Annotated in this window: 47 protein-coding genes (2 of these 47 running past the window's edge); 24 read left to right on the top strand and 23 right to left on the bottom strand. The window is 67.7% G+C overall.

Annotated features, from left to right (window positions below):
* Positions 1-652, top strand: partial view of a sensor histidine kinase gene (locus RALTA_RS17295; RefSeq protein ID WP_012355168.1) — the final stretch only. It extends 686 nt beyond the left edge of the window; only the last 652 of its 1,338 coding nucleotides appear in the window; its start codon lies off the left edge, out of view; the stop codon is at positions 650-652.
* A 38-nt stretch (positions 653-690) separates the two neighbouring features.
* Here RALTA_RS17295 and RALTA_RS17290 read toward each other — a convergent pair whose 3' ends face one another.
* On the bottom strand, positions 691-1,905 hold the full coding sequence (locus RALTA_RS17290; protein WP_012355167.1) for a CaiB/BaiF CoA transferase family protein: 1,215 nt from the start codon (positions 1,903-1,905) through the stop codon (positions 691-693).
* A gap of 559 nt (positions 1,906-2,464) precedes the next feature.
* Between RALTA_RS17290 and RALTA_RS17285 the strand changes: the two genes are divergently transcribed.
* The 5 genes from RALTA_RS17285 to RALTA_RS17265 all read left to right on the top strand — a co-directional run bounded on the left by RALTA_RS17285 (position 2,465) and on the right by RALTA_RS17265 (position 6,990).
* Complete coding sequence (locus RALTA_RS17285) at positions 2,465-3,490, top strand: acetamidase/formamidase family protein (protein ID WP_012355166.1); 1,026 nt, start codon at positions 2,465-2,467, stop codon at positions 3,488-3,490.
* 26 nt (positions 3,491-3,516) lie between these two features.
* Positions 3,517-3,726, top strand: coding sequence for a XapX domain-containing protein (locus RALTA_RS17280; RefSeq protein WP_012355165.1), 210 nt, complete (start codon positions 3,517-3,519; stop codon positions 3,724-3,726).
* 31 nt (positions 3,727-3,757) lie between these two features.
* Positions 3,758-3,949: a DUF1427 family protein gene (locus tag RALTA_RS17275; protein WP_012355164.1), complete on the top strand. Its 192-nt coding sequence runs from the start codon at positions 3,758-3,760 to the stop codon at positions 3,947-3,949.
* A 97-nt stretch (positions 3,950-4,046) separates the two neighbouring features.
* A complete protein-coding gene (locus tag RALTA_RS17270) occupies positions 4,047-6,410 on the top strand; it encodes an acetamidase/formamidase family protein (protein WP_041232437.1) in 2,364 nt (787 codons plus the stop codon).
* Between the two features lie 82 nt (positions 6,411-6,492).
* On the top strand, positions 6,493-6,990 hold the full coding sequence (locus tag RALTA_RS17265; protein WP_041232436.1) for a hypothetical protein: 498 nt from the start codon (positions 6,493-6,495) through the stop codon (positions 6,988-6,990).
* Between the two features lie 41 nt (positions 6,991-7,031).
* Here the strand turns inward: RALTA_RS17265 and RALTA_RS17260 are convergent, their stop codons facing one another.
* Positions 7,032-7,463 (bottom strand): hypothetical protein, encoded by a 432-nt coding sequence (locus RALTA_RS17260; protein WP_012355161.1) that lies wholly within the window; start codon positions 7,461-7,463, stop codon positions 7,032-7,034.
* A 314-nt stretch (positions 7,464-7,777) separates the two neighbouring features.
* On the opposite strand from RALTA_RS17260, the gene RALTA_RS17255 reads away from it, so the two are divergent.
* The 3 genes from RALTA_RS17255 (at position 7,778) to RALTA_RS17245 (ending at position 12,419) form a co-directional block, all read left to right on the top strand.
* Positions 7,778-10,873, top strand: a complete 3,096-nt coding sequence (locus tag RALTA_RS17255) for an acetoacetate--CoA ligase (protein WP_012355160.1) — start codon at positions 7,778-7,780, stop codon at positions 10,871-10,873.
* A 20-nt stretch (positions 10,874-10,893) separates the two neighbouring features.
* Positions 10,894-11,658, top strand: a complete 765-nt coding sequence (locus RALTA_RS17250; RefSeq protein WP_012355159.1) for a 4'-phosphopantetheinyl transferase family protein — start codon at positions 10,894-10,896, stop codon at positions 11,656-11,658.
* Between the two features lie 251 nt (positions 11,659-11,909).
* Positions 11,910-12,419, top strand: a complete 510-nt coding sequence (locus RALTA_RS17245) for a hypothetical protein (RefSeq protein ID WP_041232689.1) — start codon at positions 11,910-11,912, stop codon at positions 12,417-12,419.
* 6 nt (positions 12,420-12,425) lie between these two features.
* On the opposite strand, the gene RALTA_RS17240 is transcribed toward RALTA_RS17245, so the two are convergent.
* Positions 12,426-13,781: a CBASS cGAMP-activated phospholipase gene (locus RALTA_RS17240; RefSeq protein WP_242405289.1), complete on the bottom strand. Its 1,356-nt coding sequence runs from the start codon at positions 13,779-13,781 to the stop codon at positions 12,426-12,428.
* A gap of 225 nt (positions 13,782-14,006) precedes the next feature.
* Here RALTA_RS17240 and RALTA_RS17235 point away from each other — a divergent pair, with 225 nt between their 5' ends.
* The 4 genes from RALTA_RS17235 to RALTA_RS17220 all read left to right on the top strand — a co-directional run bounded on the left by RALTA_RS17235 (position 14,007) and on the right by RALTA_RS17220 (position 20,367).
* Positions 14,007-15,662, top strand: a complete 1,656-nt coding sequence (locus tag RALTA_RS17235) for a mechanosensitive ion channel family protein (RefSeq protein WP_242405288.1) — start codon at positions 14,007-14,009, stop codon at positions 15,660-15,662.
* Positions 15,663-15,737: 75 nt separating this feature from the next.
* Complete coding sequence (locus tag RALTA_RS17230) at positions 15,738-17,489, top strand: diguanylate cyclase (RefSeq protein WP_012355155.1); 1,752 nt, start codon at positions 15,738-15,740, stop codon at positions 17,487-17,489.
* A gap of 115 nt (positions 17,490-17,604) precedes the next feature.
* Complete coding sequence (locus tag RALTA_RS17225) at positions 17,605-18,075, top strand: (2Fe-2S)-binding protein (RefSeq protein WP_012355154.1); 471 nt, start codon at positions 17,605-17,607, stop codon at positions 18,073-18,075.
* Positions 18,076-20,367, top strand: coding sequence for a xanthine dehydrogenase family protein molybdopterin-binding subunit (locus RALTA_RS17220; protein ID WP_012355153.1), 2,292 nt, complete (start codon positions 18,076-18,078; stop codon positions 20,365-20,367).
* A 51-nt stretch (positions 20,368-20,418) separates the two neighbouring features.
* Here RALTA_RS17220 and RALTA_RS17215 read toward each other — a convergent pair whose 3' ends face one another.
* Complete coding sequence (locus RALTA_RS17215; protein WP_081479528.1) at positions 20,419-21,654, bottom strand: MFS transporter; 1,236 nt, start codon at positions 21,652-21,654, stop codon at positions 20,419-20,421.
* 233 nt (positions 21,655-21,887) lie between these two features.
* Between RALTA_RS17215 and RALTA_RS17210 the strand changes: the two genes are divergently transcribed.
* Entirely contained in the window at positions 21,888-22,775 is an 888-nt protein-coding gene (locus tag RALTA_RS17210; RefSeq protein WP_012355151.1) for a LysR family transcriptional regulator, read from the top strand.
* A gap of 34 nt (positions 22,776-22,809) precedes the next feature.
* On the opposite strand, the gene RALTA_RS30305 is transcribed toward RALTA_RS17210, so the two are convergent.
* From RALTA_RS30305 to ilvD, 4 genes are all read right to left on the bottom strand, one after another.
* Positions 22,810-23,397, bottom strand: a complete 588-nt coding sequence (locus RALTA_RS30305) for a hypothetical protein (RefSeq protein WP_012355150.1) — start codon at positions 23,395-23,397, stop codon at positions 22,810-22,812.
* The gene (locus RALTA_RS29120) at positions 23,397-25,574 is read right to left on the bottom strand and encodes a M23 family metallopeptidase (RefSeq protein ID WP_012355149.1); all 2,178 of its coding nucleotides are present in this window, start codon (positions 25,572-25,574) and stop codon (positions 23,397-23,399) included. The genes RALTA_RS30305 and RALTA_RS29120 overlap by 1 nt, the downstream gene beginning before the upstream one ends.
* A 19-nt stretch (positions 25,575-25,593) precedes the next feature.
* Positions 25,594-28,482 (bottom strand): type VI secretion system Vgr family protein, encoded by a 2,889-nt coding sequence (locus RALTA_RS17205; RefSeq protein ID WP_012355148.1) that lies wholly within the window; start codon positions 28,480-28,482, stop codon positions 25,594-25,596.
* Between the two features lie 229 nt (positions 28,483-28,711).
* Entirely contained in the window at positions 28,712-30,571 is a 1,860-nt protein-coding gene (gene ilvD / locus RALTA_RS17200) for a dihydroxy-acid dehydratase (protein WP_012355147.1), read from the bottom strand.
* Positions 30,572-30,853: 282 nt separating this feature from the next.
* On the opposite strand from ilvD, the gene RALTA_RS17195 reads away from it, so the two are divergent.
* The 7 genes from RALTA_RS17195 (at position 30,854) to RALTA_RS17165 (ending at position 40,231) form a co-directional block, all read left to right on the top strand.
* Entirely contained in the window at positions 30,854-31,876 is a 1,023-nt protein-coding gene (locus RALTA_RS17195; RefSeq protein ID WP_012355146.1) for a class I fructose-bisphosphate aldolase, read from the top strand.
* A 243-nt stretch (positions 31,877-32,119) separates the two neighbouring features.
* Positions 32,120-33,733 carry an ABC-F family ATP-binding cassette domain-containing protein gene (locus RALTA_RS17190; protein WP_041232434.1) on the top strand — a complete coding sequence of 538 codons (1,614 nt, stop codon included), beginning with the start codon at positions 32,120-32,122 and terminating at the stop codon, positions 33,731-33,733.
* Positions 33,734-33,811: 78 nt separating this feature from the next.
* Positions 33,812-34,348 (top strand): dihydrofolate reductase family protein, encoded by a 537-nt coding sequence (locus RALTA_RS17185; RefSeq protein WP_012355144.1) that lies wholly within the window; start codon positions 33,812-33,814, stop codon positions 34,346-34,348.
* Between the two features lie 186 nt (positions 34,349-34,534).
* On the top strand, positions 34,535-35,716 hold the full coding sequence (bcsZ, locus tag RALTA_RS17180; protein WP_012355143.1) for a cellulose synthase complex periplasmic endoglucanase BcsZ: 1,182 nt from the start codon (positions 34,535-34,537) through the stop codon (positions 35,714-35,716).
* Positions 35,717-35,951: 235 nt separating this feature from the next.
* Entirely contained in the window at positions 35,952-38,489 is a 2,538-nt protein-coding gene (ligD, locus tag RALTA_RS17175) for a DNA ligase D (RefSeq protein WP_012355142.1), read from the top strand.
* A 30-nt stretch (positions 38,490-38,519) separates the two neighbouring features.
* Positions 38,520-39,413, top strand: a complete 894-nt coding sequence (gene ku / locus RALTA_RS17170; protein ID WP_012355141.1) for a non-homologous end joining protein Ku — start codon at positions 38,520-38,522, stop codon at positions 39,411-39,413.
* Positions 39,410-40,231 carry a tetratricopeptide repeat protein gene (locus tag RALTA_RS17165; protein WP_012355140.1) on the top strand — a complete coding sequence of 274 codons (822 nt, stop codon included), beginning with the start codon at positions 39,410-39,412 and terminating at the stop codon, positions 40,229-40,231. Before ku ends, RALTA_RS17165 begins: the two co-directional genes overlap by 4 nt.
* Positions 40,232-40,292: 61 nt before the next feature.
* Here the strand turns inward: RALTA_RS17165 and flgL are convergent, their stop codons facing one another.
* The 11 genes from flgL to flgB form a co-directional block, all read right to left on the bottom strand.
* Positions 40,293-41,522 (bottom strand): flagellar hook-associated protein FlgL, encoded by a 1,230-nt coding sequence (gene flgL, locus RALTA_RS17160; protein ID WP_012355139.1) that lies wholly within the window; start codon positions 41,520-41,522, stop codon positions 40,293-40,295.
* Between the two features lie 37 nt (positions 41,523-41,559).
* Positions 41,560-43,479 (bottom strand): flagellar hook-associated protein FlgK, encoded by a 1,920-nt coding sequence (flgK, locus tag RALTA_RS17155; RefSeq protein WP_012355138.1) that lies wholly within the window; start codon positions 43,477-43,479, stop codon positions 41,560-41,562.
* 313 nt (positions 43,480-43,792) lie between these two features.
* The gene (flgJ, locus tag RALTA_RS17150) at positions 43,793-44,851 is read right to left on the bottom strand and encodes a flagellar assembly peptidoglycan hydrolase FlgJ (protein ID WP_012355137.1); all 1,059 of its coding nucleotides are present in this window, start codon (positions 44,849-44,851) and stop codon (positions 43,793-43,795) included.
* Between the two features lie 2 nt (positions 44,852-44,853).
* A complete protein-coding gene (locus RALTA_RS17145; protein WP_012355136.1) occupies positions 44,854-45,999 on the bottom strand; it encodes a flagellar basal body P-ring protein FlgI in 1,146 nt (381 codons plus the stop codon).
* A 7-nt stretch (positions 46,000-46,006) separates the two neighbouring features.
* Positions 46,007-46,705, bottom strand: a complete 699-nt coding sequence (flgH, locus tag RALTA_RS17140) for a flagellar basal body L-ring protein FlgH (protein WP_041232688.1) — start codon at positions 46,703-46,705, stop codon at positions 46,007-46,009.
* 11 nt (positions 46,706-46,716) lie between these two features.
* Positions 46,717-47,502 (bottom strand): flagellar basal-body rod protein FlgG, encoded by a 786-nt coding sequence (gene flgG, locus RALTA_RS17135; RefSeq protein ID WP_012355134.1) that lies wholly within the window; start codon positions 47,500-47,502, stop codon positions 46,717-46,719.
* A gap of 63 nt (positions 47,503-47,565) precedes the next feature.
* Entirely contained in the window at positions 47,566-48,309 is a 744-nt protein-coding gene (gene flgF, locus RALTA_RS17130) for a flagellar basal-body rod protein FlgF (RefSeq protein ID WP_012355133.1), read from the bottom strand.
* Between the two features lie 26 nt (positions 48,310-48,335).
* A complete protein-coding gene (gene flgE / locus RALTA_RS17125; protein ID WP_012355132.1) occupies positions 48,336-49,580 on the bottom strand; it encodes a flagellar hook protein FlgE in 1,245 nt (414 codons plus the stop codon).
* A gap of 68 nt (positions 49,581-49,648) precedes the next feature.
* Complete coding sequence (gene flgD, locus RALTA_RS17120) at positions 49,649-50,314, bottom strand: flagellar hook assembly protein FlgD (protein WP_012355131.1); 666 nt, start codon at positions 50,312-50,314, stop codon at positions 49,649-49,651.
* Positions 50,315-50,372: 58 nt separating this feature from the next.
* The gene (gene flgC, locus RALTA_RS17115) at positions 50,373-50,780 is read right to left on the bottom strand and encodes a flagellar basal body rod protein FlgC (protein ID WP_018006607.1); all 408 of its coding nucleotides are present in this window, start codon (positions 50,778-50,780) and stop codon (positions 50,373-50,375) included.
* 15 nt (positions 50,781-50,795) lie between these two features.
* Positions 50,796-51,203, bottom strand: a complete 408-nt coding sequence (flgB, locus tag RALTA_RS17110; protein WP_012355129.1) for a flagellar basal body rod protein FlgB — start codon at positions 51,201-51,203, stop codon at positions 50,796-50,798.
* A 234-nt stretch (positions 51,204-51,437) separates the two neighbouring features.
* Between flgB and flgA the strand changes: the two genes are divergently transcribed.
* The 3 genes from flgA to RALTA_RS17095 all read left to right on the top strand — a co-directional run bounded on the left by flgA (position 51,438) and on the right by RALTA_RS17095 (position 53,162).
* Positions 51,438-52,220, top strand: coding sequence for a flagellar basal body P-ring formation chaperone FlgA (gene flgA / locus RALTA_RS17105; protein WP_012355128.1), 783 nt, complete (start codon positions 51,438-51,440; stop codon positions 52,218-52,220).
* A 163-nt stretch (positions 52,221-52,383) separates the two neighbouring features.
* Positions 52,384-52,695, top strand: coding sequence for a flagellar biosynthesis anti-sigma factor FlgM (flgM, locus tag RALTA_RS17100; protein WP_012355127.1), 312 nt, complete (start codon positions 52,384-52,386; stop codon positions 52,693-52,695).
* Between the two features lie 5 nt (positions 52,696-52,700).
* Positions 52,701-53,162 carry a flagellar protein FlgN gene (locus tag RALTA_RS17095; protein ID WP_012355126.1) on the top strand — a complete coding sequence of 154 codons (462 nt, stop codon included), beginning with the start codon at positions 52,701-52,703 and terminating at the stop codon, positions 53,160-53,162.
* Between the two features lie 236 nt (positions 53,163-53,398).
* On the opposite strand, the gene RALTA_RS17090 is transcribed toward RALTA_RS17095, so the two are convergent.
* The 4 genes from RALTA_RS17090 to flhF all read right to left on the bottom strand — a co-directional run.
* On the bottom strand, positions 53,399-53,836 hold the full coding sequence (locus tag RALTA_RS17090; RefSeq protein ID WP_012355125.1) for a flagellar protein FlhE: 438 nt from the start codon (positions 53,834-53,836) through the stop codon (positions 53,399-53,401).
* Positions 53,836-54,552: an RNA polymerase sigma factor FliA gene (locus RALTA_RS17085; RefSeq protein WP_012355124.1), complete on the bottom strand. Its 717-nt coding sequence runs from the start codon at positions 54,550-54,552 to the stop codon at positions 53,836-53,838. The genes RALTA_RS17090 and RALTA_RS17085 overlap by 1 nt, the downstream gene beginning before the upstream one ends.
* Positions 54,553-54,652: 100 nt before the next feature.
* Positions 54,653-55,444, bottom strand: coding sequence for a MinD/ParA family ATP-binding protein (locus RALTA_RS17080; RefSeq protein ID WP_041232432.1), 792 nt, complete (start codon positions 55,442-55,444; stop codon positions 54,653-54,655).
* 11 nt (positions 55,445-55,455) lie between these two features.
* On the bottom strand, positions 55,456-57,671 hold the 3' portion of the coding sequence (gene flhF / locus RALTA_RS17075; protein ID WP_012355122.1) for a flagellar biosynthesis protein FlhF. 124 nt of this gene lie beyond the right edge of the window; the window shows 2,216 of its 2,340 coding nt (coding positions 125-2,340); its start codon lies beyond the right edge, outside the window — the gene reads right to left on this strand; its stop codon occupies positions 55,456-55,458.

The raw sequence follows: 57,671 nt of genomic DNA, 5'->3' as shown, positions 1-57,671 counted from the left end.
GGCCATGACCGCGCGCGGCCTGAAGGCCCGGCTGCCGTCGGCGCTGGACCAGGACACGCCGCAGCGCGACGGCCTGATGCAGGCGGTGGCCCGGATGGAGTCAGACCTGGCCCATATCAGCAACAGCATCGAGCTGCTGGTGGCCAACTCGAAGAACCCGGAAAACGCCACGCAGGCACTGTTCGAGGTGGGCGAGGTGATCCGCGACGCCGTCGGCCGCTTTCCGTTCGAAGCGGGCGACATGGAACGGGTCACGGTCGACCTGCCCGGCCCCGCCTACGTGATGGGCAACGCGCAGCTGTTCGGCCTGGTCACGACCAACCTGCTGAAGAACGCGCTGGAAGCGATCCGGCGCGCGGGCAAGGGCACCATCCATATCCGCTGCGAGGTCGAACCCGATGCGGTCCACGTGGTGTTCCGCGACACCGCCACGGGCGTGCCGCCGCAGGTGCTGGCGCGGATGTTCCAGCCGTTCTTCTCCTACCCCGCGCATCGCGGCACCGGCATCGGGCTGGCGTTTTGCCAGAAGGTGCTGGGCAGCTGGGGCGCGGGCATCAGCTGCCGCTCCGAGGAACACGTGTTTACCGAGTTCGACATGCGCTTTCCGCGCAAGGCAAAATGGCCGGAGCCACAGCAGGCTGACGCGGCGTAGCACCACGCCGGCCAGCCACCGGCGGCGTGCGCCGGCCCTTACACCACCCCCGCAGCCTTCAGCGCAGCCACCTGCCCGGCATCCATGCCGAGCAGGTCGCCCAGCACGCGCTCCGTATCCTGCGACAGCAGCGGCGGCGCGGCGCGCACCGGCACGCGCTCGCCATCGAGCCGGTACGGCGGCGCCAGCACTTCCACACGGCCGGTTTCCGGATTGGGCAGCTCTGCCAGCAGGCCGGCTTCGGCCGAGCGCCGCGAGCGCAGCGCCTCGAGCAGCCCCAGCACCTCGCCGCACGGAATGCCGGCGGCGCTCAGGCGCGCCAGCAGCAGCTCGCGCGGGCGGCGCGCCAGTTCGGCGCGCAGTTCCGGCAGCAGCGCCTGGCGGTTGGCCGAGCGGCCGGTATTGGTGGCGAAGCGCTCGTCGGCGGCCAGGTCCGGGCGCTCGATCACCTCGTTGCAGAAGCGCTGGAACTGCGCGTTGTTGCCGACCGTGATCACCAGCGGGCCATCGGCCGCGTCGAACACGCCGTAAGGGACGATCGACGGATGGGCGTTGCCGTACTTGGGCGGGTCCTCGCCCATCAGCAGCGCCTCCAGGCCGTAGTAGGCCGTGATCATCAGGCCGCAGTCGTACAGCGCCATTTCCACGTGGCGGCCCTGGCCGGTGCGCTGGCGGTCGTACAGCGCGGCCAGCACGGCCTGCGCCGAATACATGCCGGTGAACATGTCCACCACCGCGGTGCCGAACTTCAGCGGCCCCTGGCCCTCCTCGCCATTCAGCGCCATCAGGCCGGCCTCGCCCTGCACCACCAGGTCGTAGCCGGGACGGGTCGCCTCGGGGCCGTTGCTGCGGTAGCCGGTGATCGAGCAATAGACCAGGCCCGGGTTGATCGCCTTCAGCGCCTCGTAGCCCAGCCCCATCTTGTCGATGCCGCCGAACTTGAAGTTCTGCACCAGCACGTCGCACTTGGCCGCCAGCTCGCGCACGATGCGCTGGCCTTCGGGCTGCTGCAGGTCGATGCCGATGGACTGCTTGTTGCGGTTGGCGCTGTTGAAGTAGGCCGTATTGCGCGTGCCCACGCGCAAGCCCCAGTCGCGCGTATCGTCGCCGCGGCCGGGGTGTTCGACCTTGATCACCTCCGCGCCCAGGTCGCCCAGCGCCTGCGTGCACATCGGTCCGGCCAGCACGCGGGACAGGTCCAGCACGCGCACGCCCGCCAGCGGCAGGCGCGGGGAATTGTTGATATCAGCCATGCGGCGATCTCCTTGTGTGTGTCTCTCGGGCAGGCGATGGATCGGCCCGGGCTTCGCCCGGATTTTGCACTGTCAAGGCCTGGTCGACAATTCCATGGATCGTTGACACGGTGTCAATCAAAAATTAACACTCGACCGCCGCCAGCCAGATGGCGGCGGCGTACAGAAATGCCGTTCAGTTAACGACGTCGTTCCCGCGCAGGCGGGAACCCAGTGACTTTCTCCCCGGAGGGGACGTGAAAGACGCTGGATTCCCGCCTGCGCGGGAATGACGGTAGTGATGGATCCCTACACCGAACGGCATTTGCGGCGTACAGCGGGTTTACCTTAGTGCGCGGCAACACAAGAGTTTGGGGGGAATCGCCCTACTGCCCGCGCACGCGCCATCCCTAGTATTGACTCACCGCGGCGACGCAAGCCTCGCCGGCGGCAACAGGCCCCACCCGCCTGCCACGCATCGCCAGTATCCCGAACCGCCTCGTCGAAGCCAGCCGCTCACCCGCTGAACGGCTGTGGATGCGGTCGTGGATACGGCGGAAAAAAAACCAAGGAGACCACCATGCTGCACGACCTGCCCGCCCGCCCCGAGACCATCCACTGGGGCTACTTCGATGCCACCCAGGCGCCCGCGCTCACCGTGAAGAGCGGCGACCTGATCCGCGCCGAAGCGGTGACCCACCACGCCGGCGATGCCCCCGACCTGATGATGGACGACGCCATCCGCGAGATTTACCGCAAGGTCCCGCACGACGACCGCCACCCGGGCGTGCACATCATGACCGGCCCGATCTATGTCGAGGATGCGAAGCCGGGCGATGTGCTGGAAGTGCGCTACCTGCAGATGATTCCGCGCTTCCGCTTCGGCGCCAATGTCGCCGCGAGCTGGGGCCAGCTGTACAAGGAGTTCGAGAAGGAGCGCGTCACCATCTACGAGCTGGACCAGCCCTCCAACACCGCGCATGCGCTCTACGCCTACGACTATCCCGGCAAGCTGACCATTCCCGGCAAGGTGGTCGACGAGCGCGAATGCTGCCGCCAGCCGGCGCTGGCCGGCGTGCGCGTTCCCGTGCGGCCCCACCTGGGCACCGCGGGCGTCGCGCCCGACGCGCGCGGCCGCGTCACCACCGTCGAGCCAGGACTGCACGGCGGCAATATCGACAACTGGCGCATCGGCGCGGGCGCGACCATGTACTACCCGGTGCAGGTCGACGGTGCGCTGTTCTCGATCGGGGACCCGCATATCTCGCAAGGCGACGGCGAAATCAGCGGCACCGCCATCGAGGCCTCGCTGAACGTGCTGTTCCAGATCGTGCTGCGCAAGGACTTCCATTTCCCCTCGCCGCTGCTGGAGACGCCGGACTGCTGGGTCGTGCACGGCTTCCATGAAGACCTCGACGAAGCCGGCAGGAACGCGGCCCGCGACATGATCCACCTGCTGACCGAACAGCAGGGCCTGTCGCGCGACGATGCCTACTCGCTGATGAGCGTGTCGGCGGACTTCGGCGTGACGCAGGTGGTCGACGGCACCCAGGGCATCCACTGCACCATGCCGCGCACCATCTTCCCGCCCAAGGCCAGGGGCTGAGCCGGCAACTTCCACGGAGATCACGCATGCAATACGTCTACATAGGCCGCAACGAACTGGTCGCGCTGGTGGTCGGGCTGGTGACCGGCACGCTGTATTCCTGGCTCAACCTGCCGATTCCGGCGCCGAATGTCACCGGCGGGATCTGCGCGATCCTGTTCACGTACATCGGCTACCTGATCGTGCACGCGTGGCGCCGGACCATCGCCTTCGGGCGGCCGCCGGCAAGCCGCTGAATCACCGCAACTCATGCGTTGGGGGAATGACATGGTGGAAATCGCATTGGGCAGTACTGAACTGCAGGCCGCGGCCGTTGGCCTGGTGACGGGTCTTCTTTACACTGCGGTACGGGCGCCGATACCGGCCCCGAACGTGCTGGGCGGCATCTTCGCCATCTTCGGCACCTTCGCCGGCTTTGTCCTGGTAGCCGCGATGCGGGGGCAGCTGCTGATCGGCTAAGGCATCGCCGGGCCTTCGCCAGCAACGTTGCGCAGCGCGGCGGACCGCCATGTCCGCCGCGCCTGCGCTGTGGCAGTCAGACGCCAGGGAGGCACCATTGCATCTGCAGCGTTTTTCCACCGAAGCGTATCCGCGCAACCGGCGCGGCGCCGCATGGCGCGACGAACTCAGGGCCGCGCGCCTGCAGTGCGAAAGCCTGTGCGCCGACCACACCCTGCACGGCACGATCCAGTCGCGCACCACCCCCGCCGGCATCGGACTGACCTGCATCGCGTCGGTGCCGCAGACACTGGCGATCACCGCCGGTGACGGCCGCGGCCTGATGCTGCTGATGCTGACCGAGGGCGAAGCGCACCTCGCCAGCCCGGACCTGCGCGAGCCGCTGCGTCCCGGCCAGGTGGTCTGCGTGCCCGAACACGCGGCGCGCAAGGTGGCGCTGACCACCGCGTTCCGGCTGTTGACCGTGCATATCGGCCAGGCCTTGCTGAACGCGCGCATCACCGCGCCATTGCCGCGCTCCGCGCTGGTGCTGGGCGGCGATGCGGCGGAATTGTTTGCGCGCCTGCTGCAGTCCATGGCGGCCAGCATCGACACCCTGGTGTCCGCCGACGACCGCGCGGTGCAGCCCTTCGACAGCACCATCGTCGCCTGCCTGGGCGCGGCCCTGGCGGACAACCAGCCGAGCGCGCCGGCGGACATGACGCCGTCGCGCGCGGCGGTGTTCGCGCGGGTCTGCAGCCGCATCGATGCGCGCCTGGCCGAGCCCGAGCTGAGCCTCGCCGCCATCGCCGCCGACGAACACATGTCGGCCCGCTACCTGCAGAAGCTGTTCGAGAAATCCGGCAGCAGCTTTTCCGCCTACCTGCGCACCAGCCGGCTGGAACGATGCCGCGCCGACCTGGCCAATGCGCAGTACGACAAGCTGTCGGTCTCCGACATCTGCTATCGCTGGGGCTTCAACGATCCCTCGCACTTCAGCCACGCGTTTCGCGAGCAGTTCGGGATCTCGCCGCGCGCGTACCGCGAGCAGGCCGTGGGCATGCCCGCGCAGCGCCCGCCGCTGAACGTGTCGCGCGGGCTGCCGCCGGATGCCAGGCGTGGTCCCGCGCAGCAGCGCGCCCCGGCCAACGACATTGCGCGCGCACGCGCGCTGCCCGCGCCGTCCGTTGTGCCCATCACCCAGGCCCGCTCGCACGCGGCCCGCCCGGAAGGCCGGCACCACTGGCTGCAGGCCACCGACAAGACCGTGCACTGGGGCTACCTGAGCCACGAGCTGCCGCCCGTGCTGGAAGTGATGTCGGGCGACACCGTCACCATCGAAACGCTGACCCAGCATGCCTCGGACGACCGCGAGCGCATGATCGACGGCGACCCCGGCGCGGAAAGCGTGTTCCACTGGACCGCCGAGCAGAAGAACGTCGACCGCCGCGGCGCCGGCCCCATCGACGCCTCGGTCTACGGACGCGGCGCCGGCGAGGGTTTCGGCGTGCATATCTGCACCGGCCCGGTCGCGGTGCGCGGCGCCATGCCCGGCGACGTGCTCGAGGTGCGCATCCTCGACGTGCGCCCGCGTCCGTGCGCCAACCCGCGCTTTGCCGGCCGCGCCTTCGGCAGCAACGCCGCGACGTGGTGGGGCTTCCACTACCGCGACATGCTGACCGAGCCGCGCGAGCGCGAGGTGGTGACAGTGTTCGAGATCGACTGCGAACGCGCCGACGGCTGCGCCCGCGCCGTCTACAGCTTCCGCTGGACGCCGCAGCGCGATCCGTTCGGCGTGCTGCATCCCACCATCGACTATCCCGGCGTTCCGGTCGACCACGACACCATCGTCAAGAACCACGACGTGCTGCGCGATATCGAGATCCCAATCCGTCCGCACTTCGGCGTGATCGCCGTCGCGCCGGCGCAGGACGGGCTGATCGACTCGATCCCGCCCTCCAGCTTCGCCGGCAACCTGGACAACTGGCGCGTCACGCGCGGTGCCAGCGTCTACCTGAAAGTGGCGGTGCCGGGCGCGCTGCTGTCGATCGGCGATCCACATGCCTCGCAGGGCGATTCCGAACTGTGCGGCACCGCCATCGAATGCTCGCTGACCGGCGACTTCCAGCTGATCCTGCACAAGAGCACCCTGATCGAGCGCGGCGCGCCGTTCGCGGACCTGAGCTATCCGCTGGTGGAGACCGCCGACGAATGGATCCTGCATGGCTTCAGCTCGCCCAACCACCTGACCGAGCTGGGCCAGATGGCGCAAAGCCACATCTACCTGAAGTCCACGCTGGACGACGCCATGCGCGATGCCTTCCGCAAGACGCGCCGCTTCCTGATGACCGTCAAGGGGCTGAGCGAGGACGAGGCGGTCACGCTGATCTCGGTGGCGGTGGATTTCGGCATCACGCAGGTGGTCAACGGCAACTGGGGCGTCCACGCCATCATCAGGAAGGCATTATTTACGCGGTCGTGAGGGTCTGCGGCGGAGGGCGCGCGGGCCTGCTGCCGGGCCCTATAGTATTCTCGCGGGTTCCCCGACCCGTACCACGAGATTGATGCCACACACCGAAGACGCGCTGCCCGGGCACGAAGTCCCAGCCATCCACGAACCGCGCCTGTGGCGCGACAAGGGCTGGACCGCCCGCGTGATCAAGAACGAGGACGGAGAAGGCTGGGCGGTGGAGATGATCCGCGACGGCAGCGCCGAGCCGGCGCTGGTCGGGCCCTGGACCATGGGCCGCAACAAGGTGGACCCCAAGCCGCTGGATGCGACCGCGCACCAGACCCTGGTCAAGACCGCCTCGGAAGTGATCCGGCGCCACGAGCAGCAGCTGCACGCGCAACTGAACAAGCAGGTCAGCATCGAGGCCGAAGCCGGCAGCGTGACCGTGAAACTCGCCATCACGCCCGACGAGTTCGAGCCCTTCGGCACGCTCACGGCCGAGGATGCCTTTGGCGAGGTGCTGGCCACCATCAAGGTGCGGCCCGACTTCCGCCTGACGCGCGACAGCGCCGAGCGCTGGGCCGCCAGCGGCTTCGACAGGATCCGCTAGTCAGCGCCGGCAGGCGCCGGCGATTGCGAGCGCCGGCGCGCTCACTTGCCCATCCGCAGCAGGTCGGCGTAAGAGACCAGCTTGCTTTTTTCCCTGGCCAGCGTTTTCCCTTTGGAAGCCGTGCGCTTCGCTTGGCCGCGCTCGAACCTGGCAGCGGCGCGCTCGTCTTCGCGCGCGTACGTGCGCTCGGCCTTCGCTTCGGCCTTCAGGCGCTCCGACTCCAGGCGCGCGGCGGTGCGTTCTTCGCGGGCAATGTCCTGCGCGGCCGAGAGGATCTCGGCCCGCAGCAGGTTGCGCCTTTGCCTGGCCGCGGCACGTTCCGCCTGCAAGGCCTCCTTGCGCTGCCGCAGCCAGTCCCTGCGGTTGACCGGGGCGGGCCTGGCTTCCGCGGGCACGCTCAGGCGCAAGGCCCGGCTGAGGGAGACCTGGTCGGCCCGGCGTGCGCGCCGCGGCGCTTCCTTCCCGTTACTCACGCTGCATGACTCTCCTGGCACCCCATGGGTGGCGCTTGCGCCTCGCCCATGGCTGTTTCCTGAAACCATTCGCCCACCTTACCACAGGGTCAAAAACGCTTGCCGGCACTGGCGAGACCCATGGCGGGGCGGCGTCCCCGCGCTGCCCGCGTCGATTTCATCACGCCGCGCGGCACAGCGCGGCGTCTTGGCCACGGTGGTCTGCCAGACATGCGTGCGATGACGCACAGACCAGATTCTGGCAGGCATTAATCTCGACCCCATGAACACGCCGTCACTTCGAACGGCGTGCACCGGTCTCTCAGGAGCATCGGATGGATCGATTTTATTTGTTGGACGCCTCGTTCTGCCCGAGCGTCAACCAGGGTCGCACTCCAATCTACAGCAGCTCGCCCGAGCGCGCCGTGGCGTCGCAGATGACCGCGTTCACGGCGGCCCTGCAGGCGAGCACCGGGCAGTCCTTCCACCGCTACGGCGCGCTGCACGATTTCTCGGTACGGGAATACCGGACATTCTGGCGCTGCTTCCTGCAGTGGTCGCAGGGGCTGGCGTGGTCGGGCAGCCCCGAGCCGGTCTGCGTCGGCGACGACTGCGAGCATGCCCGCTTCTTCCCGAACGTGCTGCTGAACTATGCTGAAAACCTGCTCGGGCTGGAGGTTGCGGGGCCCGACGCACCGGCGCTGACCGCCTGCCACGCCGATGGCCGGCGCGAACGGCTGACCCGCGGCGAGCTGCGCGACCGCGTCGCGCGCGCGGCACATGCCTTGTCGCAACTGGGTCTGCGCGAAGGGGATCGCGTGGTCGCGGTGATGCGCAACGACGCGCAAGCCGTGGTTGCGGCACTGGCCGTGACCGCGCTCGGCGCAACGCTGTCGACCGCAGCGGCCGAGATGAGCGTCGAGACCCTGCTCGATCGCTTCGCGCCACTGGCGCCGCGGCTGCTGCTTGCCCATACCGCGCAGCGCCCCTTCGACACCGGCCTCTCGCTGGCGGACAACGTCGCCGGCCTGGCGGCCGCGCTGCCGTCTCTGGAGGGCATCGTCCAGCTCGACGACGGTGTATTGCCGGCCACCGTCGGCCAGCCCGTCCATGCGCTGGGCGAACTGATCCGCCGCGGCGACGCCGGGCACTTTGCCTGGCGTCGCTTTCCGTTCAACCATCCGCTCTTCATCATGTTTTCGTCCGGCACCACCGGCAAGCCCAAGTGCATCGTGCACGGCGCCGGCGGCAGCCTGCTGGAGCACCTGAAGGAGCACCGCCTGCACTCCGATCTCCGGCCCGGCGATCGCCTGTATTTCCATACCACCTGTGCGTGGATGATGTGGAACTGGCAGCTGTCGTCGCTGGCCTCGGGGGTGGAGATCGTCACCTATGACGGCCCGATCGCCACGGTCGACGCATTGTGGCGGCTGGTCGCGGACGAGCGTGTCACGGTGTTCGGCACCAGTCCCGCCTACCTGAAGATGTGCGAGGACGCGGGACTGGTGCCCGGCCAGCAGTTCGACCTGGGCGCCCTGCGCGCGATGATGTCGACCGGATCGGTGCTGTTCGACGCGCAGTTCGAATGGGTGCGCGATCACGTCAAGCCGCTGCCGCTGCAGTCGATCTGCGGCGGCACCGACATCCTCGGCTGCTTTGTGCTGGGCAACCCGAACCTGCCGGTCTATGCGGGTGAAGCCCAATGCAAGAGCCTGGCGCTCGATGTGCAGGCGTGGGAACACGGCGCGCCCACCAGCGGGATCGGCGATCTGGTGTGCGCGAACCCGTTCCCGTCGCGTCCGCTCGGCTTCTATGGCGACGTGGACGGCAAGGGCTTCCACAAGGCCTACTTCTCGGCCAACGCGGGGGTGTGGACCCACGGCGACCGGATCGAATTCCCGCCCGAAGGGACGGCGCGGCTGCATGGCCGCTCCGACGGCGTGCTCAATGTCCGCGGCGTCAATGTCGGACCGGGCGAGATCTACCGGGTGCTGCGCGATATCCCGGAGATCCGCGAGGCGATGGTGGTCGAGCAGCGCGCGCACACGGCACCGCCCGACCGCACCCACGCTGAGCGGTACGACCAGCGCATGGTGCTGCTGCTGGTCCTGCAGGATGGCGTCGCGCTGACCGGCGCGCTGGCCGCCCGCGTGCGCCGCGACCTGGCGCGCCGCGCCTCGCCCACGCATGTGCCCGACCGCATCCTAGCCGTACCCGAGCTGCCGGCCACGCATAACGGCAAACTCTCCGAAGCGGCAGCACGCAATGCCGTCAACGGCCTGCCGGTGGGCAATGCCGCGGCGTTGCGCAATCCCGGCTGCCTCGACGCCATCCGCCATCATCCGGCGCTGAACCTGGCCGCGCGCGAATTGCCCGCCCCCGGCGCATCGCGTGAGCAACTGGAGCGCCATTTGCAGGCCCTGTGGGAACGACTGTTCGATTTCGCCCCGATCGGCCGCGACGACAATTTCTTCGACCTCGGCGGACATTCGCTGCTGGCCGCACGCCTGCTGGCCGACGTGCACCAATCCACCGGACGCACGATTCCACTGGCCACGATGCTGTTCGCGCCCACCATTGCGGGCCTGGCCGCGGCGATCGAAGAGGCCGCGTGTCCGCGGCCTTCGCCCAACCTGGTGCCCATACGCGGCGGCACCGGCTCGCCGCTGTTCCTGGTGCATGGCGCGAGCGGCTCGGTGATGGAGTGCTGGGGCATGGTCAATGCGCTGCGGACTTCGCGCCCGGTCTACGGCCTGCAGGCACGCGGCCTCGACGGCGAACAGCCGACCCAGCGGCGCGTCGAGGATATGGCGGCCAGCTACATCGAACAGATACGCAGCTTGCAGCCGAGCGGCCCGTACGCGCTGGCCGGCTACTCCTTCGGCGGGCTGGTCGCGTACGAGATGGCGCAACAACTGTCCCGCGCGGGTGAGCGCGTCGAGCTGCTGTGCCTGCTCGACACCTATGTCTGCGAGCATTTCCTGCCATGGCGCACCTGGATGCGCTACTGCTGGAACTATCCCGCCTGGCAGTTGCGCAAGCTGCGCGCGGTGACGGCGGCACAGCGCCTGCGCTACCTGCGGTACGCACTGCGCCGCGCCGCCGAAGGCGTGGGCATGCGCCGCGACCGCATCACATGCCGGCCCGATGCCTTTACCGAATCGCTGCCGCCGGCGCTGCGGCTGGTGCGCGAAACCATGGGCCGCGCCATGACGACCTATCGGCCGCGGCCGTATCACGCCGGCCCGGTGCTCTACCTGCGCGCCGCCATCCGGCAGCAGCAGCGCGGCGACCCGCTGTCGCTGTGGCGGCGCGTCGCGCTCGGCGGCCTGACCATTGCGGAGGTGCCTTGCAGCCATTTCGACCTGGTCCAAGAACCGAACCTGCAGGCGGTGGCGGCGATCCTGGACGAGGGGCTTGCGCACGCGTGATGCCTCGGACCGTGCCTGGCATGCAGCATGACGGCCTGGCCGCACGGCACGCGCAAGCTGCCGCGCCGCTGGTACTGCCCGAACCGCAGCGGCTGGCGTTGCCGGACGGCGCCGTACAGGTATGGATGCTGGATGACGCGCAGGTCAATCCGGCGTGCGCGCGGCTGGCCCAAACGCTTGCGCCGGACGAGCGCGCGCGCGCCCTGGCCTACCGGCACCCCAGGCACTGCAATGCCTATATCGCGCGGCGCGGTCTGCTGCGCTGGCTGATCGGCGGCTATCTGCGCTGCCAGCCCGAAGCGCTGCGCTTTGCCGTTACGGCATTCGGCAAGCCGGTGCTGCAATGGCCGCAAGCAGGGCTGGCATTCAGCGTGTCTCAGACCGACGGCACGGCGCTGCTGGCGTTTGCCCTGGATTGCTGCCTCGGCGTGGATGTGGAACGGCGTGGCGGCGGACATGACGTCCCCGGACTTGGACGCGGCATATTTTCGGCGCAGGAAGCGCAGGCACTCGCGCGCGCGCGGACCGGTTCGGCCGACGCCCTGCTAAGCCTGTGGACGCGCAAGGAGGCACTACTGAAGGCGCTCGGCACCGGCCTGGCGGCCGATCCCACCGCGTACACGACGGAAGACGACCGGGGCCGCGGCGCGGGCCGCTGGCGGGCTTCGCACCATGGCACCGCCTTGTCAGGGTGGACCTGTGTGGACCTGGAGGTCGGGGCAGCCTTCCGGGCGGCGCTGGCCGTATCGCTGCCGGACGCAAGCGTCACGCGCCACGGCTGCTGAGCGGCGTTGCCATTCGCCCGGGGGTTCCGGCGGCGTAACACGTTACGTTACACGTAACGCCTGCCGGCCTGGTGCCCACCGCGCGCGCGGACATGACCGCATCGGGCCCCTCGCCGCAAACCCGTGCCGCGGCTGGCTCCTGGCGCCGCCCCGGTAGCGCCGATTCGCGCCTTGCGGTGCTGGCATCCCCTTTGCTGGTTCCGATGAAAAGCGCTGGCCATGCAGCCATCGCCAGACAAATGGAGGTAGAGATGAGCTGGACTCACCGTGGAACGCCGGCCCTGTCGCAGGTGCTGGAAGACGGCCGCGCGGCGCATGCCGTGGTCATCGACGACATGCCCATGTACCGGCACGGCGTGTCGCGCCTGCTCGGCGAGATACCGGGCATTGGCCAGGTGGAAGCGCTGGAGACCGATGCGCTGGCGGCGCGCAACCTGCGCCTGCCGGCACCGGCGTTGCTGGTGTTCGGCATGCCCCCGGACCTTGCCGCGGGCTGGAACCAGCTGCGGCTGGCCAGCCTCGTGCTCAGGCCGCGGCGCCTGCTGCTGATCTCGGAAAACATGTGGCTGCGCCTGCCGCCAGGCCTGGACGCGCGCTTTGCCCGCACCCTGTGCCGCTCCGCCTCGCTCGCGGCAATCGAACGGGACGTGCGCGCACTGCTGGACCTGCCGCTTGCTGCGCCGGCCCCGCCCGCGGCGGCTCAACCTGTGCCTGACATCGCGCCGGCCGGCTTTCGGCGCCCCTTCCACGCGCTTGCATAAGCTGCGCTATCGCGTCGGCGACACCATGTGCACCCGCGCCGTGCCCCCTGGGAGCCGGCGCGAGAACGTGGCCGCATTCTCGTTCTCGCCGTAGAAGAACGTCGGCGCCGGCGCGAGATGCCGCAGGAACGGCTGGAACTCCCGGCTGCCGATGCAGATCTTCGACCGCTCCGAGGCCGCGCCCAGCAGCACCTCCCTGGCCGCCTGGTCGGCCTTGTCCATGCCGACCGCACGGGCGCGCTGGTCGGTGAGATCATCGTCGACCAGCACGTAGCGCCCGGGCAGCAGGTGCGACAGCATGAAGTCGCTCAGCGCTTCCTGGACCGATATCGACAGGCCGAACAAGCGCCTGGGCATGTTGGCGGGATTGATGCCGCCCCAGTCGTAGGTGCCGCCCTCGCGATTGCGGCGCGGGTTCACGGTGAATTTTGACGACATCGTTCCGATCGCCATGACGTGCACATCGGCGGGAGACCGAAGCAGCGAGTATTGCGCTTCGTGCACGGCCAGCAGGCCCGGGGCATTGGCGTAAAGCCCGCCGTCGACGAACTGGTTATGGTTGAACGTATAGCGCGCGAAGTAGGCCGGCGCGGCGCTGGTTGCCATCGCGATATCGACGATGCGAAATTTGTGGTCGCGCTTGAAATTGACGTGATGCGGCGTCTTGAAGATCTGCGGCCGGCCGGTGGAATAGTTGATGGCGGGTATGACCACCCGATGCGCGCAGGCACCCAGCAGGCGGTCGCCGAAGAGGTGCTCGGCGCCAAGCAGCTCGAGCAGGCGGCGCGAGCCGAACGGGGCGCGCCAGATGCCGGCAAGCGACCAGCGCCGCTGGAAGATCTGCTCGCCGTGCCGCGTCAGCAGATCCACGATGCGGCTGGCCGGCAGCTCCAGCGCCAGGGCCAGCGCAATGACCCCGCCGATCGAGGTCCCGGCGATCAGGTCGAAGCGGGTCGCAATCGGGGCGCCGATCTCCTCCTCGAAATCGGCAAGCAGCCTGGCCGTGTACAGACCGCGAAAGCCGCCGCCCGAGAGCGCGAGGATCTGGAAACGGTCCGGAGCCGACTCGTCCAAGGATTCCCTCCTGCAGACGTAGAACTGCCGTGGCACGGCCGGAAGCCCACGTCGAGGCCTGGTGAAAACGCGGACCGGCCGAGTGCCATGCGCATCCATACTAGGCGACGACAGCCTGTTTTGACAGCAACGCCGCGGGGTCGGTGGGCCGGCCACGCAGGCAATTAGACGGCATTTCATTCTGATTTGCACGACGGCATGGTCGCCACCTGAGCGCTCGAAGCGGGCCACCTGGCGGCCGGCCAGCAGATTGCGCACGGTCGCGGCGACGCCCCACAACAGCAACATGCCCGCGCGAATGCGGCCGTCGTCCCGCGTACCGGTTCCAGCCCCGACAGTTACCCGGCGCGCCACGGCGCAGCCACCGATTTTTCTAAAGCTCGCCGCCGAAAAATTTCACTTCCGCGATAAAACGCAAGCTGTAACCATGCATGCAACTCTGTCCCCGGCCCGCATGGATGGGGAACGCACGCGGCGGTGGCACCGCCGTTTCCCAAACCCCACGAGCGTCGGATGACGATGGTGTTCTTGCTGATGCGGCGGCTGCTGGCGCTGGCCATCCTGCTGTGGCTCGGTATCGCCGCGGCCCGGGCCGCGCCCGATCCCGCCGCCGAAGCAGAAGCCGCGCCGGCCGAAGTCCGCCTGATGAATCGCCCGATCGTGGTGCTGCGCGCAACGCTCGCAGGCGTCACGCCGGAAGTGCGCGCCCGGCGCGCGCACGACCGCTTCGAAGCCCTGACCCCGTCCGACCTGCGCCAGCCCGTGCGCACCAGCCCGGGGGAGCTTGCCGGCCAGCACGGCGAAGCCATCTATATCGGCGAGCGGCTGCTGCTGGCCGTGGTGGAAGGTGACCGCGATCCCGAGGACAAGGCCGCCTCGCTCGAGGCGCTGGTCCGGCAGACGGTCGATCACGTCGGCCATGCCGTCGCCGCCCGCCGCCAGCAACAGCACTGGCCCACGCTGATTCGCGGCACCTTGCGCGCTGGCGGCGCGCTGGCGGTCGCGGTATTGCTGGGCTGGGCGCTGACGAAGACCCGGCGCCTGCTGGGGCGCGTGGTGGACGCCTCGCTGCAGCGGCACCTGAAGGCGCGCACCGCAAACGGCTTCGACTGGACCGCCGCGCTCTACCAGCTGACCGACCGCATCGTACGCATCCTGGCGGTGGCGCTGTTCGCGCTGGTGGCCTTTGTCTGGCTGGAATTCGCGCTGCTGCAGTTTCCGCTGACGCACCCGCTGGGCGAGCGCATGGGCGCCTACCTGTGGCGGCTGCTGGAAGGCATCGGCAGCGCCGCGGTCGGCGCCATTCCGGGCGTGCTGGTGGTCGCCATCATCCTGTTCATCACGCGTGGCGTGCAGGCGGTGGTGTCGAGCGTGTTCACGGCCACCGAGCGCGGCAACCTCACGGTGCCCGGCCTGCATCCGGAGACGGTGCCCGCGACGCGCCGCCTGGCCACGGTGCTGGTATGGGCGCTGGGCTTTACCTTTGCCTATCCCTACATTCCCGGGTCGCAGAGCGACGTGTTCAAGGGCGTTTCCGTACTGCTCGGCTTCATGCTGACCCTTGGCTCGGCCAATGTCGTAAACCAGCTGATGAGCGGCATGGTGCTGGTGTATGCGCGCGCGCTGCGCGTGGGCGACATGGTCAGCATCGGCGATACCGTGGGATGGGTCGAGAGCCTGGGTCCGCTGTCGGTCCGGCTGGTCAACCTGCGCCGGGAGCAGGTGACGCTGCCGAACGCCGTCGTGGTCGGCAGCGCCGTCCACAACTATTCGCGCTCCGGCGACATCCACCAGGGCGGCGCGGCCCTGCTGTCTACGGCGGTGACGATCGGCTATGACACCCCGTGGCGCCAGGTCCATGCGATGCTGCTCAATGCCGTGCGCGAAGTGCCCGGGCTGGACCCGGCCACCGCGCCCTTCGTGCTCCAGCGCGGGCTGTCGGACTTCTACGTCGAATACGAGCTGTTCTTCGCCATCGAAGACCCGCGCCGCCGCTTCTTCGCCCTGTCCACGCTGCACGCGGCGATCCAGGACGAGTTCAATCGCCACAACGTCCAGATCATGTCGCCGCATTTCGTGCTGCAACCGAAGGAGCCGGTGACGGTGCCGGCCGACCAATGGCATGCATCCCCCGCCACGCCAGCCACACAGCAGCGCGGCGAGGGCTGAAGCGCCTGCGCACTGCGGTCGGATGCTGATGCCGGCGTCCGCGCAGCCGCGGCAAAAGCCCATGCCGGCGCCAGCATGACCCGCCTCTTGCCGACGCTCCATCGGTTATCCGGGCACGCCTGGCAGCTGCTGGCCAGCCGGCCGCACCGCTTCGTCGTGGCGTCGTTCTCGCTGTCCGTCATGCTGCTCGTGCTGCTTCTGTGGCGGGGGCTGCAGCTGTCGCAGGACCGCGAGATCGAAACCCTGCGGCATATGCAGGCGGTGCGCGCGCAGAGCATGGATGCGCTGCTGCAACGCGAGGCCGAGCGCTTGCTCGGTGTGCGGAATTTCGCGGAACACCTGCTGCAGATCCAGGCAAGCACGCCTGGCAGGCCGGATGCAGCGCTGCGCGCCACGCTGGCGCGTCGCGACGAGCCGGTGTGGCCGGTGCCCGCGCATGACGCGGCGGCGGTGTACGGCGTTGGCGCCGCGGCGCTGAGCGGGCTGGAGGGCTTCGAGCGGAACGAAGCGCGGCTCGCGGCCGACGTAGACGTGGCGCGCTCGCTCAGCCATCTGCTGAGCGCGGCGCCGCAGGAATCCGGGATACGGCGGCGCATCGCCTATGTCTCGCGCAACGGCGTGCTGACGGCCTACCCCTCGATTCCGCCACAGCAGGTCGCACCGGCCGTGCACCGCCTTGCCGCCGCCCCCTACTTCCACGACAGCCTGCCCGCACGCAACCCTGGCCGACAGGTGCAATGGCGCATCGCGCCGGCCACGTCCGAGCGCGACCAGGTCTCCTTGTTCCTGAGCGTGCCAGTCTATGCCGGCAGCGATTTGCGGGGCGTGGCCATCCTCGAACTGCCCCAGCGCAGTCTGGATGACCAGCTCAGCGCCGCCCCCTTCCCCGACGCCAGCAGCTACCTGGTCGACCGGGAAGGCAGGCTGATCGGCGCCAGCGCGCGCAATGTGCGCGCCGGCGAAACCATGCAGGCGGCGCTGTCCGGGCCATGGCCAGCCGCGACGCTGGACGCGGTCTTCCACGCCGATGCCGGCCTGTTGACCAGCGTGAGCGGCGGCGGCAACGACCTGATGTTCCGCCGGCTCCGCAATGGCGGGCTGGCGATGGTCGACGAGATTCCGGTGAACCAGCTGTGGCTGGCCGGCGCCGCACGGCTGAGCGGCGTCATTGGCGCGGGCGCGGCCGCGCTGGGCATCCTGCTTTGTGCCACGCTCGCGGTCGTGCACAGCCTGTTCCGGCACTATCTGGCGCGCGGCGAGGCGCTGCGCACCCTGGCGGAAACCGACGCGCTGACCGGGCTGGCCAACCGCCGTGTCTTCGCCGCGCGGTTCGCGGCCGAAGCGGCGCGCTGCGCGGCGGAACAGCGGCCAATCGCCGTGGTGATGCTGGACATCGACCATTTCAAGGCCATCAATGATCGCTGGGGACATGCCAGCGGAGACGTGGTGCTGCGCGCGGTGGCTGCCGCGCTGCGCAGCGGCGTGCGCAAGGACGACCTGCCCGCGCGGCTTGGCGGCGAGGAATTCGCGGTACTGCTGCCGGGGACCGGCGTCGACGATGCCGCCGCGGTGGCCGGGAACCTGAGGCAAAGGCTGGAGCGGCTGCGCTGCGATCCGGCAGCCGATGCGCTTTGTAACGAGCCCATGCGCTTCACCGCCTCGTTCGGCGTGGCCGGGAGCGCGCCGGGCGTGCCGGGCAGTCTCGATGCCCTGCTGATGGCCGCCGACCGGCGCCTGTATGCAGCCAAGGCCAACGGCCGCAACCAGGTGGTGGCGCATGAGTCGGGCAACGTTGCCTCGCATCACCGGAACTTAAAGGGCCTATAAGCCGTACTAATCAATCCAGCACGGCGATCTTGACGACAATGTTGGCCTGACACGAGCCGCGCAACCGCGCCCATCGGCATGACACCGTGCCATGGTCTTCACAAGGAGTTTCCCCATGACTAGATTCCAGGTCAACGGCCAGCCCAAGGACGTCGACGTGCCCGGCGAGATGCCGCTGCTGTGGGCGTTGCGCGATGAACTGGGAATGACCGGCACCAAGTTCGGCTGCGGCATGGCGCTGTGCGGCGCCTGCACCGTGCACGTGGATGGCACCGCGATCCGCGCCTGCGTGACGCCGGTGTCGGCCGTCGCGGGACGATCCGTCGCCACCATCGAAGGCATGGAAAGCGACCGCGTAGGCCAGGCAGTGCAGCAGGCGTGGATCCAGCATAACGTGGCCCAGTGCGGCTATTGCCAGGCCGGGCAGATCATGACCGCGGTCAGCCTGCTCAAGACCACGCCGGCGCCGACCGACCGGCAGATCGACGAAGCCATGAGCGGCAACATCTGCCGCTGCGGCACCTATCCGCGCATCCGTGCCGCGATCCGGCAGGCGGCCGGCCGCCTGGCGCAAGGAGGCCAGTAAATGGACGGGATTGCTCGACTTTCGCGCCGCGAATTCCTGCGCGGCAGCCTAGGCCTGATGACGCTGGCCGTGACCAGCGGCGGCCTGGTGACCGTCGCCCGCGCCGCGGATCCGGCCCCGAAGAAGTTTGGTGCTGACAGCATGCCTGGCGGCACCGTGGACGACCCGCTGGCGTTCGTCTCGATTGGCGCGGACGGTACCGTCACCATCGTGGCCCATCGCGCCGAGATGGGCACCGGCGTGCGCACCAGCCTGCCGATGATGGTGGCCGATGAGATGGAGGCCCGCTGGGAGCGCGTCAAGGTGGTCCAGGCCGAAGCCGACGAGACCCGCTACGGCAACCAGAACGTCGACGGCTCGCGCAGCGTGCGGCATTTCCTGATGCCGATGCGGCGCGTCGGCGCGGCGGCGCGCCACATGCTGGAAGCGGCTGCAGCTTCGCGCTGGTCCGTGCCGGTGTCCGAGGTCCGGGCCGTGCAGCACGAAGTCGTTCACCAGCCCAGCGGACGCCGCCTCGGCTTCGGCGAGCTGGCCGCCGACGCAGCGCGCCAGCCTGTGCCCAAGGGCGATGCGCTGCGGCTCAAGCCCCGAACCGGGTTCCGCTATATCGGCAAGAACGCGGTACGGCCAGTCGACCAGGAAGCCATCGGCACGGGCCGCGCCACCTATGGCATGGACCTGCGCCTGCCCGGCATGGTGTACGCCGTGGTGGCGCGCCCGCCCGTGGTGGGCGGCAAGCTGCGCCGGGTGGACAGCCGCAAGGCGCTGGCGCTGCCCGGCGTCTTGAAGGTGGTGGAAATCCCCGCCTTCCAGGGCGCACCCGCCTTCCAGCCGCTGGGCGGCGTGGCGGTGGTCGCGCGCAATACCTGGGCAGCCATGCAGGGCCGCGCCGCGCTGGAAATCGAATGGGACGACGGCCCCAACGGCGGCTACGAATCTGTGGCGTATCGCCGCACGCTCGAGGCCGCGTCACGTGCGCCGGGCAAGGCGGTGCGCAACCAGGGCGATGCGCAGCGCGCCTGGGACCAGGCGCCGCCCGCCGAGCGCCTTGCCGCCGACTACTACGTGCCGCACCTGGCCCACGCGTCGATGGAGCCGCCGGTGGCCACCGTGCGGATCCGGGGCGGCAGCGCCGAGGTCTGGACCTCGATCCAGAACCCGGTTGCCGCGCAGGCGGCCGTGGCCAAACGCCTGGAGCTCCAGCCCGGCAACGTCAGGGTGAACGTGCTGCTGCTGGGCGGCGGCTTTGGCCGCAAGTCCAAGCCGGATTTTGTCGACGAGGCCGCCATCGTCGCGCAGGCGATGCCCGAGGGCACGCCGGTCAAGCTGGTCTGGACGCGCGACGACGACATCCGCCACGACTACCTGCACACGGTCTCGGCCGAGCGCCTGGAGGCTGTCGTCGACAGGCAGGGCCAGGTCAAGTCGTGGCTGCACCGCAGCGCCGCGCCGACCATCGCCTCGCTGTTCACCGAGGGCGCGAAAGGCCAGCAGATGTTCGAGTCGGCCATGTCGGCGATCAACATGCCCTACCGCATCGACAACGTGCGCGTGGAAACCGCCGAAGTGCCGGCGCATGCGCGCATCGGCTGGTTCCGCTCGGTGGCCAATATTCCGCACGCGTTCGCAGCCCAGTGCTTTATCGCCGAGCTGGCGCACCGCGCCGGCAAGGACCACCGGGAGTTCGCACTCGACCTGATCGGACCCGCGCGCAAGATCGACCCTGGCACGCTGGCCGATACCTGGAACTACACCGAATCGCCCGAACGCTATCCGTACGACACCGGCCGCCTGCGCGGGGTGATCGAGGCCGCCACCCGCGGCGCGGGCTGGGGCCGCAAGCTGCCCAAGGGCCACGGGCTGGGCCTGGCGTTCTGCTACAGCTTTATGAGCTACACCGCCACCGTGGTCGAGGTGGCGGTCGATACGAAGGGCGAGGTGCGCGTGGTGTCAGTGGACATGGCGATGGACTGCGGCCCGCAAATCCACCCGGACCGCATCCGGGCGCAGATGGAAGGCGGCGCCATCATGGGCCTGAGCCTGGCACTGGCGAGCGAGATCACCTTCGACAAGGGACGCGTGCTGCAGAGCAACTTCCACGATTACGAAGTGCTGCGCCACCATGCCTCGCCGCGCGTGATCCGCACCCACCTGGTCAACGACAACCATGACCTGCCGCCGGGCGGCGTGGGCGAGCCGCCGGTGCCGCCCGTTGCGCCCGCGCTCTGCAATGCGATCTTCGCCGCCACCGGCAAGCGCGTGCGCAGCCTGCCGGTGCGCAAGGTGGCATAGGCAAGGCGCCGCGACCATGGTCGCGGCGGTCCGCCGTGCACGCGATGCGCGTCAGGCGGCCCGCGCCGCTGCGGCGCGCGCGGTCAGCCAGGTCAGCCATGCGGCGACCCCCAGCAGCGCCGCGCTGGCGACGAAGGTGCTTTGATAACCGCCGCGGTCAAACAGCAGGCCACCGACGGTAGAGCCCAGCGCGATGGCAAGCTGGACCACCGCCACCAGCAGGCCACCACCGGCCTCGGCATCGTTCGGGAAGGTCCTGGCGACCCAGGCCCACCAACCCACGGGCGCCGCGGTGGCCACAAACCCCCACAGTCCCAGCAACGCGACCGTCGCGGCAGTCTGGCCACCGAATGCAATCAGCGCCAACGCAATCCCGGCCATCAAGACCGGTATAGCCACCATGGTGGCGTAGAACCCGCGCCGGAGCGCCGCGCCGATAGCCATGGTGCCGATGAACCCCGCAATCCCGATCACCAGCAGGATCAGCGACAGCGACGACGCATCCACCCGCGTCACCGTCTCGAGGAACGGCCGCACGTAGGTGAACAGCGTGAACTGCCCCATGAAGAAAACGCTGGCACCGAGCATGCCCAGCACCACCGGCGGCTGGCGCAGCAGCCGCAAGCCGTTGCTTGAGCCATTGACTGAGCCGCTGCCGCGCGCCGCCACCGGCATCGCCGGCAAGCTGACCCACTGCCACGCGAAAGCGATCAGCGCCACCGGCACCAGGCAGAAGAACGCGCCGCGCCAGCCGATCACCGCGCCCAGGTAGCTGCCCAGCGGCGCGGCCACTACCGTGGCCAGCGCGTTGCCGCCGTTGAAGATTGCCAGCGCGCGCGGCACCTGCCCCGGCGGAACCAGTCGCATCGCCGTCGCCGCCGACATCGACCAGAAGCCGCCGACGACCACGCCGATCAGCGCACGGCCCGCCATGTACGCAAGGTAGTCGGGCGCCAGCGCGATCACCGCGCCGGAGACGGCCATCAGTGCCGTCAGCCCCAGCAGCAGCGTCTTGCGGTTCATGCTGCCCGCCAGCGCGGCGATAAACAGGCTGGTCATCACCGCAAAGGCGCCGGAGATCGCGATGCCTTGGCCCGCCCGGCCTTCGGTGACATGCAGGTCGGCGGCCATGGGCGTCAGCAGGCTGACCGGCATGAATTCCGAGGCAATCAGCGCAAACACGCACAGCGTCATCGCGAACACGCCACCCCAATGGGCGGGCTGGCGTTCGGCATCGTGCGCAGGGAGGGTCGCGCCCACGGGGGCGTCACAGAGTCGGGTTGTCATGCAGTTGGAAGATCTGGATACGCGCACGACCCCGCGCGGCTCCTTGATCATCCTGAGCTGCGTGGCCCGAGCGCGGTATGCGGGAAAATGTGCCGGAAGCGGCAATGGGCGAAGCCGGGTTCCCGGCCTCTTCGTCGCACCCATCTTCGCGCGTGGACGCGCCCGTGACTAGCTAATGAGTGCTTAAAGAGGTTATAAGTAGCACTAATCAATATGCCGATGGAGTCCGACGCATGGTCCGACGCAATCTCAACGACCTGCTGGCTTTCGTGACGGTGGCGCGCGAAGGCAGCTTTACGCGGGCCGCCGCCTCGCTGGGCGTCACGCAGTCAGCGCTGAGCCAGGCCGTGCGCGGCCTGGAGGAACGGCTGCGGATCCGGCTGCTGACCCGCACCACGCGCAGCGTCTCGCCCACCGCGGCGGGCGAACGGCTGATGCAGGCCATCGGCCACCGCTTCGACGAAATCGAGGCCGAGCTCGATGCCCTGACCGCCTTGCGCGACAAGCCCGCCGGCACGGTCCGCATCACCTGCGGCGACAACGTGCTGCACACCATCCTGCTGCCCAGGCTCACGCCGCTGCTGCAGGAATATCCGGACATCAAGCTGGAGTTCGACGTCAACTACGGCTTCCGTGACATCGTGGCAGACCGCTTCGACGCCGGCGTGCGGCTGGGCAACACCATCGACAAGGACATGATCGCCGTACCCATCGGCCCACCGCTGCGCATGGCGGTGGTGGCATCGCCCGCCTACTTCGCCGCCCATCCGCCGCCGAAGACCCCGAAAGACCTGATGGCGCACCGCTGCATCAACCAGCGCATGCCCACCTCCGGGGGCCTATACGTCTGGGACTTCGAGCGGCGCGGCCGCCAGGTGAACGTGCGCGTGGACGGGCCGCTGATCTTCAATACCACGCAGCCGCAGGTGGACGCGGCGCTCGCCGGGTTGGGGATCACGCTGCTGCCCGAGGATGAACTGATGCCGCATATCGAAGCCGGCCGGCTGGTGCGCGTGCTGGAGGACTGGTGTCCGAAGTTCAATGGCTACCATTTGTACTACCCGAGCAGGCGGCAGCCGTCGCCGGCGTTTGCGTTGGTGGTGCAGGTGTTGCGGGGGTAGGGGTGACGTACTGACGCTTACAGAGACTTCTCTATTAGTTGACCCTGCCGGCAATCCACCGGGCCTTCTTCAGTTCTTGGCGCCAGCACCTTTCATACTTCTGGCAACCAACATTCCGCCCCAACAAAAAACTAAGGCTCACCACTTTGTTCTCGAGCGGCAGGACCAATGTATAACATTGCCCTCCAACCGGCATGTTCACGCCGTTTTGATTCCAAGCACATAGGTGAAACGCTTCGAAAGCAGGCCGTCCCGAGAGCGAAATCTCCCGCACAATCTCGGTGGCGCTCCCAATGCGCAGAATACCGTTGACATCAAGCCAATAAGGCACCACTCCCCGGCCGATCGATTGGCAAACCGCAATGGTTTTACGGCAAACGGTTCCGGTGTCAGATTCGTTGCCTCCTAATGGGCGCCGCCTTGTCAGCACGATATCGAACAACACGCCCCTATGCTCGGCATCGGACCCAGCAGCCGATATGCTTTCGGCAACCCTCGTATAGTCTCGAGTAGGGACCTCTACTTGTATCGAATCTCCAGTGAACATGACTACATCAGGCAACGCACCAGCATTGCTGAGTCCCGTCGTCATTAATAGCACCAGGGCGAGCGTCCTTTTCATTAATACACCTCATCACCAACCACACGATAAATTCTATCCGTGTGGAATTCGCGATTATCGAGACCGGTCTCACCGCCATTGATGGCAAGCGTAACCATCCGAACATTCTCTCGCGTAGGGCGTCCCGAATTTACCATCCGATTAATTGAGCTGAGCATATGGGGCTCTCCGCGATGAGGGGACGCAGCCCAATACCAACCACCTGCATCAATAACCGCATAGTCATCAGTAGCCAGCACATCTGGATTGCTGATGACTGGCCTCCGAACCACTCCTCGCCGTTCCCACCAGCTTCTGTCAAAAGATTCTCTAGCTATCCACCCGCGGTACACCCAATATTCGGTGTAATTATATTTACCTGTCAATTGTTTCATTCCTCTTCCACGGTATCTAAAGGCATCTCCCAGAAGATCATTTCCCAATCTCCCACTGTACAGCTGATTGCAACTCGCTTCGCTTCTCCGTTCGAACATCAGCGTCAAGGTCCTGGACTCTTCTGCACCCTGCCCGAGAAAGTGAGCCAGACGATAGCTAGAAGCATTCAAATGATATTTCCTAACAACCTTGTTAAGTTGAGTCCGGTAGCGTTCTCGTACCTCATGGCTTAGCGCATTTCTCGCCGTATCAAGTCGTGACCCGATCTTCTTTTGATAAGCATCCGTGTAAACCAACGAAAATTCCAGAGGACTCATCCATCCACACTTTCTAAATATCCGAACGAACTCGCGCGGATCGAAATGCCAATGCGTCCTCGCTAGCGCTTCACTTCCTGTGATTTGACCATCCGCATTAAGTTGAGGAATCTGAAGATTGGCTTCTTTCCAAAACGCGAGCGCCTCGATATGTCCGCGCAATCTATCAAACTGACGATCTGTCATTGGATTCTGATTGGCGGGGCTTCTCGTCTTCAACCATCCCCAACTGGCATCTATTGCAGTCGCATCCCATTCAGTCGGAAATTTGCAGATCAAGCGTCTCAGAAATGCCTTAACTTCCGGGGCGATCAAACGTGTGTGAGCTTCGTCGGCAGTGATCGATCCATCCCTATTGAAATCCGCCGGACCAAGAATTTCAGGTGCATTGCACAGGCTATTTCCATCGGCGGTATCTTCGATCAGTTGCCAACCTCGCCAGTGGGGGAAGTCAGCATCGCTGAACTTGCGGACTCCCTGAGCGTTTAGATTGACCCAACCCGTACCGGCGGGCGTACGAATCTGCCGCCAGTGTGGTACGTCTGCAGGAACAAGCGGATCAGGGCCGACTATCCGTCCAAAGCGCAGAAGTTCATACACTGCGCTCGGTGCAGGCCGCGCGTTAGCAGGGTACGCATCACTAATACTGTTTGCATCACGGTAGAGGTTGTACTCGGCATCTGGCTCAATCAGGGCAGTGCCTAGTGGAGTACCGGATTGTCGATACGTTGTCACGTACGCATGCCCGCGCTTGTACTGCATGCCGTCGCCCTCCGCGTATCGCAATCCGACAAACAGGTTTTCGCCCAACGGTGAACCGTCTGAAGGCGAGGGCCGATTCAGCGGCGGACGTTGCGGATACACCCGAACAGTCTCGGCCAAATAAAAATAGAGTTCACCAAACACGGCATCGCTACGGCCATCGCTAATTTTCGAGACAAACCCACTACCCCTTCCAACAAGTTTTATTAAATTCGCGTCATCACAGATGATCTCAAGATGAATGCGACCCGGCTGACCTTTGATGTAACCCGCCTGCCCTATCTCATCCTTTCGAAGAATCTGCCGACCCTGCCGTACCGTGCTGCGCACCGTGTGCAGATGCATGTATACGGAAAAAAAAATTACTCGCGTTGGAATATTTTGCTGAAATTCCGCTCCAATTTCTGTTTCATGGCGGACGACAACGACACCGTCGCTCGTTCGGCCACCATAGTTCAGCGGAGCATCCGGTGCCGGCGCTTCGGGCGGCTCGCTGGAGCCGCGGCGGTAAACGACCACCCCGTCGGCTATCGCGCGCACAGGTTCCATTCCTGCGTTGCCACGAGCTGGAGCTTGCAAATGCACGCCACCATGCCATCCCAGGTTATAGCTCACCGGATAGCCACCGTCGCCCGGCTCGCCACCCGACATGGCGGCTTCCAGCCATTGCTCCTCGGTTTGGCTGTCGACTCGTGGTGGCAGAAAGGGAGGACTTATCAGCATTGGGCACCTACACTGTCGATCAAATGGAGAACGGATAGTCGTCGTCGAGAGAAGATGGCGTATCGGGAACTTGGGGAAGGTCTCGGTTGGTGTTTGACGGCCCCTCGAACTTCCTCTGCGCCGCCTTGTAGGTAATCGGCCCCGGACATTCGAAGGTGATATTGCCGCCCTCAATCGTGATGGCTGCCCCGCCCGCGGTCGCGATGCGAATCCGCTTGGCCGCGGCAATGTCCACATTCATGTTGGCCGACACAATGGTCAGGTCCTCTCGCGCCGCCAGCTTCAGCAAATCGTGCTGCGCCTGGAGATCGATATCGCCCTGGCCTGCGGTCAGTTGCATGCCGACGTTGCCGTCGCCGGCCGAAGACAAGCCTGCGGCCACGCCGATCGCCTGTCCCGCATGGACACGGCCTTGTCCCGCGACGGCGACATTGTTGTCCTGGCCGCTGGCGAGCACGACGCTTTCCCCATTGGCGATTTGCAAGTCCTGGCCCGCCACCATAGCGACGCCAGCCCTGCCGTTGAGGTGGACCATTGGCTCGCCCTGATGCGGCACCTTTCCCGGCGTGCTGGTATTGCCGCCAGCCGCATCCGCCCTTGCCGCTTCGAGCGATTGCCCATCGACCATGCCGGCTGCCGCTTTGGCTTGCTTCACAAGCGGCGCCTCGTCGCCCGTCCCGGTCGACAGGGCTCGGGTCTGGTGCGTGACGGAGCCATCGCTGAGCGTCCGGACCAGATCGCCCGCCTGCCGCAGCAGTGCGATACCGGCGGCGTTGTCGCCGGTCGGCAGCACGTGGCCGGTGACGGCATCGCGATAGGTCGTCAACAGCAGCCCAGCCCTGCCACGGACCGCGGCGTAGCCATCGGTGCACAGCTCGAACCCCTGGCCCCGGAAACTGCCGCGGCGGTTGTCCTGCTGGTGAATCACGTGGCCGAGATTGAGCTGCGTGGCTTGTTCCGTCGTGGCGAGTTGCGTGCGCAGTTGCTCATCCGTGTCGTCGAACACCAGCTGGTTGTAGCCCTTGCCGCCATGCTCCTGGCTCTTGAACCCGGTCAGCGCGGCGGCGTTGCGATGACCATCCGCGTCAGCGCTCATGCCGTGCCACGCCGGGCTGTTGCCGCCGGCCAGATTGCCCTGTGCGCTCGGCTGCGTGTCGGAGCCCATCGCATAGATGCCGCTGGCGTCATAGGGCTGGGAGAAGGTGGTGGCTGCCATCGACTTGCCGCCCGGCGTAGGGACGATGCCAGCTTCGCCCTGGCCGTTGTACAGCGCGCCGATCACGAACGGCTGGTCGATATCGTTGTCCGCAAACTTGACCAGCACCTCCTGGCCGATGCGCGGCAGCCATTGCCAGCCCATGCCGGTCCCGGCTTGCCGTTGCGCGACGCGGATCCAGCGGCTGCTGCGGTCGTCGGCGCGCTCGCCGCGCTGCCACGGGAAGCGCACGCGGATTTGCCCGCGTGGGCTGGCGTGGTGTTCGGCGCTGCCATCGGCCTGGGTCTGGCCGTCCGGGCCGACCACGATTGCGGTATGGGCGCCCAGCGGGGTAGCTCGGCTATAGAGGCGCGGACAATCGCCCTCCAGCACAGCGGCGCGCCATGGGCGGCGCGCATCGAAGGCACGAAAGAGCGCCGCATAGCCGTGTTCCCGTGCGGCCGACCGCAGGGATTTGGTCGGTACCAGCCGCTCGGCCGCGTCGTCGAAGACGCTGCTCATCAGACCGGCGGAGGTCGCCGTGGCATCCGGTGCCGGCGGCGGCAACTCGAAGCACAACGCCGCTTCCAGCGGCCCGATCCGGTCGGCGAGCGCGGCACGCGTTTCCACGGCGAGGTTGTTGATGCCGCAGTGCTCCACCGCATCGAGCAGCAGCGGATACCCTGCCGTATCGTCCTGCTGTGGCGGCAGATGCGGGCAATCCGTGACGGTCAGGCGGGTGCCACTACGCAGCGAGCGCACCGAGGCGCTGCCGGTAAACACCTGTGCGCGGACTTCGATCGCCTCCATCACCTGTTCGGCGACGCGCTGTGCGCTGGCCGTGTCCGGCGCCAGCGACAGGCTCACTGAAAAATAGGGATCCGGGCTCACAGCTCGGCCGGAAAAGACGCCGTAGCGCGCCGGCGCGTGCGCCCGGATCGCGCGCTTTACTTCGGGGTCCCAGGCGCTCACTGCCACGCCGCCGACCGCGGCACGCGTCTCACAGATCAACTGCTGGATCGCGTCAGCCGATTCCTGGCTATGCGCGCGGTGGTAGCGGATACCGCCGCCAGCCGCCGATTCGGGGTCTTCCGGCAATTGCGCGCTGTCGGCGAAGATCAACACGGCATGGCCGAAGGGAGATTCGTCGTCTTCCACGACGGTATATCCGAGGCCGGCCTCAGCCAGCAGGCGCGACAAGAATTGGTAGTCGGTCTCGCGGAATTGCGCGATGTGGTCGCGTTCTCCGAACGCGGCGATGCGGGCTTCGGCTCCGGCCGCATAGCGCCAGTGGGCATATGGCGCATAGTCCTGCAGAACGGATTCGATGATGCTGTCGAGTGTGCGGTTCTGAAACACCTGGCTGTGGCGCTGCTGCGTGGTCAGCCACAGCCAGGGGATCACGGTCAGGCGATAGCGCGCGAGGCTGCCGTCGGCACCAAGCTTCTCGGCCTGGCGGATCAAGCCGGTGCGGCGTGACTGCCTTCCACCCGCCAGTGCGGTAACCAGCGTGACTCGCTGTCCAAGCAAGCTGTCGAGCGGGATGCCGGCATTGGCGCTGAGCGCGATGATGCGTGATTCCGCCAGCATCGAGACACCTTCCCGGCCGATCCAGGCTTCGACGGCAAGTTCTTCGACCGGCGAGCTGCCGTCCAGCCAGTACAAGCGATGGTGCGAAGAAAAAAGATGCTGATAGAGCGTGGCAAGGTCCATTTTCCCGTCCAACCAGGGCAGCAGCGCAATCGCCGATGGGCGAACATGCGAATCTGCCCCGAAACGGCACGGAATCCCATCAGCAATGTATTAAATGATATTTATATATGTTTTTATCAGATTAAAGAAACCATCATGAGGGCGTCTGCCCGGCTTCGCTTGACAAAAAAAGCCGCTCCAAAGAGCGGCTTCCCCTTGACGCAAGCGGGCATCCAGCCCGCCCCTCGCATCAATCATCCAGCAACGACAAATCCCGCACCGCGCCCTTGTCCGCCGACATCACCAGCTTGGCATACGCCTTCAGCGCCGCCGACACCTTGCGCGGACGCGGCTTGGCCGGTTTCCAGCCCTTGGCGTTCTGCGCTTCGCGGCGGCGTGCCAGTTCCTCGTCGGAGACCAGTACGTTGATAGTGCGGTTGGGAATGTCGATGCGGATCTTGTCGCCGTCCTGCACCAGGCCGATGGCGCCGCCGGCCGCGGCTTCGGGCGAGCAGTGGCCGATGGACAGGCCCGAGGTGCCGCCGGAGAAGCGGCCGTCGGTCAGCAGCGCGCAGGCCTTGCCCAGCCCCTTGGACTTGATGTAGCTCGTCGGGTAGAGCATTTCCTGCATGCCGGGGCCGCCCTTCGGCCCTTCGTAGCGTACGATCACCACGTCGCCGGCCTTGACCTTGTCGTTGAGGATGTTCTCGACCGCTTCGTCCTGCGATTCGGTGACGTGGGCGGTGCCCTCGAACACCAGAATGCTTTCGTCGACGCCGGCGGTCTTCACCACGCAGCCGTCGAGCGCGATGTTGCCGGTCAGCACCGCCAGGCCGCCTTCCTTGGAGAAGGCGTGCTCGTAGGAGCGGATGCAGCCTTCGGCGCGGTCCAGGTCCAGGCTGGGCCAGCGCGTGTTCTGGCTGAACGCGACCTGGGTCGGGATGCCGGCCGGGCCGGCCAGGTAGAACTGCCTGACGGCCTCGTCCTGGGTGCGGGTGATGTCCCACTGCGCCAGGGCGTCCTTCAGCGTGGGGGCGTGCACGGTGGGCACGTCGGTGTGCAGCTTGCCGGCGCGCTCCAGTTCGCCCAGGATGGCCATGATGCCGCCGGCGCGGTGCACATCCTCGATGTGGTACTTGTTGGTGTTGGGCGCAACCTTGCACAGCTGCGGCACCACGCGCGACAGTCGGTCGATGTCGGTCATGTCGAAGTCGATTTCCGCCTCGCGCGCGATCGCCAGCAGGTGCAGGATGGTGTTGGTGGAACCGCCCATGGCGATGTCCAGCGTCATGGCATTCTCGAACGCCTTGAAGCCTACCGCGCGCGGCAGCACGCGCGCGTCTTCCTGTTCGTAGTACTGGCGCGCCAGTTCGACGATGCGGCGGCCGGCGCGCTTGAACAACTGCTCGCGGTCCGCGTGCGTGGCCACCACCGTGCCGTTGCCGGGCAGAGACAGGCCCAGCGCCTCGGTCAGGCAGTTCATGGAGTTGGCGGTGAACATGCCCGAGCAAGAGCCGCAGGTCGGGCAGGCGGAACGCTCCACCTCGGCCACGTCGGCGTCGGAATACGCGCTGTCGGCGGCGATCACCATGGCGTCGACCAGGTCCAGCTTCTTGAACTCCATCGCCTTGGTCACGGGGTTGGCCAGGCGCGTCTTGCCGGCTTCCATCGGCCCGCCCGAGACAAAGATCACCGGGATGTTCAGGCGCATCGCTGCCATCAGCATGCCCGGGGTGATCTTGTCGCAGTTGGAGATGCACACCATGGCGTCGGCGCAGTGCGCGTTGACCATGTATTCGACCGAGTCGGCAATGATGTCGCGGCTGGGCAGCGAATACAGCATGCCATCGTGGCCCATGGCGATGCCATCGTCGACCGCAATGGTGTTGAACTCCTTGGCCACGCCGCCCGCGGCCTCGATCTCACGCGCAACCAGCTGGCCCAGGTCCTTCAGGTGCACGTGCCCCGGCACGAACTGCGTGAAGGAGTTGACCACGGCGATGATGGGCTTGGAGAAGTCTTCGTCTTTCATGCCGGTGGCGCGCCACAGCGAGCGCGCCCCCGCCATGTTGCGGCCGGCGGTGGAGGTTTTGGAACGGTATGTGGGCATGGTCTTGCTTTAGAAGTATCGCGGTAGGAAGCGGGCCGCGGGAATAAGGGCCCTGGCATGCCCGTGCGATCAACCTCTTGAGCTGCGCCGTGGGCAAAGCGGCAATTATCCCACAGCCGGCCGGGCACGATATGCCGCCCCGCCCGTGGCGTCCGGCACGCGAGAACCGGGCGCAATGTTCGGACGGCCACCATGGGCACGCGCCCTTTGCGCCCGACGCCCTTGCGCGATCGCCGTTTCGGGGAAATGCTTGCGCTTATGTCACCTGCGCGGAGCAACGTCATGGACACATCAAGTGAACTGCAAGCCACCGTGGATGCCCTGGCACAGCCGGGCAAGGGCCTGTTGGCCGCCGACGAGAGCGGGCCGACCATCGCCAAGCGGTTCGAGCGTATCGGCGTGGAATCGAGCGAGGAAAACCGGCGCGCATGGCGGCAACTGCTGCTGGGCACGCCGGGGCTGGGCGAGTTCATCAGCGGCGTGATCCTCTACGAGGAAACGCTGGGCCAGAGCGCGGACGACGGCACGCCCTTGCCCGAACTGGCCGCGCGCCAGGGCATCGTGCCCGGCATCAAGGTCGACAAGGGCAAGCTCGCCCTGGCGCTCGCTCCCGGCGACGAGATCACCGAGGGCCTCGACGGCCTGGGCAAGCGGCTGGCCGCCTACCGGCAACAAGGCGCGCGTTTTGCCAAGTGGCGCGCGGTCTACAACGTGTCCGACACCCTCCCCGGTCTCGCCGCCGTGCAGGCCAACGCCGAAGCGCTGGCCCGCTACGCCGCGATCTGCCAGCAGGCCGGCGTGGTGCCGATCGTCGAACCCGAAGTGCTGATGGATGGCGGCCACTCGATGGCTCGTTGCGCCCAGGTGACCGAGGCCGTGCTGCATGAAGTCTTCCACGCCCTGCACCGCTACGGTGTGGCACTGGAACACATGCTGCTCAAGCCCAGCATGGTGCTGCCGGGCAAGGATGCCGGCCACGCGCCACCGTCGGAGGTCGCGATGCACACCGTGCAGGTGCTCAAGCGCACCGTGCCCGCGGCGGTGCCGGGCATCTTCTTCCTGTCCGGCGGACAGACTCCCAGCGAAGCCACCGCCAACCTCGACGCCATGAACCGCCTGGCGCCGCTGCCATGGCGGCTGTCCTTCTCCTACGGGCGCGCGCTGCAGGAACCGCCCCTGCTGGCCTGGCGCGGCGACGCCGCCAACGCCGCGCAGGCGCAACAGGCGCTGCTGCTGCGGTCGCGGCTGAATGGCATGGCGTGCCTGGGGAAATATGACGCGGCGCAGGAAAGCACCGCCAGCTGAAGGCTGCCGCTGCGCCTATGCCCGCCGGGCGTAGACGCGCGGCCAGCGTCCACACGACGCCTGACCAAGCGTCCGTACGCGTTGCGCAAGATTGCGCCGCGCCGCGGATGCTTTTAACATTGCGGCCAGCCCCATCACCGAGGTACTCGTCATGCGCCATTGATGCCGCCGTCTTCATGACGGCCAGTCTCCCACCTACCCCCCATGAGCAGGGGGAGTCCCTGGCATCCTTGGAATCGACACATGACGCAACCCTGTCTCACGCTGGAAGGCGTGTCCTATGTTCTGCCCGACGGCAGGACGCTTTTCTCCGACCTCACCGAACAGTTCGACCAGCGTGCCACCGGCCTGGTCGGGCGCAATGGCGCCGGCAAGACGGTGCTGGCGCGCTTGCTGGCCGGACAATTGCAGCCAGCCAGCGGGCGCTGCACGCGCTCCGGGAGCGTGTACTACCTCGACCAGCAGATATCGCCTGCGCCTGGCGCTACGGTGGCAGGCCTGGCCGGTGCGCAGGCCACACTCGATGCGCTCGAACGCATCGAGGCGGGCAGCAGCGCGCCCGAAGATTTCGATGCGGTGGGCGAGCGCTGGGATGTACGCCTGCGGTTGCAGGACGAACTGGTGCGCAATGGCCTGGACCATCTCGATGCCGCGACGCCTGCCAGCGTGCTCAGCGGTGGCGAAGCCATGCGCGTCGCGCTGATCGGCGCCCTGTTGTCGGATGCCGATTTCCTGATCCTGGACGAGCCCAGCAATCACCTTGACCGGCCGAACCAGCAGGCGCTGATCGAGCAACTGCAGCGTTGGCCGCGCGGTCTGCTGGTGGTAAGCCATGACCGGCACTTGCTGGACACAATGGCGCGCGTCGTCGAGTTGTCTTCGCTGGGGCTGCGCAGCTATGGGGGCAACTACACCTTCTACGCGCAATGCAAGGAGCGCGAGCGGCAGGCCGCGATCCAGCAACTGGAACAACGCAAGCTCGAACGCCGGCGCGAAGAGCAGTCCCTGCGCGAGCAACGCGAACGCCTGGAGCGGCGCCAGGCCCGCGGCAACCGGCAGGGACAAGAGGCCAACCAGGCCAGGATCCTGCTGGGCCGGCAAAAGGAACGCAGCGAAAGTTCGGCCGGCAAGCTGCGCCAGCAGCATGCCGAGACCCGGCTTGAACTGGCCGAGCGCGTGCGCGAGGCCGCGCAGCGGCTTGGAAACGACCAGGTCATCGTGGTGCATGAACTGCCGGTTGCGCTGGCTTCGCAAAAACGTGTCGCGGAACTGGAGGCCGTGGCGCTGCCCTTGGTCCAGGGTGCCACGCGCCAGCTCAGCCTCACGTTGACGGGGCAGCAGCGCATGGGTGTGGTCGGCCCCAATGGCAGCGGCAAGTCGACCTTGCTCAAGGTGCTCGCGCGTCAGCTGCAGCCTGTGGCCGGCACATGCAGGCTTCTGGTGGAAGGCATCTACCTGGACCAGCGGCTGGCCAACCTGGACCCGCGGCGAACCGTGCTGGAGCAGATGCTGGCGGCAAACCCGACGGCTCGCGAAGGCGATCTGCGCACGCGCCTTGCGCACCTTGGCCTGGATAGCGGGAAGATTGCCGTGCCCGGCGGCTCGCTCAGCGGCGGCGAGCGGCTCAAGGCGGCGCTGGCGTGCGTGCTGTATGCCGATCCGCCTCCGCAGCTGCTATTGCTGGATGAGCCCAGCAACCATCTGGACCTGCCTTCGGCACAGGCGCTGGAAGCCATGTTGCGCGGCTACCGGGGCGCGCTGGTCGTGGTGTCCCACGACGATGCGTTCATGAACAACCTTGGCCTGACGGACCGGCTGGTGGCGACGGAACAAGGCTGGCGCATGCAGCCATGGTGATGCCGGCACCTTGACTTGTGGACCTACAATGCGCCCCTGCAGGTCCATTTCGATGCCGACAGAACAAGAGGAATCTCCATGATCACCGGACACGTCTTCATTGCCACCAGCCTTGACGGTTTCATCGCCCGCCCCGATGGCGACATCGGCTGGCTCCTGGAGCGCGATGACCCCGCTGAAGACCATGGCTACACAGCCTTCATCGCCGACAAGGACGCGATCGTGATGGGCCGTGGCAGCTATGAAAAGATCATCACGATGGGCGAATGGGCCTACGACCGTCCGGTGGTGGTGCTATCCCGGCAACTGGCCGGCAAGCCGGTGCCCGAGGCCTTGCAAGGCAAGGTGCGATTCTCGGAGGCCACGCCCGCGGACGCGATGGCGCAACTGGAGGCGGAAGGCGTGCGGCGCGTCTACGTCGATGGCGGCCAGGTGGTGCAGTCCTTCCTTCGCGACGGATTGATCGCCGACATGGTGGTCACCACGGTGCCGGTGCTGATCGGGACAGGCAGGCCATTGTTCGGCGCGCTGCCGGGCGACGTGAGCCTGAAGCTCGAGTCGAGCCATCACTTCCCCTCGGGACTGGTGCAGTCGTCCTATCGCGTGCTGCGCTGAGCCCAGGACGGGTCGGGGCGCCCCGCGTTATGAGGCTCGAATTCCGCAGTTGCCGGGAACACCATGCTCGATCGAAATGAAACTCAAGCGGGAGCCGGAAAGGGTTGGCGCCGCCCGCCGGCCTGAATGCGTTGTGACATAAACTCTGCGGAAACCGGGCGCCGCGATGGGCGGCCCCCGTTCGCCATGACCGACCAAACCCGCCGCCGTTACGTGACTTATGCCTGCGCGCTCGGCGCCAGCGCGCTGACCGCCGCATGGCCCACCGAGACGCGCGCCCACGCGCCGCCTGCCACGCGGCGCGCATCCCGCTGGCCGCTCTACCGGCAGTTTCTGGAACGCTTCGTGCAGGCGGATGGGCGCGTCATCGACTACTCCACGCCCACGTTGCAAAGCACCTCCGAGGGCCAGTCCTACGGCATGGTGTTCGCGCTGGTCGCCGATGACCGCGATGCGTTCGACCGTCTGTGGCGCTGGAGCGTCGCCCACCTTGGCAATGGTCGCCTGGACGACAAGCTGCCGGCATGGCAGTGGGGCCGGCGCGCCGACGGCACGTGGGGCGTGCTGGACCGCAATCCGGCTGCCGATGCCGACCTGTGGTTCGCGTTCGCGCTGGCGGAGGCGGCGCGCCTGTGGCAAGCCCCTTCCTACGCTGACGCGGCACGTGCCTTGCTGCGGCGGGTGGCAGCGCAGGAGGTGGTGACATTGCCCGGCTTCGGCCCGATGCTGCTGCCCGGTCCGCAAGGGTTTATCGACGATGGCCCCGACGGCTCGCGCCGCTGGCGTCTCAATGCCAGCTATCTGCCGGTACCGCTGCTGCGCCGGCTCGCCGCCTTCGACCCGTCCGGCCCGTGGGACAAGCTGGCCGCACAGGTGGCCAGGCTGATCGGCGCGGTGTCCCATGCCGGCATCGTGCCGGACTGGTCGGCCTACCGCGTCGGGGGGCGCCGGCAGGGATTCGTGCGCGATCCGGTCAAGGGAGACGTCAGCAGCTATGACGCCGTGCGGGTCTACCTGTGGGCTGGCATGACGCCTGATCAAGACAGTACGTGGGGCGCGATCATGCAGGCGCTGCTGCCCAATGCGGCGCGCCTGGCAGGGCGTGCGGCACCGCCGGAGAAGATGTACGCCGAAAGCGGCAAGGTCGAAGGCATCGGACCGCCCGCTTTCTCCGCCGCGCTGCTGCCGTTCCTGCAGGCCGCTGGCTCGCCCGCTCTGGCCACCCAGATGGCACGTGCGCAGAAGATTGTGGGCGCACCGCCGGGGCCAGGCGGCCCGACCTACTATGACACGGTGCTGGGCCTGTTCGGGCTTGGGTTTATGGAAGGGCGCTACCGGTTCTCCGCGTCGGGCCAGCTCGACAGGTGATAGCGCAAGGCTCGCGCCTGTCGCAAGATGCACTTCGCCGCGCATCTTGTCAGACGGCTTCCGATAGTCCGCGTCCGCGTGCGCGCGCAGACTGGCCGCATCACTCCGGGGAGACCGCCATGGCCGGACAGCACCTCCACGTCGTATCCCTCGATGGGTCGGGTCACGCCGCGGCGTGGGTGCCCTGCGCGCGCGCCCGGGTCCGCTGATCCCCGCAACCACACCGGGCATTGCCATGGCAGGCCGCAAGCCCCGCGCTACCGTCGCCGCCAGGCATGGCGGCACGGCGCCCGCTGGCGGCCTCGAGCGTTACAGCAAGAAGAGGAATTTCGGCGTCACGCCCGAACCCAGCGGAAAGGCAGCGCCGCCCCGGCCGCGCCAGGAAGCGGGGCCGCTGCGGTTCGTCGTCCAGAAGCACTGGGCCAGGCGCCTGCACTACGATTTCCGGCTCGAGCTCGGCGGCGTGCTGCTCAGCTGGGCGGTGCCAAAGGGACCGTGCTACGACCCGGCCGAGAAGCGCATCGCCGTCCATGTCGAAGACCACCCGCTCGACTATGCCGGCTTCGAAGGCGAGATCCCGCCGAACCAGTATGGCGCCGGGTCGGTGATCGTCTGGGACCGCGGCACGTGGACGCCGGTGGGCGACCCGCATGACGGCATGGCCGCCGGCAAGCTGGTCTTTGACCTGCACGGCGAAAAGCTGACGGGTCGCTGGGAACTGGTGCGCATCGCCAAACCGGACGACAGGTCCGAGCAATGGATACTCTTCAAGAAGCGCGACGCCTGGGCGCGTCCGCTGGCAGAATTCGATGTCCTGGCCGCGCTGCCCGACAGCGTCATCGCCAGGCCGCTGGGCGCCGTGCCCGAGGCCTCCGGCGTCCCGGACCAGGATGATCCGGACCAAGCCATGCGGCATGCGCCGCGCGCGCCATTGCCGGCAAAGCTGCGGCCCCAGCTTGCCACGCTCTCGCCCACCCTCCCTTCCGGCACCGGCTGGATCATCGAAACCAAGTTCGACGGGTACCGGATCCTGGCAAGGATCGACGATGCCCGGGCAACGCTGTTCACCCGCAACGGGCATGACTGGACGCGCAGGCTGATCTCGCTGGCGGCGGAAATCGAGAAGCTCGATATCTCGCAGGGCTGGCTGGATGGCGAGATCGTCGTGCTGCGCGACGACATGCCGGATTTCAACGCGTTGCAGAACGCCATCGACGGGCATCGCCATGAGGCGATCGTGTACTTCGCCTTCGATCTGCCCTACTGGGAAGGCCGCGACCTGCGCGAGGTGCCGCTGATGCAGCGCCGGGCGAAGCTCGCCGCACTGGTTGCCGGCCGCTCCGAGCGGGTGCGCTTCAGCGAAGCCTTCGACGCCCCGCCTGCGCAGATGTTCCAGGCGGCATGCCGGCTCGGCCTGGAGGGCCTCATCTTCAAGCGCGCCGATTCCCCTTATGTCTCGGCTCGCACGCAGAGCTGGCTGAAGGCGAAATGCAAGCTGCGCCAGGAGTTCGTGATCGGCGGATTCTCGGACCGCGAAGGCGCCGCCGCCGAGGTGGGCAGGCTGTATCTGGGCGTCTACGCGGATGGCGCCCTGGTTTATGCGGGCGGCGTGGGCACCGGCTGGGACAGTGCCACCGCCACGGACTTGCGCAAGCGCCTGGCGGCATTGAAAGTGAAGGACAGTCCGTTTGCGACCGAGGCCCGCGGCAGCGGACGCTGGGGCGGCCGACGGCCTGCCGTGGTCCGCTGGGTCCGGCCCAAGCTGGTCGCTGAGGTGGAGTTCACCGAGTGGACACCGGACGGGCAGGTTCGCCACGCGTCATTCAAAGGGCTGCGCACGGACCACACGGTCAAGTCGATCCGGCGCGAGCCGGTGCAGACCGCGGTCACGCCGCATGGCGTTGCCGCCATCAAGGTCACCAATCCCGAGCGGGTGATCGACCGGTCCAAAGGTATTACCAAGGTGGAACTGGTGCGCTACTACGAGAGCGTCGCCGCCGTGATGCTGCCGCACCTGGCGGATCGCCCGCTCTCACTGGTGCGCGCGCCGGAGGGCATCGACGCGCCCACGTTCTTCCAGAAGCATGCCGAGACGGCCATGCCCGGCCTCACCGAGCAGCCGGTCTCGCTGTGGCCCGGCCACGCGGCCCTGCTGACCGCCGACTCGCCCGAAGCCATCGTCGCGGCCGCCCAGATGAACGTGGTGGAGTTCCACACCTGGAATTCCACCGCGCGCGATATCGACCATCCGGACCGGGTGATCTTCGACCTGGACCCCGGCGAAGGCGTGGCGTGGGAGAGCATGCTGGAAGCCGCCATGCTGGTGCGCACGCTGCTGGACGAACTGGGCCTGCAGTGCTGGCTCAAGACCAGCGGCGGCAAGGGCCTGCATGTCGTCGTGCCGCTGGCACCGCGGCGATCCTACGACGAAGTGAAGGCGTTTTCACATGCGGCGGTCAAGCACCTGGCCGCCACGCTGCCCCAGCGCTTCACCGCCCGCTCCGGCGCCGCCAACCGCAAGGGGCGCATCTTCGTGGATTACCTGCGCAACGGCTTCTCGCAGACCACCGCCGCCGCGTTCTCGGCACGTGCGCGGCCGGGCCTTGGCGTGTCCATGCCGGTGTCGTGGGAACAACTTTCCAGGCTGAAAAGCGGCGCGCAGTGGACTATCCGCGATGCGCGCGAGTACCTGAGCTTCCAGCTGGCGGACCCCTGGCAGTCGTACTGGCAGACACGCCAGACTTTGACGGAGGCCATCGAACGCTTAAGCTGAATCCAGGCGCAACCCAATGTGGAGTATCCAATGGCTGCCCGCTCGCTCGCTTCCCTGTCGCTGTCGTTTGGTCTGGTGTCGATACCGGTCAAGCTCTATACCGCCACCGAAAGCAGTTCCGCCGTGCGCTTCAACCTGCTGAGCAAGGACGGCTCGCGCGTGAGGCAGCAGTACATCTCCGAACAGACCCAGAAGGTTGTCGAGCGTGCCGACATGATCAAGGGCTACGAGTTCGAGAAAGGCCGCTTTGTCACGTTCGCGCCCGACGAGCTCAAGGCACTGGAAGAAAGCGCCAGCCATATGGTCGATATCGTCGCGTTCATACCGGAGCAAAGCGTCGATCCGCTTTTCTACGACAAGGCCTACTTCATCGCCCCCGACAAGCGTGGCGGCAAGCCCTACAGCCTGCTGCGCGAGGCCATGTCGCGGACCGGACGCTGCGCCATCGCCAAATGGGCATCCAAGGGCAAGTCCCACGTGGTCCAGATCCGCCCGGTGGAAGGCGGGCTGGTGTTCCAGCAGCTGTTGTTCGCGGATGAAGTGCGCAACATCGCCGAACTGAATATCGAAGAGGTGGCGGTGTCCGAGGCCGAGCTCAAGCTGGCGATTCAGCTGATCGAGCAGGCCTCCGAGGAAGAATACGACCCCACCCAGTACAAGGACGAGGAAAAGGCCAGGATCCTGGCCGCCATCGATGCAAAGATCGCCGGCAAGCACATCGTCGCGCCCGAGCCGGTGGAAGACGGCGCCGGCGGACAGGTGATCGACCTGATGGACGCGCTGCGCGCCAGCCTGTCGAAGAAGGGGACCGCCGCGGCCAAGGGCAAGGCTGCCGCAGCCGCCCCACCGGCCCGCAAGTCCGCCCGGCGCGGCGCGGCGGCCGAGCCCACGCCGATCCGACGGACCACTAAGAAATCAGCGTGAAGCGCGGCGGCGGGCTCAGCACGCGAGACCTCGAGGCGCGCCTGGGCGTGTCGAGGCGGCTGATCGGCAGCCTGGTCGCAGCCGGCCTGGTGCAGCCAACGCGCGGCCCGCGCGGCGAACACGTCTTTTCCTTCCAGGACGTGGTGCTGATCCGCACCGCCGACTCCTTGCACCGCGCGCATATCGGGCCCGCGCGCATCCTGCGCGCGCTGCGCCATCTCGAACGGCTCAAGCCAGACCGGCACCTGTCCGCGGTACGCATTTCGGCATGCAGCGGCAAGGTGTCGGCCCGGGACCGACACGGCGACTGGATCGTGGAAACAGGCCAGCGGCTCATGGACTTCGGCACACGAGACGACGCCGATGTCCGCGTCATGGCCTTGACCCGGGAAGCCTCAGCCTACGCCGCTGCCGACGACGCGCTTGCCGAGGGCCTCAGGCTGGAACCGACCGATGCCCGCGGCGCCGAAGCGGCTTACCGGCGCGCGGTGGTTCATTATCCAGCGATGCTGGACGCCTACCTCAACCTCGGCTGCCTGCTTGCCGACCAGCAACGGCTGGACGAAGCCATCTTGCTCTATGAATCCGCGCTGGCCGTGCTGCCGGACGAGCCCGAGCTGCACTTCAACCTGGGCGTCGCGCTGGAGGATACCGGGGCAACCCAGGCTGCCCTGGCTGCCTATGAGCGCAGCATCGAACTTGCCCCGGGCGATTCCGACGCGCACTACAACGCCGCGCGCCTGCATCAGGAGTTGGGGCATATCCAGAAGGCGCTTCGGCATTTCAACCAGTATCGGAAGCTGGATCGCTCGCGGTGAGCCTGCCCTGAACCGGGGTGAGGGGACAGCAAAGGCCGACAGATGCCGGCCATTCCCGCCCTTACAGATACTTGAACAGATTCATCCCCTGAATCTGCATAAACGACTGCTGCGCGCCCTGCAGCGCAACTTGCCGCTGGTAATACTCGGTAATCGCCTTGGCGTAGTCCAGGTCCTGCAGCCCGGACAGCGTCTGCGAATACGTCAGGTCGCGGTTGGTGCCTACGTCGTCCAGCGCATCCAGCTCGTTCATGCGCGAGCCCACCGAGGCGCGCACGGTCAGCACGTTGTCGAGCGAGTTGGAGAACTGGCGCATGGCGGTCGACAGCACGTTGCCCAGGTTGGCGCGGTCGTTATCGGCGGCGGTGGGCTGGCGCAGCGTGTCGATCACGGTCTGCAGGTTGGCGAACATGTCCGTGCCGGCCTCGCTGGCCGGCTGCATGGTCAGGGTGTCGCCAGCCTTTGGGTTGCCGGTGACGTTGAAGCTGAAGCCCGCGACGTCGACGTGTGCCGGCGAGTTGTAGATCACCGGGCCGGCGACCACCGGGGCGGGAGTGGCGCCGGTCGAGGTATCGGTGATGGTGTATTCCATCTGGCCAGCGGCATTGGCCGTGAACGACATCTGCAGCGCATGGCCGTACAGCGGGTGGCTGGGATCGGTGGTGGACACCGTGCCGAAGGTGGCCGTGCCGGTATTGGCGGGGTTGCCCTTGACCACGTAGCCGGCGCCGCCGGTAACGCTCATGAAGACTTCGCGGCCGGTGTTGCCGGCGGGCATCTGGCGGGCCACGTCGACCTGCAGCAGTTGCTGGCCGTTGTCGCCGATGTAGGTGCTGGCGCCGGCGCTCTGCGTGAATGGCGCGCTGCCGGAGCGGGTGCCGCCGAACAGGAACTGGCCGTTGCCGTCGTCGGAGTTGGCCAGGCTCAGCAACTGGTTGTACAGGCCTTCCAGCGCGGTCGCCAGCGAGCCGCGGTCGGCATCGCTCATGGTGCCGTTGCCGGCCTGCACCAGCAGGGTGTGGATGTTCTGCGTGATGGTGGTGACGGAGTCCAGCGCGTTTTCTTCCGCCGCCAGCGCGATATTGGCCTGGTTGCGGGACGTGGCGTACTGTCCGTTGACCGCCTGCGCCTGGCTGACGCCCAGCGCGCGGGTAGCGCCGACGGGATCGTCCGACGGGGTCAGGATGGAGCGGCCGGTGCCGAGCTGCTGCTGGATATGCATCAGCGCGCCCTGCTGGTAGTTCATCGAAGCCAGGCCTTGCTGGTACAGGGTGGAGCTTGCAACGCGCATATTGGGTTACCTCTTCTGACGCGAATGGGTGCGCCGCTTAGCGGCCGATGCCGATGATGGTGTCGAACAGCGTGCCGGCGGTCTGGATCACGCGCGCATTGGCCTGGTACAGCTGCTGGAAGCGCAGCATCGACACGGTTTCCTCGTCCATGTTGACGCCGGACACCGATTGCTGCGCGGTCTTGATCTGCGTGGTGATGCTGTCCTGCGACGCCGAGGCGATCTTGACCGACTTGGCGCGCGTGCCGACATCGTTGACCAGCTGCGCATAGGCTTCGCTGAAGCTGGACACGCCACCGATGGTCTTGGCGTTTTGCAGCTTGGCCAGCACCAGCATGTTGCCGTTGTCCTTGACGGCGCCGGCGTTGCTGCCCAGCGTAAAGCTGTCGCCGGCGGCGGGCGTGCCGCCGAAGCTGAAGGTCAGGCCGTTGAGCGTGAAGTCGGTGTTGCTGCCGTTGGGCACGCCCACTGGCTGCGGCGCCATGGCCACGCCGCCGACCTTGAAGATGTAGTTGGTGCCGTCGAACTCGGCGGTGATCTTGCCGGCCGGCAGCGTGAATCCGGGCGCGACCTTGCTCAGCGACGCCGTGGCGTTGCCCTTGTTGCCGGCGGTCGCGTCGATGTAGGCCGGCGATGCCGCCGCGATCTTCGCCGGGTCATTGATCGCCATGTCGAAGCCGGTGGCGGCGTTGCGCGTGGGCTGCACCGTGAACGAATCGTTGGTGCCCATCGCCGCATTGATCTCGACGGTAAAGCCATCGGCGCTGAACTGCAGCGGATAGGTGGCGCCACCGGCGGGCACGGGCGTGACCACCTGCTGGTTGTCGGACAGGCGCGTCAGCGTGTAGTTGGTGCCGTCGAAATGGAGCTTGTAGTCGCTGGTGGTCAGCGCCGAAGCATTGTCGATGGTGGCGGTGGCGACCGTGGTCTTGACGGTGTTGTTGGCGTTGGGGAGGGTGGTGGCGCCGCCCAGCTTGAACATGTCGGTGCCGGCGGCGCCGTTCAGGTCGATGCCGAGCTGGTGCTGCGCATTGAAGCTCGCGCCGATCGCCAGCGACAGGCGGCCAATCGCGCTTTGCGCCGGGTCCAGGGTTTCGGTGCGGAACTGCAGCAGGCCGCCCAGCGAGCCGCCGGTGAGCGCACCCGGCTCGCTCTCGATCACGGTGCCGGTGGGCAGCGTGTAGGCCACCACGGTGCGGTTGGGGTCGGCGACCGAGGCCACGGCCTTCAGCTCATAGGCGTCATTGCCCATCACCAGCGGCTGGCCGTTGCCGACGAAGACGTTGTAGGTGCCGCTGTCCTGCACCACCACCTTGGCGCCGACCAGCTTGGTCAGCTCGGCCACGGCCTGGTCGCGCTGGTCGAGCAGGTCGTTGGGCGGCTGGCCGCCCGAGGCTGCCTTCAGGCGCGTGATCTCCTGGTTCAGGTTGGCGATCTGCTTGGTATAGGCGTTGACCTGCGTGACGGCGGTGCCCACCTGTTCGTTGACGCCGGCCTGCAGCTGCTTGAAGTAGTTGCTGGCCGAGCGCACCTGGCCCACCAGCGCCTGGCCCGCCGACAGCATGCCCTGGCGCGCGGCCGGATCGGCAGGTGTGTCGGCCACGGCCTGCACCGCGGCGAAGAACTTCTGCATCAGCGGCGCCAGGCCACCCTTCTGGTCGGCCAGCAAGTTGTCGATCTGGCTGATCTGGTCCGAGTACATCGCGAGCGAGGCGCTGGCCGAGGTGGCGCCGCGCAGCTGGCCGGTCAGGAACTCGTCATAGACGCGGATCACCGTGGTGGTGTTCGAGCCGAAGCCGTAGAAGCCCTGGCTGGTGTACTGGCCGCCGGCGGACGCGACGATGGTGTTCTGGCGCGAGTAGCCTTCGGTTGCCGAGTTGGCAAAGTTGTGGCCCGTCGTCGTCAGCGCGTTCTGCGCGGTGTTCAGGCCGGAGAGGCCAATACTGAAGAGAGACATGGTGCTCTGGTCCGGGATTGGTGGGACTGCCGCGGTGTGGGGCGGCGGGGTGGTATTTGGGAGTTATCGGCTCGGTGGGGGCGGGACTTTAGTTATGGCAGTAGTCTTCGCTGGGCCCCGCCTGTTTGCTCCCCTCTCCCGCTTGCGGGAGAGGGGCCGGGGGAGAGGGCAGGCGGTGGCAATGACGACGGGCGTCACTTCGTTGATGCTCTTGCCCTCTCCCCCACCCCTCTCCCGCAGGCGGGCGAGGGGAGCCTGGTTCGTGCGGTGTCGGCTGCGGTTAGCCGCCGTATTGCAACTGAAGCCCCGCGTCTTACGCCGCCACCTTCTTCATGATCTTCACCAGCTTGTGCCCGTACGACGGATCCGTGGCATACCCTGCGCGCTGCAAACCATGCGCCGCGTCCTCCGCGTTCGCCGCGCTGACCACGCCCGCATAGCGCGGGTTGCTCGTCAGCAGGCGCGCATAGTCGGCGCAGGCTTCGTCGTACGAGCCATAGGCGCGGAACTTCGCGCGCACCTTCTGCGGCTGGCCGTCGATGTATTCGGTGGTGGTGATTTCCGCAACGCGGCCCTTCCAGCTGGGGCCGGCCTTGATGCCGAACACGTTGAACGTAGTCGAGCCGTCGGCGTGCGTGATCTCGCGCTGGCCCCAGCCGGATTCCAGCGCGGCCTGCCCGACGATCAGGCGTGCCGGCACGCCGCTGGCGCGGGACGCGGCTTCCGCCGGGCCGGCCATGCGGGCGACGAAGGCGCTCACGTGGGCCGGTGCATCGTCGGGCAGCCGGCCGAGCCGGTCTTCGCCCTGGCCGCGGTCCGCATAGGACTGCGGCTGGTACTGGCGCAGGCCGGCGGTGGGATTCCATTGCTGGCCCGCGACGATGGTGCCGATGGCGGGCAGGTCGGCCTGCTCCGCCGCGTCGGCTGACATGGCGCCGGCGCCGCGGCTGTCGAGCAGCCGGGCCATCTCGGCATCGGCGGCATTGCCGGCCTCGGCCGGCGTCAGCGCGTTCATGCCAGACGGCATCGCGGTGCCCGTGGCGCGCGCCAGCTGGCGCACCATCACGTCGGCCAGGCCGATGCCGCGCGACGACATCTGCTGCGCCAGCTGCTGGTCCATCATCGACAGGTAGAGCTTGCTCTGCTCGTTGTCGAACAGGCCGTCCTGCGGCGTGGCGTCGCGCATGCTCTTGAGCACCATCTGCGTGAACACCGCCTCGAACTGCTTGGCGACGGCGTGCAGCGTATTGGCGTCGGCGCCACCGCGCGCGCTGTGCTTGAGGGCTTCGAAGCCTTGCGTGTCCAGCGCGAAGCGCTGGGTCAGGTCGGCGCCCGCCGCGGGCAGTGCGCCACCGTTGATGCCGCCGTTCATGCTCAGATCACTTCCAGCTCGGCGCGCAGCGCACCCGCCGCACGCATCGCTTCCAGGATGGTCTGCAGGTCGGCCGGGGTCGCGCCCAGCGCGTTAAGCCCCTTGACCACCGCGGCCAGCGAGGCGCCCGCCTTGACGATCTGCAGCGAGCCGCCCTGCTGCCGCATGTCGATCTGCGACACCGGCGCCACCACGGTCTGGCCGTCGCTGAACGGCGCGGGCTGGCTGATCACCGGTTGCGTGTTGATCACCACCGACAGGTTGCCGTGCGCCACCGCGCAGTCTTCCACGGTCACGGCCTGGTTCATCACGATGGAGCCGGTGCGGGCGTTCAGGATCACCTTGGCCGCGGCCTTCGCCGGCGTCACGTCGATATTCTCGATGCGGGCCAGGAAGCCCACGCGCGCCGCCGGCGATGCCGGCGCGCGCACCTGCACCACGCGCCCGTCGAGCGCCGCGGCCACGCCGCCGCCCATGTTGCGGTTGATGGCTTCGACCACGCGCTCGGCGGTGCCGAAATCCGTGTCCTTCAGCTCCAGGTTGAGCACGCCGCCATCGGGCTGGAACGGCGCAACCGCGCGTTCGACGATGGCGCCGTTGGCGATGCGCCCCACCGCCAGCTGGTTGATCTGCACCTTGCTGCCGTTGGCCGAAGCGCCCGCGCCGCCCACCAGCATGTTGCCCTGGGCGATCGCGTAGACCTGGCCGTCGGCGCCCTTGAGCGGCGTCATCAGCAGCGTGCCGCCGCGCAGGCTCTTGGCATTGCCCATCGACGACACCACCACGTCCAGCTGGCTGCCGGGCTGCGCGAACGCCGGCAGCGTAGCCGTGACCATGACCGCCGCCACGTTCTTCAGCTGCATGTTCTTGCCGGCGGGCAGCGTGATCCCCAGCTGCGAGAGCATGTTGGTCAGGCTCTGCGTGGTGAACGGCGTCTGCATGGTCTGGTCGCCGGTGTTATCCAGCCCCACCACCAGGCCGTAGCCGACCAGCGGGTTGTCGCGCACGCCCTGGAAGGTGGCCAGGTTCTTCAGGCGCTCGGCCTTGGCACCGGTGGCGAAGGCGCCGAAGGCCACGCCCAGCGCCAGGCTGACCATGGTCAGCCGCAGCAGGCGGGACAGGAAACGAGCGAGCATCTGGGCAGACATGGCGCGGTCAGAACGGAGAAACATTGAGGAAGAAGCGCTGCAGCCAGCCCATGTTCTGCGCTTCGTCGATCACGCCCTTGGCGGTGTATTCGATGCGCGCATCGGCGACCTGCGTCGACAGCACGGCGTTGTCGCCGGTGATGGTGCGGGGATTGACCACCCCCGAGAAACGGATGAACTCGGCGCCCTGGTTGATCGCCATCTGCTTTTCGCCGGAGACCACCAGGTTGCCGTTGGCCAGCACTTCCAGCACGGTCACGGTGATGGTGCCGTTGAAGGTATTGGCCGCGCTGGCGCCGCCGCTGGCCTTCATGGTGTTGGCGCCGTTGATGTTGGCGTTCTGGCTGGTGCCGAACAGGCCGCCCAGCGCGCGCGGCACCGAGTCGAACGCCAGCGCGGCGTTGCCGGTGCGACTGGTGTTGGTGCCCGAGTTCTTGCTGGCGTTGACGTTCTCGGTGATCAGGATGGTCAGGATATCGCCCACGTTGCGCGGGCGGCGGTCCTCGAACAGCGGATTGCCGGCGTACGACGACTGGAAGATCGAGCCCGAGGCCGGGCCTATCGGGCGCGGCTCGGCGCGCGCCGTGGTCGGCATCTGCACCAGCGGCTCGCGCGGCATCAGCGCGCAGCCGCTGGCGGCCAGCATTGCCACGCCGGCCAGGCAAACCAGCGCACGCGCGCCCAGGCGGGAAAGCAAGTTGGCCATGTTCATAACAGTCAACCCAGTTGCGCCAGGCGCTGCAGCATCTGGTCGGAGGCCTGCACCGCCTTGCTGTTGATCTCGTACGCGCGCTGCGTCTGGATCATGCTGACCAGTTCCTCGACCACGTTCACGTTGGACGCCTCGACATAGTTCTGCTGCACCACGCCCGCGCCGTTCAGGCCCGGCACGGTGGTGTTGGGCGCGCCCGAGGCGTCGGTCTGCACGTACAGGTTCTCGCCCATGCTTTCCAGGCCGGCCGGGTTCATGAAGGTGGCCAGCTGCAGCTGCCCGACCTGCACATTGGCGCTGGAGCCCGGCTGCGTCACCGACACCGTGCCGTCGCGGCCGATGGTCATCGACAGCGTGTTGGCCGGGATGGTGATGGCCGGCTGGATCACGAAGCCGCTGGACGTAACCAGCTGGCCGTTCTGGTCCACCTGGAACGAGCCGTCGCGGGTATAGGCGGTGGTGCCGTCGGGCAGCGCCACCTGGAAGAAGCCCTGGCCCAGGATGGCGACGTCCTTGGCATTGCCGGTCTGCTGCGGATTGCCCTGGGTGTGGATGCGCTCGGTCGCCACCGGGCGCACGCCGGTGCCCAGCTGCATGCCCGAGGGCAGCGTGGTCTGGTCTGACGACAGCGCGCCGGGCTGGCGGATGGTCTGGTACATCAGTTCCTCGAACACCGCGCGCCCGCGCTTGAAGCCGTTGGTCGACACGTTGGCCAGGTTGTTCGAGATCACGTCCATCTGCGTCTGCTGCGCATCGAGGCCGGTCTTGGCAATCCAGAGAGAGCGGATCATGTGGGTCCTTGCGTAGGTGCTGGGAGGCCGGCACGGTGACGCCGTGCCGGCCGGTCATTCGGTTCAGTTGGTCGAGAGCAGCTGGTTGGCGCGCTGCTCGTTGCCGTCGGCGCCCTGGATCATCTTCATCTGCATCTCGAAGCGGCGCGCGTTGGCGATCATCTCGACCATGGCTTCGGTCGGGTTGACGTTGCTGCCTTCCAGCGCGCCGGAGATCACGCGCACGGTGGGATCGGCCTCGAGCGGCTGCGCGCCGGGACGCAGGCGGAACAGGCCGTCATCGCTGCGGGCAATGGCATCGTTGGGCGGATTGACCACACGCAGCCGGCCCACCTGCGCCAGGCCGGCCGAGGCTTCGCCCGGGCCGCGCGCGGTGATGGTGCCGTCGGTGCCGATGGTCACCTGCGAGCCGGGCGGCACCGCCAGCGGACCACCGTCGCCCATCACCGGCAGGCCGGAGATGGTCTGCACCTGGCCGTCCTGCGCCACCTGCAGCGCGCCGGCACGGGTATAAGCCTCGCTGCCGTCCGGCGCCTGCACCACCAGCCAGCCATTGCCCTGCAGCGCCACGTCGAGCGCGCGGCCGGTGTAGGTCAGCGGGCCGGCGCGCATGTCGGCGCCCGGCGTGGACGCCAGCGTGAAGGCGCGCGTGCCGGCCTCCGGCCCGACCACCGGCACCGCGCGGTACAGGTTGACCTGGGCGCGGAAGGCCGGCGTCGAAACGTTGGCGAGGTTGTTCGATACCGCCGCTTGCTGGTCGAGTATCTGCTTGGCGCCCGACAGGGCGGTGTAGATCATGCGGTCCATGGCGGCGGCTCAGATCAGCGTGGCGGTCACAGGTTGACCAGGGTCTGCATGACCGTGTCCTGCGCCTTGATGGTCTGCGCGTTGGCCTGGTAGTTGCGCTGGGCCACGATCAGGTTCACCAGCTGGCCGGACAGGTCCACGTTGGAAGCTTCCACCGCGTTCGAGCGCAGCGTGCCCAGGCTGCCGCCGGCCACGCCGAGCAGCGGCTGGCCGGACGAGCCGGTGGCGGACCACACGTTGTCGCCCTCCGGCTTCAGGCCTTCGACGTTGCCGAACGCGGCCATCACGATCTGGCCCAGCGGCTTGGTCTGCTCGTTGGAATAGTTGCCGGTGATGGTGCCGTCGCCATTCACCGAGAAGCCCAGCAGGCTGCCCGAGGTATAGCCGTTCTGGCTGAGTTGCTTGACGTCGTTGTCGGCGCCAAACTGGGTGGTGCCGCTCAGGTCCAGCTTCATCGCCATGGCCTGCGCGCCGTTGACGGCCGGCTGGGTCAGCGTCACGGCGCCGGCAGCGGGCGATTGCAGCGCACCCGCGTTGTCGAACGCCAGCGTGACCGGCGCGCCGCCGACCGCGTTGCCGTTGACGTCGGTCACGTACATCTGCCAGTCGGTGCCGCCCGCCACGGTGGGATGGACCGGGGCCACGGCCGAATCCGCCACCTTGGCGAAGTACGCCATCAGCTGCTGCTTGTTGCCCAGCGAGTCATAGACGTTGATCGCAGTGCTGTAGTTGAACATGTTGCTGGTCGGCGGCGAGCCGGCCGAGCTGGCAAAGGCCTGAGTCGGCACCGTGGCGCGCGAATCGAGCTGGAACTTGGCGGTGATGCTGCTGGTGGCGCGCGGCTCCATCTGCGCGTTGCTGATCACCAGCGGCTGCGGCTGCACGCCGGCGCCGCCGGCCACGCCCGCCGGATAGCCGGTCACCTGCAGGCCCTGCATATTGGTGATGCGGCCGTCTTCCTGGCGCTGGAACTGGCCGTTGCGCGAGTAGTAGACCGCGCCTTCCGGGCTGGTCAGGCGGAAGAAGCCGTTGCCGTTGGTGATGGCCACGTCCAGGGACCGGCCCGAGGCCTCGATATTGCCCTGGTTGAACGACTGCACCACCGAGTTCACGCGCACGCCCAGGCCGATCTTGGTGCCCGCGTAGACGTCGGCGAACTGCGCGGCCGATTGCTTGTAGCCAACCGTGTTGGCGTTGGCGATGTTGTTGCCGATCACGTCCAGGTTGGACGCGGCGGCGTTCAGGCCGCTTACCCCTTGACCGAAACCCATGATTGCTTCCTTTTATCTAGGCTATGGTTGAAGCCGGTTGGCGCCCCCGCGCTGCCGGCACCTGCGTATTACAGAATGCGGCGCACGTCGTCGACATTGGCGGTCTGGCCATCGCCCAGGTCCACCAGCACGCCGCTGGCGTCGCCGCTGATGCTCTCGACCTTGCCGTACACCAGCGCCACCGGCTGCACCGAGGTGCCGTTGGCGGTGGCGGTCACCTTGAAGGTGTAGTCGCCGTCGGCCACGGCCACGCCGGCGTTGTTCTTGCCGTCCCACGCAATGTTGTGCACGCCCGCGGTCTGGCCCTTCATGTCGATGGTGCGGACCACGTTGCCGTCCTTGTCGAGCACGTCGACGGTGACCGCATCCGCGGTCGACGGCAGGTCCACGCCGATCTTGCCCGGCACGCCGCCTTCCACCGCGACCTGCTTGCCCGGCACCATCACGGTACGGCCGATCAGCGCGGCCGAATCCATCGCGCGGCTGGCGCTGACTTGCCCCAGCAGCTGCGACAGCGTCGCGTTCATGGTCTGCATGCCGCTGACCGTGCTGATCTGCGCCAGCTGCGAGGTCAGCTGCGCGTTGTCCATCGGGTTGAGCGGGTCCTGGTTGTTCATCTGCGTGACGAGCATGGTCAGGAAGTTGTTCTGGAGCTCGGACGCGCTGGCGCTGCCGCTCTTGAGCGCGTCGTTGATGCCTTGCGTGTTGCTGCCTACCGGTGGGGTGGTGGTCATGTCAGTTGCTTGTGTGCGAGGTGCGGATGGAGCCGTTGCCGTGATGGGCCGGGGCGTTTTACTGGCCGATCGTCAGCGTCTTGAGCATCATGTTCTTGGCGGTGTTGAGCACTTCCACATTGGCCTGGTAGGAACGCGAGGCCGAGATCATGTTGACCATCTCCTCCACCGGGTTGACGTTGGGCATCACCACATAGCCCTGCGCATTGGCCATCGGATGCGTGGGGTTGTGCACCATGCGCGGGGGCGACGGATCCTCGCTCACGCCTTGCACCTGCACGCCGCCGATATCGGTCTGTCCCGGCGTGGGCGCCATGCCGAATACCACCTGCTTGGCGCGGTAGGCCTGCCCGTCCGGACTGACCACGCTGTCGGCGTTGGCCAGGTTGGACGCGGTCACGTTCATGCGCTGCGACTGCGCGGCCATGGCCGAGCCCGCGACGTCGAAGATGTTCATTGCCGGCATGGGTTCGCTCCCCGGTTACTGCTGGATCGCGGCCAGCATGGTCTTGATCTTGGAATTCATCACCGTCAGGCCGGACTCGAAGTGCACGGCGTTGTCGGCGAAGGCCACGCGTTCGGTGTCCATTTCCACGGTGTTGCCGTCCACGCTGGACTGCAGCGGAATGCGGTAGGCCAGGTCGAATTCCTCGCGCCCCGGCGCCTGCGCGGGCAGGTGGCGCACCGACGTGGTCGACAGCGACATGCCCTCGTTGCGGTGGCCGCGCTCGACGGTCTGCGCCAGCGTGCTCGAGAAATCAAAGTCGCGCGCCTTGTAGCCGGGCGTGTCCGCGTGCGCGATGTTCGAGGCAATCACCGACTGCCGCTGGTTGCGCAGGCTCAGCGCTTCCTGCTGGAAACGTAGCGCCGCATCAAGTCTGTCAATCATCTGGCATCTCCCCTGCTGGGCAAGCGCTCCCGCAATCGGAGCGCACGTAGCTTCTTCAGGGTTGGCATCTTAGGCGGGGAGCTGTCACGCCAATCGGATGAATAAGGACGGGAAATCCGCGCATTTCGGCCCGCCCGCGCGCGAGGCGCTGCCTACAATGGGCTCCGATGACAGATGTATACGGCTCGCGCAGCCAGTCACGGGGCCGTGCGCCGTCCTTGCCGGGAAGTCCAGATGAAACCGAATTGCCGCAACGCCCGCCGCCTGGCGCGCGCCCTGCTGGTCGCCTGCGCGGCGATCCCTGCTGCCGCCGGCGCCGCGCCGGCGCAGGTCGCGCCAGTGGCCATGCAGTCGCCGGCCGCGCACGGTGCCGGCAACCCCGCCCACGCCGCGGCCAGCCCGTTCACCGAAGACCCCGCGCGCGTGGCGGTCGAGCGCTTCCTGCAGCAGCAGGCCGCCGGCCTGCCGGGCAAGGTCAGCGTGCAGGTGGCGCCGCCGTCAGGCGGGCGCGCGCCCGAATGCATCGCGCCGGACCCGTTCCTGCCCGCCGGCGCTTCGCCGTGGGGTCGCGTCTCGGTAGGCGTGCGCTGCGGTGGCGAGCGGCCCTGGGTGCGCTACATGCAGGCACGCGTGTCGGTGCTGACTGACTATTACGTGGCCGCGCGCGCGCTGGGCGCGGGCGAGCCGGTCGGCCAGGCCGATGTCGAAATCCGCCAGGGCGACCTTGGCGCGCTGCCGCGCGCGGTGATTACCGACCCGGCGCAGCTTGCCGGTGCCGTCACCGCCAACCGCATCGCCGCCGGCTCGCCGCTGCGCACCGACCTGCTGCGCAAGGCCATCGCCGTGCGCCAGGGCCAGACCGTCACCGTGGCGGTCGAGGGCGCGGCCTTCCAGATCACCAGCGAAGGCAAGGTGCTGGCCGACGCCGCCACCGGCAATACCGTGCAGGTACGGCTGCGCAACGGCCAGGTGGTCAATGGCCTGGTGCGCAGCGGCGACACCGTCGTGCTGCAGTGACCGTGCAGCAGGTGCCGTAATCGTGGCTGAATTGACTGGAATCCCGGGGCAGGCGGCGTGCGAAAATGCCGCCGCAGCCGCCGTGCAGCGAATCGGCGCCAGGCGCCCTAAAGAATTCGCCGGCGCGTCCGTAATGCCATAGGAAACCAGCAAGGATCGCCCCGTGAAGATCAACCACTCCACCTCGTCCCGCCCGGCCGACGCCGCCGCTGGCGACGCCGCCCGGCCCCAGGCCGCCCCGGCCGCCGCCGACGCGGCCGCGCCGTCCGCCGGCCTGAGCGTCAGCCCGCTGGCCGCCCAGGTGCGCGACATCAGCGCCCGCCTGGCCCAGCCGGCTGACGACGATATCGATACCGCCAAGGTCGAAGAGATCCGCCAGGCCATCGCCGAAGGCCGGATCCGCATCGACCCGGGCAAGATTGCCGACGGCCTGCTCGCCACCCTGCGCGAGCTCGGCCAGGCCGACGCCAAATAGCCATCATGAGCCAGAGCCTGATCCAGTCCCTGCAGCGCGAAACCGAAGGCATCCAGGCCTTCGGCCAACTCCTCGCCGAAGAGCGCGACGCCCTCAGGCGGGGCGACTTCCAGTCCCTGAGCGGACTGCTGACGCGCAAGGTCGAACTGGGCCAGGCTTTGTCCCGCCAGCTCAAGGCCCGCGAAGCCCAGATGGGCGCGCTGGGGCTTCGCGCCGGCCCGGAAGGCCAACTGCTAGGCCGCCAGGTCGATCCGGCCGTGGCCGACGCCTGGCGCCGCCTGATCTTCGCCGCCCGCACCGCGCGTGACGCCAATGCGCTCAACGGGGCGGTGGTGGACGCCCATCTCGACTTTACCCGTGAAGCCATCCAGGCGCTGCGCCAGCATAGTGGCGGGGATGCGGGGTTGTATGGGAAGGATGGGAAGGCGGCGGCGGGGGTGGGTGGGGTTAGTCTGGCGGCTGGGTAAGCGTTAGAACGACTCAAGAAGCAAATGCCACTGTCATTCCCGCGAAGGCGGGAATCCAGCGTCTTTGAAGTGTACTTTCGAGAGACAAAAAGACACTGGGTCCCCGCCTTCGCGGGGACGACAACCGACAGGTCCGGGGTGCAAGTCGGCTTGGGCGGCATGCGGCCATCTCTCGGCCTGATGTTCCATTTTTTCGTCACTTGTTGATAACTGACGAAAAAACGGAACATTCATCCCTACCTGAACCCCACCACCACCTCATTGCTCCGCCCCTGCAACACCGGGACCAGACTCCCCTGCCCCGGCACCCGGAACGCAAACACAAACCCCTTGGTGGCATCGTCGCCGAAGAACGCGTCGGTCTTGCCCTCGGCCTGCGGCAGCAGCACGCAGCGTTGCGCATTGCACAGGTAAGCCTGCAGGTCCCCCGGCGGCGTCTTGGCGAAGCTGTAGCGCCAGCGCACCGAGGTAATCACCCCTTCTGATTGCGGCAATACGCCGGTCGGCAAGATCGGCGGCGACACCGCGCGCTGGCCGCGGCCGTGCAGGGCCGGGCCGTTGACCGAGCCGGTCCATGCATGACGGGTGCCGGCATCGAACGCGGCCCACGCGCATGCCGATACGGCCGCCAGCAGGCAGCAGGCGCCACGCGCGGCGCGCGCCTTGCCGGGCATCACAGCAGGCCGCGCAACTGGGTGCGCAGCCGGTTGATGGCCTGGCCGCGGATCTGGCATACGCGCGACTCGGTCACGTCGAGCACCGCGCCGATTTCGCGCAGGTTCAGTTCCTGGTCGTAGCACAGCGACAGCACCAGTTTCTCGCGCTCGGGCAGGCGCTCGATGGCGCGGACCAGCGCCTCGCGCATGCCGCTTTCCATCAGCACGGTCAGCGGGTTGCCGTCGTCGCTGCCGCCGAGATGGCGGTCCAGGAAGTCTTCCTCGCCGGAGCGCTCGAAGTCTTCATAGTGCAGCAGCTGGCAGCCATAGACCTCGTTAAGCAGCAGCTGGTATTCGTCCAGCGGCATCTCCATGGCCTCGGCCACTTCGGAGTCGATCGGCGTGCGGCCGAGCTTCTGTTCCAGGTTGCGCTGGGTGCGTTCGATGCGGCGGGTGAACTGGCGCAGGCTGCGCGATTGCCAGTCGTTGGCGCGCACCTCGTCGAGCATGGCGCCGCGGATGCGCTGGCTGGCGTAGGTCTCGAAGCGCGCGCCGTGCGTGTCTTCATAGCGCTTGGCGGCGTCGAGCAGGCCGATCATGCCGGCCTGGATCAGGTCGTCGATCTGCACGCTGGCGGGCAGCCGCGCGGCAAGCTGCAGCGCGATGCGGCGCACCAGCGGGGCGTGCGCCTTGACCACATCGGCCTGTTCGAGCTTTCCCTGGATCGTGTACATGGTGCAATTCTCGTGACTGCTGGATGGCTGGACCGGCATGCCTGCATGCGTGCCGGCTGGGCTCAGGGTATGTTGGTGACAGGTGGCATGGCTGGCAGGCTCAGGCCATCGCCGCGCTGGCGGCGGGCGCGGCGGCATCCGCGCGCAGCGGCCAGGCGCCGATGCCGCCGGCGCTGCGGCGCAGTGCCGCCGTGGCCGGTGCCGCCGGAAAGGCCTCGACCACGCAGCGGCCCAGCTGCGCGGCGCGCGCCACCAGCGGGTCGGCCGGCAGCCAGCCCGCGCACAGGACTTCGACGCCGAGGTACTGGCTGGCGGTGCGCGCCAGGTTGCGCAGGATGGCCTGCACCGTGGCTTCGCTGGCCGCCAGGTTGACGATCAGGTGGAACCGGCGCCACGCATACAGATGGTGCAGCCGCTTGATGCACGCGTAGGCGGCAGTGATCGACGCCAGCTCCGGGCGCATCACCACCAGCACGTTGTGCGCATCGCCCGCAAGCGGCGACAGGGCGCCGTTCGCATCGACAGAGGCATCCACCAGCACGCTGCGGAAATCCTGCGTCGCTGCCGGCGGCAAGGCGGCGCCCGGCACCGGCCGGCCCGCAGGCACCACCGACAGCACGCCTTGCGGGCTCACGCCCGCCGCGCCATCCAGCGACAGCCGGCCCGCGTGGACGTCAGCCAGCGTGCCCGCAGGCCTCGCGCCGGACAAGCGCGTGGCCGCGGCGGCCGCGTCTTCGTCGACCAGCAGCACGCGCTCGCCCTGCATCGCCAGCGCATGCGACAAACCCAGCGCCACGGTTGTCGCACCGGCGCCGCGTTCGCTGGCGAGCACGGCGATGCGGCGCGTGGTGCGCGGCGCCAGCATGCGGCGCAGGCTCTCGGCCTGGTCCATGGCGAGGGTGCTCACTGCAGGGCCTCCGCAGTAACGGCGGGTGCGGCGCTGGCGCGGCCCGGATAGTTCTCCAGCACGTCGAGCAAGGCCAGCATGCGACCCATGCCTTCATTGAGCACGGTGCCCGGCACCGGCGCGCCCGTGCGCACGGTACGGCCGGCCAGGCGCGCCAGGAACGCGGGCGCGGCCGCGGTGGGGGCGTGCTCCAGGCGCAGCACGGACACGCCCAACTGCAGTGCGGCGACGGCGGCCGCATCGTTGGCCTCCCGGGCATCTTGCGCAAAATGATCGATGGCATGGCGCAGCGTGCGCAGGCCGGTTTCGGCCGCATCCGTCCACAAGGCCCAGCGCGCTACCTGCGGGGCGTCCTGCGCCAGGGCCGGATCGCACAGCAGGTAACGCGTATCGAGCAGCTCGCCGGTGGCGCGGTCGGCCAGGCGCGCCACCACCAGGCAGGCGTCGATGCCGCCTTCGGGCGTCCCCTTGCCGCGCACCGGGCTGTCCGGCACGCGCACGTCGGCGGTCGCCAGCCAGCGCACGGCGTCGCGCTCGCGCACGGTGTCTTCGCCGACGGCATGGAAGGTCAGCGTGTCCGCCAGCGCATCCAGCTTCCACGCGGTTCCGGCGCTGACCACGCGCGCGGTCTTGCGCGCGCTGGCGACCCAGCGCTCGCCGGCCAGCTGCCAGCGCGCCAGCGTGGCGGCGGACGGCAGCGCCTCGACCAGGTTGACGACCTTGCGCGCGGCGCTCATTGCGGCGCGCAGGTTAGCGGCATCGGATTCGGCTTCACCCAGCGGCTGGCCGGCACGGCCAGTGGGCGTCACGGCGGCGGCCAGCGGCATGCCGTTGCGGTCGGCCAGCCACAGCGTGTGCTGGATCGGCTGGGGCGAGCGGCGCGCGGCCACGGCCACCTGCAGCGTGGCGGCGACGGCCAGCACGTACTGGTCGCACTGGCGCGCCACGTCGCGGCACACGGCTTCGCGCACTTGCTGCGACATGGCGCGCAGTGCGGGGGCGCCGGCACTGCGCTGTTGCCACAGCGAGCGGGCCAGGTCGAAGCCGAGGCCCGCGCCGTTGAGTTCGGTCACGCACTGGCCGAGCGCGTCGGCGCTATCCGTCAGCGAGCGCAGCACATCGGTCGCGCCACCGCGCGCGGTTGTCTCTTCACCCGCGCCAGCTGCCGCACGGCGCGCCGCATCGGCATCGGCAAACACCGAGCCGCGGCGCGGCGTCAGGAAGGCGCGCTCGACCAGTGCGGTGCTGTTGGCCAGTTCCAGGTGCTCGGGCACGCGCTGCCCGGTGGAGGCATAGAACACCGGCAGCCGGTGACGGATCACCACGTCCAGCACCGATCCCAGGTGCGTCGCTTCATCCAGCTTGCTGATGATGCAGCCGTCGATGCCGCCGCCATCCGGCGCGGCGTCATGGCGGTAGGCGTGCACCACTTCATTGAGGGTATCGCCATGGCTGGCGCCATTGAGCAGCAGCACGCGCTGCACCGGCGCGGGCACGCCGGCCAGCATGGCGATCTGCTCCGACAGGCTGCGGTCGCGCTGGCTCATGCCGACGGTGTCGATGATCACCAGGTGCTTGTCCTTCATCGCCGCGAGCGCGAAGCGCAGGTCGGCGGCGTCTTTCACGGCATGCACCGGCACGCCCAGGATGTCGCCGTAGATGCGCAGCTGCTCATGGGCGCCGATGCGAAAGCTGTCGGTGGTCAGCAGCGCCAGCTTGTCGGCGCCGTGGCGCAGCACGTAGCGCGCGGCCAGCTTGGCCGTGGTGGTGGTTTTGCCCACGCCGGTGGGGCCCACCAGCGCCAGCACGCCGCCCTGCGCGAACAAGTGGTCCTCGTCGCCCAGCACCGGCAGCTTGCTGGCCAGCTCGCCGCGGATCCAGCCCATTGCCGCGGGCCGGTCATAGCCCAGCGGCAGCCGCGCCAGCAGCGTGCGCGCCAGTTGCCCGGAGAAGCCCGCGCCGACCATCCATTCGAACAGCGATTCGCGCAACGGGTCGCTCGCGGCCACGCCGTGCGCCGCCGCGCTCGGGGCCACGCCCGGCGCCGCGCCGATGCCGGCCAGCTGGCGTTCCAGCATCGCCCGCATCGATTGCAGCTCGCCGCGCAGGTCGCCGATGGCAGCGGGTTCAGGTGCCGGCACCTGCGCCGGAGCCGGCGGCACATACACCTGCGCGCTGGCCGACACGCTGCCCAGATCGGTATCGCGCATGG

This window comes from Cupriavidus taiwanensis LMG 19424 (assembly GCF_000069785.1).
In the GTDB taxonomy this organism is placed as follows: domain Bacteria; phylum Pseudomonadota; class Gammaproteobacteria; order Burkholderiales; family Burkholderiaceae; genus Cupriavidus; species Cupriavidus taiwanensis.
The sequence above is the reverse complement of the archived record's forward strand: the minus strand, read 5'-3'. Positions and strand labels throughout refer to the sequence as shown.

Coding starts and splice junctions, on each gene's coding strand:
- RALTA_RS17195 (WP_012355146.1), top strand. CDS start 30,854: ATGGACACATCAAGTGAACTGCAAGCCACCGTGGATGCCCTGGCACAG.
- RALTA_RS17145 (WP_012355136.1), bottom strand. CDS start 45,999: ATGTCTGCCCAGATGCTCGCTCGTTTCCTGTCCCGCCTGCTGCGGCTG.
- flgK (WP_012355138.1), bottom strand. CDS start 43,479: ATGTCTCTCTTCAGTATTGGCCTCTCCGGCCTGAACACCGCGCAGAAC.
- RALTA_RS17215 (WP_081479528.1), bottom strand. CDS start 21,654: ATGACAACCCGACTCTGTGACGCCCCCGTGGGCGCGACCCTCCCTGCG.
- RALTA_RS17210 (WP_012355151.1), top strand. CDS start 21,888: ATGGTCCGACGCAATCTCAACGACCTGCTGGCTTTCGTGACGGTGGCG.
- RALTA_RS29120 (WP_012355149.1), bottom strand. CDS start 25,574: ATGCTGATAAGTCCTCCCTTTCTGCCACCACGAGTCGACAGCCAAACC.
- ligD (WP_012355142.1), top strand. CDS start 35,952: ATGGCAGGCCGCAAGCCCCGCGCTACCGTCGCCGCCAGGCATGGCGGC.
- RALTA_RS17245 (WP_041232689.1), top strand. CDS start 11,910: ATGAGCTGGACTCACCGTGGAACGCCGGCCCTGTCGCAGGTGCTGGAA.
- flgB (WP_012355129.1), bottom strand. CDS start 51,203: ATGATTGACAGACTTGATGCGGCGCTACGTTTCCAGCAGGAAGCGCTG.
- RALTA_RS17225 (WP_012355154.1), top strand. CDS start 17,605: ATGACTAGATTCCAGGTCAACGGCCAGCCCAAGGACGTCGACGTGCCC.
- flgJ (WP_012355137.1), bottom strand. CDS start 44,851: ATGAACGGCGGCATCAACGGTGGCGCACTGCCCGCGGCGGGCGCCGAC.
- ku (WP_012355141.1), top strand. CDS start 38,520: ATGGCTGCCCGCTCGCTCGCTTCCCTGTCGCTGTCGTTTGGTCTGGTG.
- flgA (WP_012355128.1), top strand. CDS start 51,438: ATGAAACCGAATTGCCGCAACGCCCGCCGCCTGGCGCGCGCCCTGCTG.
- RALTA_RS17220 (WP_012355153.1), top strand. CDS start 18,076: ATGGACGGGATTGCTCGACTTTCGCGCCGCGAATTCCTGCGCGGCAGC.
- RALTA_RS17090 (WP_012355125.1), bottom strand. CDS start 53,836: ATGCCCGGCAAGGCGCGCGCCGCGCGTGGCGCCTGCTGCCTGCTGGCG.
- RALTA_RS17085 (WP_012355124.1), bottom strand. CDS start 54,552: ATGTACACGATCCAGGGAAAGCTCGAACAGGCCGATGTGGTCAAGGCG.
- RALTA_RS17230 (WP_012355155.1), top strand. CDS start 15,738: ATGACCCGCCTCTTGCCGACGCTCCATCGGTTATCCGGGCACGCCTGG.
- RALTA_RS30305 (WP_012355150.1), bottom strand. CDS start 23,397: ATGAAAAGGACGCTCGCCCTGGTGCTATTAATGACGACGGGACTCAGC.
- flgC (WP_018006607.1), bottom strand. CDS start 50,780: ATGCCGGCAATGAACATCTTCGACGTCGCGGGCTCGGCCATGGCCGCG.
- RALTA_RS17240 (WP_242405289.1), bottom strand. CDS start 13,781: ATGTTGCTGTTGTGGGGCGTCGCCGCGACCGTGCGCAATCTGCTGGCC.
- flgG (WP_012355134.1), bottom strand. CDS start 47,502: ATGATCCGCTCTCTCTGGATTGCCAAGACCGGCCTCGATGCGCAGCAG.
- bcsZ (WP_012355143.1), top strand. CDS start 34,535: ATGACCGACCAAACCCGCCGCCGTTACGTGACTTATGCCTGCGCGCTC.
- RALTA_RS17290 (WP_012355167.1), bottom strand. CDS start 1,905: ATGGCTGATATCAACAATTCCCCGCGCCTGCCGCTGGCGGGCGTGCGC.
- RALTA_RS17255 (WP_012355160.1), top strand. CDS start 7,778: ATGGATCGATTTTATTTGTTGGACGCCTCGTTCTGCCCGAGCGTCAAC.
- RALTA_RS17080 (WP_041232432.1), bottom strand. CDS start 55,444: ATGGACCAGGCCGAGAGCCTGCGCCGCATGCTGGCGCCGCGCACCACG.
- RALTA_RS17185 (WP_012355144.1), top strand. CDS start 33,812: ATGATCACCGGACACGTCTTCATTGCCACCAGCCTTGACGGTTTCATC.
- flgE (WP_012355132.1), bottom strand. CDS start 49,580: ATGGGTTTCGGTCAAGGGGTAAGCGGCCTGAACGCCGCCGCGTCCAAC.
- flgH (WP_041232688.1), bottom strand. CDS start 46,705: ATGGCCAACTTGCTTTCCCGCCTGGGCGCGCGTGCGCTGGTTTGCCTG.
- RALTA_RS17235 (WP_242405288.1), top strand. CDS start 14,007: ATGACGATGGTGTTCTTGCTGATGCGGCGGCTGCTGGCGCTGGCCATC.
- RALTA_RS17250 (WP_012355159.1), top strand. CDS start 10,894: ATGCAGCATGACGGCCTGGCCGCACGGCACGCGCAAGCTGCCGCGCCG.
- ilvD (WP_012355147.1), bottom strand. CDS start 30,571: ATGCCCACATACCGTTCCAAAACCTCCACCGCCGGCCGCAACATGGCG.
- RALTA_RS17280 (WP_012355165.1), top strand. CDS start 3,517: ATGCAATACGTCTACATAGGCCGCAACGAACTGGTCGCGCTGGTGGTC.
- flgD (WP_012355131.1), bottom strand. CDS start 50,314: ATGACCACCACCCCACCGGTAGGCAGCAACACGCAAGGCATCAACGAC.
- RALTA_RS17190 (WP_041232434.1), top strand. CDS start 32,120: ATGACGCAACCCTGTCTCACGCTGGAAGGCGTGTCCTATGTTCTGCCC.
- RALTA_RS17205 (WP_012355148.1), bottom strand. CDS start 28,482: ATGGACCTTGCCACGCTCTATCAGCATCTTTTTTCTTCGCACCATCGC.
- RALTA_RS17285 (WP_012355166.1), top strand. CDS start 2,465: ATGCTGCACGACCTGCCCGCCCGCCCCGAGACCATCCACTGGGGCTAC.
- flgL (WP_012355139.1), bottom strand. CDS start 41,522: ATGCGCGTTGCAAGCTCCACCCTGTACCAGCAAGGCCTGGCTTCGATG.
- RALTA_RS17265 (WP_041232436.1), top strand. CDS start 6,493: ATGCCACACACCGAAGACGCGCTGCCCGGGCACGAAGTCCCAGCCATC.
- RALTA_RS17095 (WP_012355126.1), top strand. CDS start 52,701: ATGAGCCAGAGCCTGATCCAGTCCCTGCAGCGCGAAACCGAAGGCATC.
- RALTA_RS17275 (WP_012355164.1), top strand. CDS start 3,758: ATGGTGGAAATCGCATTGGGCAGTACTGAACTGCAGGCCGCGGCCGTT.
- flgF (WP_012355133.1), bottom strand. CDS start 48,309: ATGGACCGCATGATCTACACCGCCCTGTCGGGCGCCAAGCAGATACTC.